The 57,136-nt window shown below is 59.2% G+C and carries 52 protein-coding genes, 7 tRNA genes, 1 pseudogene and 1 riboswitch; of the genes and pseudogenes, 12 read left to right on the top strand and 48 right to left on the bottom strand.

What is annotated here, in order from left to right:
* Positions 1 to 71 precede the first annotated feature (71 nt).
* From ACQRC0_RS01155 to ACQRC0_RS01140, 4 genes are all read left to right on the top strand, one after another.
* Positions 72 to 2,099, top strand: coding sequence for a bifunctional metallophosphatase/5'-nucleotidase (locus ACQRC0_RS01155; protein ID WP_427727068.1), 2,028 nt, complete (start codon positions 72 to 74; stop codon positions 2,097 to 2,099).
* A gap of 128 nt (positions 2,100 to 2,227) precedes the next feature.
* Complete coding sequence (locus ACQRC0_RS01150) at positions 2,228 to 2,995, top strand: mechanosensitive ion channel family protein (protein WP_427727065.1); 768 nt, start codon at positions 2,228 to 2,230, stop codon at positions 2,993 to 2,995.
* A 116-nt stretch (positions 2,996 to 3,111) separates the two neighbouring features.
* On the top strand, positions 3,112 to 5,028 hold the full coding sequence (locus tag ACQRC0_RS01145) for a BMP family ABC transporter substrate-binding protein (protein ID WP_427727062.1): 1,917 nt from the start codon (positions 3,112 to 3,114) through the stop codon (positions 5,026 to 5,028).
* Positions 5,025 to 5,735, top strand: a complete 711-nt coding sequence (locus ACQRC0_RS01140) for a metallophosphoesterase family protein (RefSeq protein WP_427727059.1) — start codon at positions 5,025 to 5,027, stop codon at positions 5,733 to 5,735. The genes ACQRC0_RS01145 and ACQRC0_RS01140 overlap by 4 nt, the downstream gene beginning before the upstream one ends.
* Before the next feature lie 50 nt (positions 5,736 to 5,785).
* On the opposite strand, the gene leuB is transcribed toward ACQRC0_RS01140, so the two are convergent.
* The 17 genes and pseudogenes from leuB to ACQRC0_RS01055 form a co-directional block, all read right to left on the bottom strand.
* Entirely contained in the window at positions 5,786 to 6,958 is a 1,173-nt protein-coding gene (gene leuB / locus ACQRC0_RS01135; RefSeq protein ID WP_427727056.1) for a 3-isopropylmalate dehydrogenase, read from the bottom strand.
* A gap of 6 nt (positions 6,959 to 6,964) precedes the next feature.
* A complete protein-coding gene (locus ACQRC0_RS01130; RefSeq protein WP_427727054.1) occupies positions 6,965 to 7,477 on the bottom strand; it encodes a 3-isopropylmalate dehydratase small subunit in 513 nt (170 codons plus the stop codon).
* A gap of 251 nt (positions 7,478 to 7,728) precedes the next feature.
* Positions 7,729 to 8,994 (bottom strand): 3-isopropylmalate dehydratase large subunit, encoded by a 1,266-nt coding sequence (gene leuC / locus ACQRC0_RS01125; RefSeq protein ID WP_427727051.1) that lies wholly within the window; start codon positions 8,992 to 8,994, stop codon positions 7,729 to 7,731.
* Positions 8,995 to 9,036: 42 nt separating this feature from the next.
* The gene (locus tag ACQRC0_RS01120) at positions 9,037 to 10,572 is read right to left on the bottom strand and encodes a 2-isopropylmalate synthase (RefSeq protein ID WP_427727048.1); all 1,536 of its coding nucleotides are present in this window, start codon (positions 10,570 to 10,572) and stop codon (positions 9,037 to 9,039) included.
* Positions 10,573 to 10,998: 426 nt separating this feature from the next.
* Positions 10,999 to 11,706, bottom strand: a complete 708-nt coding sequence (rplA, locus tag ACQRC0_RS01115) for a 50S ribosomal protein L1 (protein ID WP_154514750.1) — start codon at positions 11,704 to 11,706, stop codon at positions 10,999 to 11,001.
* A 116-nt stretch (positions 11,707 to 11,822) separates the two neighbouring features.
* Positions 11,823 to 12,251, bottom strand: a complete 429-nt coding sequence (rplK, locus tag ACQRC0_RS01110; RefSeq protein WP_022093893.1) for a 50S ribosomal protein L11 — start codon at positions 12,249 to 12,251, stop codon at positions 11,823 to 11,825.
* A 120-nt stretch (positions 12,252 to 12,371) separates the two neighbouring features.
* Positions 12,372 to 12,908, bottom strand: coding sequence for a transcription termination/antitermination protein NusG (gene nusG, locus ACQRC0_RS01105; protein ID WP_427718370.1), 537 nt, complete (start codon positions 12,906 to 12,908; stop codon positions 12,372 to 12,374).
* 3 nt (positions 12,909 to 12,911) lie between these two features.
* A complete protein-coding gene (gene secE, locus ACQRC0_RS01100; protein WP_154514754.1) occupies positions 12,912 to 13,250 on the bottom strand; it encodes a preprotein translocase subunit SecE in 339 nt (112 codons plus the stop codon).
* A 76-nt stretch (positions 13,251 to 13,326) separates the two neighbouring features.
* A tRNA-Trp gene (locus tag ACQRC0_RS01095) sits at positions 13,327 to 13,402 on the bottom strand.
* Between the two features lie 13 nt (positions 13,403 to 13,415).
* Entirely contained in the window at positions 13,416 to 13,565 is a 150-nt protein-coding gene (gene rpmG / locus ACQRC0_RS01090) for a 50S ribosomal protein L33 (protein ID WP_102372646.1), read from the bottom strand.
* A gap of 278 nt (positions 13,566 to 13,843) precedes the next feature.
* The gene (tuf, locus tag ACQRC0_RS01085) at positions 13,844 to 15,034 is read right to left on the bottom strand and encodes an elongation factor Tu (RefSeq protein ID WP_154514756.1); all 1,191 of its coding nucleotides are present in this window, start codon (positions 15,032 to 15,034) and stop codon (positions 13,844 to 13,846) included.
* Positions 15,035 to 15,130: 96 nt separating this feature from the next.
* A tRNA-Met gene (locus ACQRC0_RS01080) sits at positions 15,131 to 15,207 on the bottom strand.
* Between the two features lie 3 nt (positions 15,208 to 15,210).
* Positions 15,211 to 15,286 (bottom strand) — tRNA-Thr (locus ACQRC0_RS01075).
* A 10-nt stretch (positions 15,287 to 15,296) separates the two neighbouring features.
* Positions 15,297 to 15,378 (bottom strand) — tRNA-Tyr (locus ACQRC0_RS01070).
* Between the two features lie 557 nt (positions 15,379 to 15,935).
* Complete coding sequence (locus ACQRC0_RS01065; protein ID WP_427727045.1) at positions 15,936 to 16,628, bottom strand: hypothetical protein; 693 nt, start codon at positions 16,626 to 16,628, stop codon at positions 15,936 to 15,938.
* Between the two features lie 1,336 nt (positions 16,629 to 17,964).
* On the bottom strand, positions 17,965 to 18,549 hold the full coding sequence (locus ACQRC0_RS01060; RefSeq protein ID WP_427727192.1) for a hypothetical protein: 585 nt from the start codon (positions 18,547 to 18,549) through the stop codon (positions 17,965 to 17,967).
* A 42-nt stretch (positions 18,550 to 18,591) separates the two neighbouring features.
* Positions 18,592 to 18,879 (bottom strand): annotated as a pseudogene (locus tag ACQRC0_RS01055) (DNA methyltransferase); the annotation flags it as partial.
* 45 nt (positions 18,880 to 18,924) lie between these two features.
* On the opposite strand from ACQRC0_RS01055, the gene ACQRC0_RS01050 reads away from it, so the two are divergent.
* The 5 genes from ACQRC0_RS01050 to ACQRC0_RS01030 all read left to right on the top strand — a co-directional run bounded on the left by ACQRC0_RS01050 (position 18,925) and on the right by ACQRC0_RS01030 (position 22,176).
* Positions 18,925 to 19,179 carry a hypothetical protein gene (locus tag ACQRC0_RS01050; protein ID WP_427727043.1) on the top strand — a complete coding sequence of 85 codons (255 nt, stop codon included), beginning with the start codon at positions 18,925 to 18,927 and terminating at the stop codon, positions 19,177 to 19,179.
* Between the two features lie 30 nt (positions 19,180 to 19,209).
* Complete coding sequence (locus ACQRC0_RS01045) at positions 19,210 to 19,836, top strand: hypothetical protein (protein ID WP_427727041.1); 627 nt, start codon at positions 19,210 to 19,212, stop codon at positions 19,834 to 19,836.
* Positions 19,837 to 19,998: 162 nt separating this feature from the next.
* Positions 19,999 to 20,271 (top strand): hypothetical protein, encoded by a 273-nt coding sequence (locus ACQRC0_RS01040; protein ID WP_427727039.1) that lies wholly within the window; start codon positions 19,999 to 20,001, stop codon positions 20,269 to 20,271.
* A gap of 152 nt (positions 20,272 to 20,423) precedes the next feature.
* Complete coding sequence (locus tag ACQRC0_RS01035; protein ID WP_427727036.1) at positions 20,424 to 20,990, top strand: hypothetical protein; 567 nt, start codon at positions 20,424 to 20,426, stop codon at positions 20,988 to 20,990.
* Positions 20,991 to 21,435: 445 nt separating this feature from the next.
* Entirely contained in the window at positions 21,436 to 22,176 is a 741-nt protein-coding gene (locus tag ACQRC0_RS01030; protein ID WP_427727034.1) for an FxLYD domain-containing protein, read from the top strand.
* A gap of 241 nt (positions 22,177 to 22,417) precedes the next feature.
* Here ACQRC0_RS01030 and ACQRC0_RS01025 read toward each other — a convergent pair.
* The 7 genes from ACQRC0_RS01025 to disA form a co-directional block, all read right to left on the bottom strand.
* A tRNA-Thr gene (locus ACQRC0_RS01025) sits at positions 22,418 to 22,492 on the bottom strand.
* Between the two features lie 225 nt (positions 22,493 to 22,717).
* Entirely contained in the window at positions 22,718 to 23,395 is a 678-nt protein-coding gene (locus ACQRC0_RS01020; RefSeq protein ID WP_154514764.1) for an NYN domain-containing protein, read from the bottom strand.
* 3 nt (positions 23,396 to 23,398) lie between these two features.
* The gene (rlmB, locus tag ACQRC0_RS01015; protein WP_427727031.1) at positions 23,399 to 24,313 is read right to left on the bottom strand and encodes a 23S rRNA (guanosine(2251)-2'-O)-methyltransferase RlmB; all 915 of its coding nucleotides are present in this window, start codon (positions 24,311 to 24,313) and stop codon (positions 23,399 to 23,401) included.
* A gap of 167 nt (positions 24,314 to 24,480) precedes the next feature.
* The gene (gene cysS / locus ACQRC0_RS01010) at positions 24,481 to 25,947 is read right to left on the bottom strand and encodes a cysteine--tRNA ligase (protein WP_427727029.1); all 1,467 of its coding nucleotides are present in this window, start codon (positions 25,945 to 25,947) and stop codon (positions 24,481 to 24,483) included.
* A gap of 3 nt (positions 25,948 to 25,950) precedes the next feature.
* Positions 25,951 to 26,445: a 2-C-methyl-D-erythritol 2,4-cyclodiphosphate synthase gene (ispF, locus tag ACQRC0_RS01005; protein WP_006234975.1), complete on the bottom strand. Its 495-nt coding sequence runs from the start codon at positions 26,443 to 26,445 to the stop codon at positions 25,951 to 25,953.
* Entirely contained in the window at positions 26,435 to 27,163 is a 729-nt protein-coding gene (gene ispD, locus ACQRC0_RS01000; protein ID WP_427727027.1) for a 2-C-methyl-D-erythritol 4-phosphate cytidylyltransferase, read from the bottom strand. The genes ispF and ispD overlap by 11 nt, the downstream gene beginning before the upstream one ends.
* On the bottom strand, positions 27,163 to 28,203 hold the full coding sequence (gene disA, locus ACQRC0_RS00995; protein ID WP_370450554.1) for a DNA integrity scanning diadenylate cyclase DisA: 1,041 nt from the start codon (positions 28,201 to 28,203) through the stop codon (positions 27,163 to 27,165). The genes ispD and disA overlap by 1 nt, the downstream gene beginning before the upstream one ends.
* Before the next feature lie 248 nt (positions 28,204 to 28,451).
* Here disA and ACQRC0_RS00990 point away from each other — a divergent pair, with 248 nt between their 5' ends.
* Entirely contained in the window at positions 28,452 to 29,036 is a 585-nt protein-coding gene (locus tag ACQRC0_RS00990) for a manganese efflux pump MntP family protein (protein ID WP_154514774.1), read from the top strand.
* Positions 29,037 to 29,116: 80 nt separating this feature from the next.
* Here the strand turns inward: ACQRC0_RS00990 and ACQRC0_RS00985 are convergent, their stop codons facing one another.
* Together ACQRC0_RS00985 and ACQRC0_RS00980 are read right to left on the bottom strand one after the other, a co-directional pair.
* Positions 29,117 to 30,574, bottom strand: coding sequence for an aminoacyl-histidine dipeptidase (locus tag ACQRC0_RS00985; RefSeq protein ID WP_154514776.1), 1,458 nt, complete (start codon positions 30,572 to 30,574; stop codon positions 29,117 to 29,119).
* Positions 30,575 to 30,898: 324 nt separating this feature from the next.
* A complete protein-coding gene (locus ACQRC0_RS00980; RefSeq protein WP_427727024.1) occupies positions 30,899 to 33,541 on the bottom strand; it encodes an ATP-dependent Clp protease ATP-binding subunit in 2,643 nt (880 codons plus the stop codon).
* A 491-nt stretch (positions 33,542 to 34,032) separates the two neighbouring features.
* Between ACQRC0_RS00980 and ACQRC0_RS00975 the strand changes: the two genes are divergently transcribed.
* The gene (locus ACQRC0_RS00975) at positions 34,033 to 34,314 is read left to right on the top strand and encodes a hypothetical protein (protein ID WP_427727022.1); all 282 of its coding nucleotides are present in this window, start codon (positions 34,033 to 34,035) and stop codon (positions 34,312 to 34,314) included.
* Between the two features lie 323 nt (positions 34,315 to 34,637).
* Here ACQRC0_RS00975 and lysS read toward each other — a convergent pair whose 3' ends face one another.
* The 13 genes from lysS to asnB all read right to left on the bottom strand — a co-directional run bounded on the left by lysS (position 34,638) and on the right by asnB (position 46,607).
* A complete protein-coding gene (gene lysS, locus ACQRC0_RS00970; protein WP_427727020.1) occupies positions 34,638 to 36,602 on the bottom strand; it encodes a lysine--tRNA ligase in 1,965 nt (654 codons plus the stop codon).
* A 79-nt stretch (positions 36,603 to 36,681) separates the two neighbouring features.
* Positions 36,682 to 37,152, bottom strand: a complete 471-nt coding sequence (greA, locus tag ACQRC0_RS00965; protein ID WP_006234960.1) for a transcription elongation factor GreA — start codon at positions 37,150 to 37,152, stop codon at positions 36,682 to 36,684.
* 106 nt (positions 37,153 to 37,258) lie between these two features.
* The gene (gene tatA, locus ACQRC0_RS00960; RefSeq protein WP_195838497.1) at positions 37,259 to 37,534 is read right to left on the bottom strand and encodes a twin-arginine translocase TatA/TatE family subunit; all 276 of its coding nucleotides are present in this window, start codon (positions 37,532 to 37,534) and stop codon (positions 37,259 to 37,261) included.
* Between the two features lie 112 nt (positions 37,535 to 37,646).
* Positions 37,647 to 37,723: transfer RNA gene (locus tag ACQRC0_RS00955), tRNA-Pro, on the bottom strand.
* Positions 37,724 to 37,772: 49 nt separating this feature from the next.
* Positions 37,773 to 38,669 carry a 4-(cytidine 5'-diphospho)-2-C-methyl-D-erythritol kinase gene (ispE, locus tag ACQRC0_RS00950; RefSeq protein WP_427727017.1) on the bottom strand — a complete coding sequence of 299 codons (897 nt, stop codon included), beginning with the start codon at positions 38,667 to 38,669 and terminating at the stop codon, positions 37,773 to 37,775.
* 2 nt (positions 38,670 to 38,671) lie between these two features.
* On the bottom strand, positions 38,672 to 38,968 hold the full coding sequence (locus ACQRC0_RS00945; protein ID WP_118206416.1) for a Veg family protein: 297 nt from the start codon (positions 38,966 to 38,968) through the stop codon (positions 38,672 to 38,674).
* Positions 38,969 to 39,082: 114 nt separating this feature from the next.
* Complete coding sequence (dtd, locus tag ACQRC0_RS00940; protein ID WP_117797049.1) at positions 39,083 to 39,529, bottom strand: D-aminoacyl-tRNA deacylase; 447 nt, start codon at positions 39,527 to 39,529, stop codon at positions 39,083 to 39,085.
* Positions 39,530 to 39,532: 3 nt separating this feature from the next.
* Positions 39,533 to 40,174: an RdgB/HAM1 family non-canonical purine NTP pyrophosphatase gene (gene rdgB, locus ACQRC0_RS00935; RefSeq protein ID WP_118206636.1), complete on the bottom strand. Its 642-nt coding sequence runs from the start codon at positions 40,172 to 40,174 to the stop codon at positions 39,533 to 39,535.
* 142 nt (positions 40,175 to 40,316) lie between these two features.
* Positions 40,317 to 41,042, bottom strand: a complete 726-nt coding sequence (gene rph / locus ACQRC0_RS00930; protein WP_117799672.1) for a ribonuclease PH — start codon at positions 41,040 to 41,042, stop codon at positions 40,317 to 40,319.
* A 52-nt stretch (positions 41,043 to 41,094) separates the two neighbouring features.
* Complete coding sequence (gene murI, locus ACQRC0_RS00925; protein WP_117769301.1) at positions 41,095 to 41,979, bottom strand: glutamate racemase; 885 nt, start codon at positions 41,977 to 41,979, stop codon at positions 41,095 to 41,097.
* 53 nt (positions 41,980 to 42,032) lie between these two features.
* A complete protein-coding gene (locus tag ACQRC0_RS00920) occupies positions 42,033 to 42,944 on the bottom strand; it encodes an HAD family hydrolase (protein ID WP_427727012.1) in 912 nt (303 codons plus the stop codon).
* Positions 42,945 to 43,051: 107 nt separating this feature from the next.
* The gene (locus ACQRC0_RS00915; RefSeq protein ID WP_427727009.1) at positions 43,052 to 44,614 is read right to left on the bottom strand and encodes a Mur ligase family protein; all 1,563 of its coding nucleotides are present in this window, start codon (positions 44,612 to 44,614) and stop codon (positions 43,052 to 43,054) included.
* Positions 44,615 to 44,726: 112 nt separating this feature from the next.
* Positions 44,727 to 46,607: an asparagine synthase (glutamine-hydrolyzing) gene (gene asnB, locus ACQRC0_RS00910; RefSeq protein WP_161115110.1), complete on the bottom strand. Its 1,881-nt coding sequence runs from the start codon at positions 46,605 to 46,607 to the stop codon at positions 44,727 to 44,729.
* Between the two features lie 187 nt (positions 46,608 to 46,794).
* On the opposite strand from asnB, the gene ACQRC0_RS00905 reads away from it, so the two are divergent.
* Positions 46,795 to 46,870, top strand: a tRNA-Val gene (locus ACQRC0_RS00905).
* 612 nt (positions 46,871 to 47,482) lie between these two features.
* On the opposite strand, the gene ACQRC0_RS00900 is transcribed toward ACQRC0_RS00905, so the two are convergent.
* The 9 genes from ACQRC0_RS00900 to ACQRC0_RS00860 form a co-directional block, all read right to left on the bottom strand.
* Positions 47,483 to 48,766 (bottom strand): aminotransferase class III-fold pyridoxal phosphate-dependent enzyme, encoded by a 1,284-nt coding sequence (locus tag ACQRC0_RS00900; protein ID WP_427727006.1) that lies wholly within the window; start codon positions 48,764 to 48,766, stop codon positions 47,483 to 47,485.
* Positions 48,767 to 48,834: 68 nt separating this feature from the next.
* The gene (gene argB / locus ACQRC0_RS00895; protein WP_427718310.1) at positions 48,835 to 49,815 is read right to left on the bottom strand and encodes an acetylglutamate kinase; all 981 of its coding nucleotides are present in this window, start codon (positions 49,813 to 49,815) and stop codon (positions 48,835 to 48,837) included.
* An 81-nt stretch (positions 49,816 to 49,896) separates the two neighbouring features.
* Positions 49,897 to 51,165, bottom strand: coding sequence for a bifunctional glutamate N-acetyltransferase/amino-acid acetyltransferase ArgJ (gene argJ / locus ACQRC0_RS00890; RefSeq protein ID WP_427727003.1), 1,269 nt, complete (start codon positions 51,163 to 51,165; stop codon positions 49,897 to 49,899).
* Between the two features lie 134 nt (positions 51,166 to 51,299).
* Positions 51,300 to 52,370, bottom strand: coding sequence for an N-acetyl-gamma-glutamyl-phosphate reductase (argC, locus tag ACQRC0_RS00885; protein WP_427727000.1), 1,071 nt, complete (start codon positions 52,368 to 52,370; stop codon positions 51,300 to 51,302).
* A gap of 264 nt (positions 52,371 to 52,634) precedes the next feature.
* A complete protein-coding gene (locus tag ACQRC0_RS00880) occupies positions 52,635 to 53,045 on the bottom strand; it encodes a pyridoxamine 5'-phosphate oxidase family protein (RefSeq protein WP_427718303.1) in 411 nt (136 codons plus the stop codon).
* A 54-nt stretch (positions 53,046 to 53,099) separates the two neighbouring features.
* Positions 53,100 to 53,546 (bottom strand): pyridoxamine 5'-phosphate oxidase family protein, encoded by a 447-nt coding sequence (locus ACQRC0_RS00875; RefSeq protein ID WP_427726998.1) that lies wholly within the window; start codon positions 53,544 to 53,546, stop codon positions 53,100 to 53,102.
* Positions 53,547 to 53,576: 30 nt separating this feature from the next.
* Positions 53,577 to 54,377 carry an energy-coupling factor transporter transmembrane component T family protein gene (locus ACQRC0_RS00870; RefSeq protein WP_427726995.1) on the bottom strand — a complete coding sequence of 267 codons (801 nt, stop codon included), beginning with the start codon at positions 54,375 to 54,377 and terminating at the stop codon, positions 53,577 to 53,579.
* Positions 54,377 to 56,281, bottom strand: coding sequence for an energy-coupling factor transporter ATPase (locus ACQRC0_RS00865; protein WP_427726993.1), 1,905 nt, complete (start codon positions 56,279 to 56,281; stop codon positions 54,377 to 54,379). The genes ACQRC0_RS00870 and ACQRC0_RS00865 overlap by 1 nt, the downstream gene beginning before the upstream one ends.
* Complete coding sequence (locus tag ACQRC0_RS00860; RefSeq protein ID WP_229770605.1) at positions 56,278 to 56,868, bottom strand: ECF transporter S component; 591 nt, start codon at positions 56,866 to 56,868, stop codon at positions 56,278 to 56,280. Before ACQRC0_RS00860 ends, ACQRC0_RS00865 begins: the two co-directional genes overlap by 4 nt.
* Positions 56,869 to 56,873: 5 nt before the next feature.
* Positions 56,874 to 57,066: riboswitch (FMN riboswitch) on the bottom strand.
* Positions 57,067 to 57,136 lie beyond the last annotated feature (70 nt).

The raw sequence follows: 57,136 nt of genomic DNA, 5'->3' as shown, positions 1-57,136 counted from the left end.
CAGACGTCAAAACCGCCGCAAAGGGACAGACACCTTTGCGGCGGTTTTTGTTAAAGAGTAAGGAGACCGCCATGAAAAGACTCCCCCGCCTTGCGTTAGCTGCCGCGTTGTTTGCCGGCGCGCTCACAGGCATCCCAAGCCTCGCTTTCGCGGGGAACCTGCCCGCCGCTATTGACGGCTCCGTGGCCGTCATGCACACCAATGATATCCACGGCAGCTACAAGTACAGCTACAACGCAAGCAAGGGTACCGGCACTGTCGGCTTTGACGGACTGGCAGTTCTCTATAGCGCTCAAGGCAGTGCCCCCGATCTTTTGCTCGATGCGGGCGATACCTTCCACGGGCAATCCTTCGCCACTATGAGCGAGGGCAAAAGCATCGCCGAGCTCATGGACACCTTTTATGCGAACGGCTACGACGCGACCACGCCGGGCAACCACGACTGGAGCTACGGCGCGGACAAGCTCCGCACCATGACCGGCTACAGCACCACCGGCACGCCCTTCGCCATGCTCTGCGCAAACGCGAAGTCTACGAGCGGCGTATGGAGCTCGAGCATCACCAAGACGCTCGACCGTACCTGGGAGGACAGCGAAGACCACTCCACATTCGACTACAAAATCAAGGTCGGCGTCGTGGGTGCCATGGATGAGTCGCTGGGATTCTCACTGCGCGAAGGCCTTGTCCAGGACACGTCGTTCTCGGATGCGGCAGCCGCCATCAATGCCGAGGCTAAGCGACTGCGCGAGGATGAGGGCTGCAACGTTATCGTCTGCATCGCGCACACGCTCAACGCCAAGGCCTTTGCTGCAAAGCTCGTTGGGGTCGATGCACTGGTCGCGGGCCACGAGCACATCAACTTAGACGAAAACGTGACGGGGGCCGACGGCAAGCCGGTCCGCGTCGTCGAGGCGGGCAGCGCCTTTGCCGAGGTCGGCCTGCTTTCCATTCCGTACAAGTACGACACGAATGGCACTGTGACGACCGACGATGACGCGGTCACGGTCCCCGCAGACGACAGCGACGAGAAGCTCTACACCGCCAAGAACGTCAACGACCTTTTGGCAGACCCCGACAAGGGCGCCTTCTACCAGAGTCAACTCGATGAGGTTCGCAATAACAAAATCAAGCCACTCGACGACGCCTTTAAAATCGAGTCGAACAAAGTGATCGGCACATCCGCCACTGACTATTTCTATGGCGAAGACGCCGCGGGTACGCATGGCTGGGAGATGGTGCGCACCACCGATTTGCGTCCCAGCAAAGCGAGCGACACCACCAAGGCCCAGACCATCGGGCATGTGATCTGCGGCTCTTATCTTGCCCTGACGGGGGCAGACCTCGCCATCGAAAACGCGGGCGGCATCCGCGGCGGCATCGCGGCGGGCGATGTGACCGCCGGCAACGTCATCGCCATCTCGCCTTATGGCAACACCGTGGAGACCTGGACCATGACCGGTGCAAACTTCCTCGCAGCGCTTGAGCACTCACTGCAGATCAGCGACGATTGCAATCACAGCTACGAGCTTCAGCAAGCCTACGTGGCAGCCGGCCATACCGAGCAGGAGGCGCAAGACAAGTACAAGTGGCGCGATGACTCTGGCAGCGTTCTCTCCTTTGGCGGCATTAACGTGACGATTGATTGGACGCAGCCCGAAGGCAAGCGCATTGTGAGCGCCACACTCACCAAGGATGGCAGCGCGCTCGACCCCGCCAAGAACTACGCCGTCGCCACCAATAACTACATCATTACCAACACGACCGTCTTTCCCACCTTTGCAAAAGCTAAGAAGTGCGCCGAGTGGAGTACGTGCGAGGCAGCGCTGAGGGCACTGATCGGGCAGGACGACTGGGAGAACAAGATGGCCTCGCTCGCGGGCACCATCAGCTTTGGCTCCGCCGAGAGCCCCGCACCCCATCCGACCCCAACGCCTGAGCCCTCATCCAACCCCGGCACGACGACCACGCAGATCACCACCAAGAAGACGGCCGGTAAGCTTGCCGCAACGGGAGACCGTACGCTGACCGTGGTCGGTGCATGCCTCATCGGCGGCATCATCGTCATCATGGTCGGCATTATCTGGAAGCGCCGCCGCTAAGCTACACCGCCGGGCCTTGCAGCCCCGCCGTACAAACCTTATATCGAGCGCAAAAGCCCGTCCGTTGTGATCGGACGGGCTTTTTGGTGGGTATCATGGTTGAACGATCATGAGGAGGTTTTCCCTACATGGAATTGTTTGAGCCGATTCTTCATTTCTTTGAACAGCGGTGGGTCCACAACATCATCTGGGCTGGTATCTTGGCGATAGGCACCGCCGTTGCCGCCAAAGTCGTTTCCAAGACGCTGCGTCACCTGCTCAACCGCGACGATAACCCGCTTCCCGCTTCGAGCATCTTCATCAACATTGCGCGCGCCGTCATCTGGATGGTCGGCGGCAGCTTTATCCTCGACAACTGCTTTGGCATTAACGCAAACGCGCTCGTCGCCGCTCTTGGCGTCGGCGGCATTGCCATCTCGCTCGGCTTTCAGGACACGCTGTCGAACCTTATCGGCGGCATGCAGGTGACCTTTATGGGCATCATCAAGCCCGGCGACAATATCGAGGTTGGCGGCGTGTCGGGCGTGGTACAGGACATCACCTGGCGCCACACGACCATCGAGGATGCCTACGGGCAGACCATCATTGTGCCCAACTCCAACATCTCCAAGGACACGCTCGTGCATCTGATGCCCTTTGGGCGCGTGGCCGTGCCCGTTGCCGTAAAGGACACGTCTAAATGGGCTTCCCTTGACACGCTGGCAGACGAGCTGACCAGCGCCACCAAGGCCGCCGTGCTTCCCATCTCGGGCTTTGACCAGGAGCCCTACGTGCTCTTTAGCGAAATCGGCGACTTTGGCATCAAGGGCAAGATCATCTTTATCGTCAGTGACGACAGCACCACACTCACCGCTGCCGACGCCTGCATCCGCGCTATCGCTCCCATCATCGCCTAAAGCACCACAAAGGGGACAGTGAACTGCCTCCCATTTCTTTGACATCAGAAAATGGGAGGTTTTCATTCGTGGTACCATAGTTCATACAGTTGTTTAAACGACTAAGGGAGCAAACTATGGAAGAGGCCTACCGTCAAGCACGCAAGCGCGGCGAGCAAGGACGTCGACGCGCCATTAGCCAATGCGAGCATCCATACCTTACGGACCTCGACAGTTTGGTTGCCCAGCTCCCCTTAGGTCAGCGAGAGAATGTCGGCCTGCGGGATATTCCGCTCGAAATGGTTGTCGGCACGGTTACCAAGGGCCGTCAGTCCGCCTTTTCATGCAACTTTATGCCCCTGCTGCCGTTTAGCACCGAGTTCGCCCGCAAGTGGTCCAACCTCTACGACATTCAGGTAACCGAGGGCTATCGCGACCCCATCATCGTCACCGAGTTCATGCATCGGTTCTATGTCCAGGAGGGCAACAAGCGCGTCAGCGTCCTCAAATTCCTGGACGCCCCGACGGTTTCGGCCAAGGTCACCCGCCTCTACCCCGGCAAATGGGATTCCGTCGAAAGTCGCCTGTACGGCGAGTTCTGCGCGTTTTGGCGTGTCTGCCCCCTATACGAGATCGAGTTCTCGCGCGAAGGAAGCTACGAAACGCTCGCCAAGATGCTCGGTCAGAACCTTATCGAAAAATGGCCCCAAAAAAAGGTCGACTACCTGCGCCACACCTTCCTACTCTTTAAGCGCGCCTACCTTCGCGCGGGCGGCGACCACCTGGACATTACGCCCGCCGACGCCATGCTCGTCTACCTCAATGTGTACAACCAGGACCGCCTGCTGGATACGCCGACGGATATCGTCGTAAACCGCCTGTGCAAGATCTGGCGCGAACTGGTCATCGCCGGGAAAAGTGACGAGGACAAGGTCGATCTTGTCGAAGCGCCGAACGTCGATGAGGAGGGGTTGCCCGCCAAGTCCACCTCCGGCATGCTCAACTTCTTTATGGGCAAGACCGTCTATTCGGCGGCCAACCCCCTGCGCATCGCCTTTATCCATGAATTCACCTGTGCGACGTCGAGCTGGGACAGCCTGCACGACCAAGGGCGTCAGTATCTCGATGAGCATTTTGGAGGTATCGTGCGCACCGAGGCGTTTGAGGACTGTCACGATCCGGACGTGTTCTACGCCGCCGTGGAAACGGCTGTCAAACATGGAGCAAACGTCATCTTCTCGACCTCGCACCGCCTGATGGAATACACGCTCAGGGCTGCCGTTGAATATCCCCGGGTTCGGTTCCTTAACTGCTCCATCGGCCTTCCTCACCAAAGCGTCCGTTCGTACTTTGGCAAGATGTACGAAGCAAAGTTTCTCCTGGGCGCCCTTGCCGCCAGCATGGCGGACAACCACCGCATCGGTTACCACGCGTCGGTCTTCGCCTCGGGTGCACTCAGCGAGATCAACGCCTTTGCGATTGGAGCCTCGCTGCTCGACCCCCGTGCGCAAATTATCCTGACCTGGGGCGATGTGCCCGCCGGAGGCCTTGCCGAGGCCATGTGCCGCGAAGGCGTGAGCGTCATGACCGGCGCCGACATGTCAAAGTCGCTCGAAGACCCCACGGCCTACGGACTCCACCGTCTGGTCGATGGCAAGGTCGTCGGCATTGCCATGCCGGTGTGGAACTGGGGCCGATACTACGAGCTTATCGTGCGAAGTCTGCTGCATGGCACCTGGGACGAGACCAGTGACGACAGCCAGGTCCGCGCCGTCAACTACTGGTATGGCATGAGCTCGGGCGTTATCGACATTCGCTACGCTCCGGGCCTGCCCTATCAGACGCGCAAGCTTGTTCAGCTCCTCCGCAATGGCATCGTCGAGGGCTCCATCAATCCATTTGGCGGCGAGCTCCATAGCCAAGACGGCGTGGTGCAGATTGAGGGCTTTCCCCCACTGCCGAGCACGCAAATCGTCGAGATGGACTGGCTGGCAGACAACGTGGTGGGCACCATTCCGCAGCCTGACGATGAGCCGAAGGTCCGCGCCCTATGAAAATCCTTGCCATAGCCGATACCGAAGAGCGATGCCTGTGGGAGTGCTTTCGCAAGGAACGCTTTGAGGGTGTCGACCTAATTTTGTCCGCTGGCGATCTGGACCCGGACTATCTTGAGTTTTTGGTCACGGTCATCAACAGACCGCTCATCTACGTGCGTGGCAATCACGATGACCGCTACGCGCGTCATGCACCGGGCGGCTGCATCTGTGTCGAAGACACCGTGTACGTGTATCGCGGCGTCCGCATTGCGGGGCTTGGCGGCTCCATGCGCTACCGAGATAGCGCTAACATGTACACCGAGCACGAGATGGCCAAGCGCGTGCGCAAGCTGTCCCGCAAAGTGAGGATGGTCGGCGGCTGCGACATCTTGCTCACCCATGCGCCCGCCGCCGGCGTGGGCGATCTGGACGATCTGCCGCATCGGGGATTCGAATGCTTTAACACAGCGCTCGAGACATGGAATCCCGACTACATGGTGCACGGGCATGTGCACCAATGCTATGTTCGCGACTTTCAACGCGAACGCCAGCACGCATGCGGGACAACGATTATCAACGCCTGCGGCTATACGCAGTTTGAGCTGGACGAAGCGCGCTACCCTATCCGTGGCTGGCAGGCAGCCTGGCTCAATTCGCAAACCATGCGCCGCGAGCTCAAGCGCCACGAGGCAATCGAGTCCTCAACCGCCAGAACCCCCTGGTAACCACCACAAAGGGGACAAGCACCTTTGTGGTGGTTCCGGACATCTCGACGCTACAGCGCGGCGATGACCTTATCGCCCATCTGGGTCGTGCCGAGGATCTTATCGGCAGGGGTACTGGCATCGGCAATGTCGCGGGTACGCCAGCCTTCGTCAAGCACACGCGCCACGGCATTTTCGATCCAAGCAGCCTGCTCACCCATGTCGAGCGCGTACGTGAGCAGCATTGCCGCCGACAGGATCTGCGCGAGCGGGTTAGCGATACCGAGCCCCGCGATGTCGGGCGCGCTGCCGGCGCTCGGCTCAAACAGCGACACACCATCGCCCAGCGAAGCCGAGGCAAGCATGCCGAGCGATCCGGTAATCTGCGCCGCCTCGTCGGAGAGAATGTCGCCGAACATGTTCTCCGTAACTACGACGTCAAAGTCGGCCGGTCGGTTAATGAGCTGCATGGCGGCGTTGTCGACGAGCAGGTCCTCAAGCTCTACATCTGGATACTCCTCGCCATGCACGCGATGCACGACCTCACGCCACATGCGGCTCGTCTCCAATACATTGCGCTTGTCCACGCTTGTCACCTTGCCGCGGCGCTTGCGAGCTGCCTCGAACGCCTGGCGGGCGATGCGCTCAACTTCGTACTCGCGGTACTCCATTACGTCAACCGCGCGCTGGCCAGCCACACCGTCGGTGCCCGCGCCGCCCTCGTCATAAAAGCGCTCGTGCTTGCCAAAGTAAATGCCACCGGTAAGTTCGCGGACGAGAACCATGTCAACGCCCTTGATGACTTCGGGACGAAGCGTCGATGCGCTGGCAAGTGCGTCGTAGATTTTTACGGGGCGAAGGTTGGTATAGAGGCCGAGTTCTTTGCGGATACGCAGCAAGCCTTGCTCGGGGCGCGGGGCCGCCGGATCGGTCGAATCCCACTTTGGGCCACCGACGGATGCCAACAGCACGGCGTCCGACGCCTTTGCCGCCGCAAGGGTTTCATCGGGCAGCGGATTGCCGCACGCATCGATCGCCGCGCCACCAATCAGGTGATCCTCAAAGGCAAACTCTACGCCAGCGCGCTTGCCCACGGCAGCCAGCACCTTCTTACCCTCGGTAATAACCTCGGGCCCAATTCCGTCACCAGGAAGACAGCAGATCTTATAGGTCTTCTTCACGTTGCAGCTCCAGCTCTCGCTACTCGGCCCGTTTGCAAACGGATTATCCAGCTTGACCGTCATAATCGCTTACGCCTCCTGAGCCTTTGCCGCGACAATCTTGGCACGCGTGCGCGCAACCAAACCGCCGGCCTCGATAATCTCGGCAATAAATGGCGGGAACGGCTCAGCTGTAAAAGTCTCGCCAGTACGCTCGTTGGTGATGACACCCGCATCGGTATCGACCTTCACGGTATCGCCGGCACAAATCGCATCGACAGCTTCGGGGCACTCCATAATGGGCAGGCCCACGTTAATGGCATTGCGATAGAAGATGCGTGCGAAGCTCTTGGCAATAACACACGACACCCCTGCAGCCTTAATGGCAACCGGGGCATGCTCACGCGAAGAACCGCAACCAAAGTTCTCCTCAGCCACAATGATGTCACCGGGCCTCACGGCAGAGGCAAACGCGGGATCAATATCCTCCATAGCATGCGCCGCCAAGTGTGCATGGTCGGACGAGTTCAAATAACGAGCAGGAATAATCACATCAGTATCAACATCACGACCATATCGAAAAACCGAACCTTCAAAGTTCATATCATTCTCCGTTCAAACATGGAATGTGGGGGATTTGATATTTACTTACTTACTCGGACAGTCTTGCTCGCATGGAGAGCACATTAAGTGCTCTCCGGCTCGTGCGGAACTCGATGCAAGCAAATATCAAATCCCTCGTTCGCGCTTCGGCTACAAAAAAGCTAATGGAAAGTTAGCGTTCGCCTTCGGCGAACAAAAAAGTGCCAGGACTGTCCGCAGTAGCGAGCAAAGGTCGAAGGACCCCGTAGCCCCTACAGGTCAGACGGCAAGCATATGTGCCCCGCCACGGCAGAAGCAGCCGCCACGGCCGGCGAGGCCAGATAGACCTCGGACGTGGGGTCGCCCATACGGCCGACAAAGTTGCGGTTGGTCGTAGAAACGCAACGCTCCCCCGCCGCCAAGATGCCCATGTAGCCGCCCAGGCACGGACCGCACGTGGGCGTGGAGAACACACAGTTGGCATCTAGGAAAATGTCGGTCAATCCCTCCTTCATGCACTGGCGGAAGACCGCCTGGGTCGCCGGAATCACGATGCAACGCACCCCGTCGGCAACCTTATGGCCGCGCATGACTTCGGCCGCAGCACGCATATCCTCGATACGTCCGTTGGTGCACGAGCCGATTACCGCCTGGTCGATCATGATGTGACGGCTCTCGCTCACCGGATGGGTGTTGCTGGGCAGATGCGGCCACGATACGCACGGCTTAATGTCGGCCGCGTCAATGGCAATAACCTGGGCATACTCGGCGTCTGGATCGGCGTGATACTCAACGTAATCACGTTCGCAGCGCCCCTTGAGCCAGGCGCGGGCAACATCATCGACCTCGATAATGCCCGCCTTGCCGCCCGCTTCGATCGCCATGTTCGAAATTGTCATGCGACCTTCCATCGACAGGCCCTCGATGGTGCTGCCGGCAAACTCCATGGCCTGGTACAGGGCACCGTCCACGCCGATCATGCCGATAATGTGCAGGATGATGTCCTTGGCGGTGGCACCGTCCTCAAGCTCGCCGTTAATCTCAAAGCGAATCGTCGGCGGCACCTTAAACCATGCGCGCCCCGTGGCAATGCCCACGCCGGCGTCTGTTGAGCCCACGCCGGTCGAAAACGCACCCAAGGCGCCATACGTGCAGGTATGCGAGTCGGCACCGATAATCAGATCACCCGGGACCACCACGCCGCGCTCGGGCAGCAGGGCATGCTCAATGCCCGCGCAACCTTGCTCGTAATAGTGCGTCACATGCTGCTCGTGCGCAAAATCTCGCATCTTCTTGGTCTGCTCGGCGCTCTTGATGTCCTTGTTGGGCGCATAGTGATCGGGCACCAGGCAAATGCGATCGCGATCAAATACCTCGGTGGCACCCAGCTCACGAAAGACATCGATCGCGATAGGTGCGGTAATGTCGTTGGCGAGCACGATGTCCAGGTCGCATTCGACCAGCTGGCCCGGCTTTACCTCATCGAGCCCGACGTGTGCCGCCAAAATTTTCTCTGCTACGGTCATGGGACGTGCCATGTGATTCCCCTCTCGTACGGGCGCATGCCCGGCTGGTGCCTGTTACTTGCCCGCCTTGGAACGGTTGGTCTGAATCATGCGGTTAATAGCGTTGATGTAAGCCTTGGCCGAGCTCACGATAATGTCGGTATCCGCGCCGCGGCCGGTGTAGATCTTGCCGTCCTCGGCGGTGATGCGCACCGTCACCTCGCCGATGGCGTCGATACCACGCGTAATGGCCTTAACGTTGAACTCCGTCAGCTCGCCATGGGCAGAGATGGCCTTGTCAACCGCCTTGTAGGCCGCATCAACCGGACCAGTACCCGTCGAGCAAACTACCCGTGTCGCGCCATTCTCGTCTGTAATGGTTGCCGTGGCCGTAGGAATAAGCGGGTCGCCGCAGGAAACCTGGAGCGCGTCGAGGGTGTAGATCGCCTTGACCTCGCGCTGGCGCTCCTGAATCATCGATTCCAGATCCTCGTCAAAGACCTCTTTCTTTTGATCTGCAATCTCCAAAAAGCGCTGATAGATCGACTCGAATTCCTCATCGCCAAACGTATAACCCAGCTCAGCGAGACGATGGCGCAGTGCCGCATGGCCCGAACGTGCCGAAAGGATAATCTCGGATCCCGCTGCACCCACGTCCTTGGGATCGATAATCTCGTAGGTGTCACGCGCCTTGAGCACGCCATCCTGGTGAATGCCCGAGCTGTGGGCAAACGCATTAGCGCCCACAATGGACTTGTTGGGCTGCACGTTGATACCAGTAATTGAACTGACGAGCTTAGATGCGCGCGTGAGCTCGGTCGTTACGATATCGGTATGTGCATCCAGATCCTGCTCGTGCATCCTCATGGCCATGACGACCTCCTCGAGCGCCGTGTTGCCCGCGCGCTCGCCCAAGCCGTTGATGGTGCACTCGATCTGCGTCGCGCCATTGCGGACGGCCTCGAGTGCAAGGGCTGTGGCCATGCCCAGATCGTTATGCGTGTGGACCGAAATCGTAACGTCCTCGATGCCGGCCACGCGCTCGCGCAGATCGCGAATACGGGCGCCAAACTCCCAGGGCATGTTATAGCCCGTGGTGTCCGGAATATTCACGACCGTAGCGCCGGCCTTGATCGCTGCCTCGAGAATGCGGACCAGGAACTCCTGATCGGAGCGGCCCGCATCCTCGGCATAAAACTCGACATCGTCGACAAACTTACGAGCGTGCTTTACGGCGTGAATAGCGCGCTCGATAGCCTCGTCTTCGGTCATATGGAGCTTGTCGCGCAAATGGCTGGGACTCACACCCAGACCGGTATGGATACGGGGCCTCTGAGCCGTCTTGAGGGCTTCTGCGGCCACTTCGATATCCTTATCGACCGCACGGGTGAGACCGCATACCGTGCACCGGTCACCCGCGATCTTGCCAATCTCCTGTACGGAACGATAATCACCGGGGCTCGAGATAGGAAATCCCGCCTCGATCACGTCGACATTCATACGTACCAGCTGGCGTGCAATAACGAGTTTTTCCTCGGTATTCATGCTGGCGCCGGGAGACTGCTCCCCGTCACGAAGTGTTGTGTCAAAGATTGCGATTTTGCGGCTCATGATTTCCTCCTGACAGGCTAAAGATACAGATGGCTTTCAGGAGAGATGGAGTGCCTCAAGATAGAATAATACCCGTGTCGCTCATCACGCCCAAAAGCGGCGGAAGATAGCGCACCCGGGTACAACTAATCGTTATAGCGAAATTACAACCCTAGCGCGCTATCCAATCTAGTAGCGCTAGGCCTAGGAGCTGCTGATTGTAATTGAACATGTCTGGCTCCTTTCGGCCTCGGGTATTCACTACATTGGGCTAAAGTGTAACACAGTCAAAACGACGCTCAACGGGGATTTTGAACCAAAACCACCACAAAGGCGCCTATCTCCTTCGTGTTGGTTTTGGCCCGAAATAGCAAGGAACCCGGTCCTGCACGAGACAGAACCGGGTTCCTTTAGCAATGCTTGCTTTGCTCAGGCAGTAACTAGAAGTTACTCAGCCAGGAAGTCACGCTGGACAGCGGGATCGACCTTGACGCCAGGGCCCATGGTGGAAGACACAGAGATGGACTTGACGTACTTGCCCTTAGCAGAAGAGGGCTTGACGCGCAGGATCTCGGTGTACAGGGCAGCGTAGTTCTCAACGAGCTGCTGCTCAGAGAAGGACTTCTTGCCCAGGGGCACGTGGCAGATGCCATAACGGTCGGCGCGATACTCAACGCGGCCGGCCTTGAGCTCGGAGACCATCTTGGCGACGTCCATGGTCACGGTGCCGAGCTTGGGGTTCGGCATGAGGCCACGGGGACCAAGGATCTTACCGATGCGGCCAACCTTGGCCATCATGTTCGGCGTAGCGATAGCGGCGTCGAAGTTGATCTCGCCCTTCTGGATCTGGGCGACGAGCTCGTCGGAACCGATGATGTCGGCACCGGCAGCCTCGGCCTCACGGGCCTTCTCGCCCTCGGCGAAGACGGCAACACGAACGGTCTTGCCGGTGCCGTGGGGCAGGGAGATGGAACCACGGATGTTCTGGTCAGCCTTACGAGTATCGATGCCCAGACGGAAGTGGGCCTCAACGGTCTCGTCGAACTTGGCGGTGTCGAGCTCCTTGATGAGCTTGGCAGCCTGAAGGGGGGTGTAGAGCGTGGCGCGGTCGACCTTCTCGGCAGCGGCGTTATAGCTCTTACCATGCTTAGCCATGTGCATTACCTCCTGTGGTTAAACGGGCGTGAGCCCTCCCACATCGTATCGTGTGCCCTATTGCACACATTTAACGGGCGCCCCGGTCGGAGCACCCGTCGTTACCTAGAAAAACGCTACTCAGCGATGGTGACGCCCATGGAACGGGCGGTACCGGCGATGATCTTCTTGGCGGCATCAATGTCGTTGGCATTGAGATCCGGCATCTTGATCTCGGCGATCTTGGTGAGCTGCTCCTGGGAGAGCTGACCAACCTTGTCGGCCTGGGGCTTAGCGGAACCAGACTTGAGGTTCAGCTCCTTCTTGATGAGGTGAGCCGCCGGCGGAGTCTTGGTGATGAAGGAGAAGGACTTATCCTCGTAGACAGAGATCTCAACGGGGATGATGTCACCCTTCTTGTCCTGCGTCTCGGCGTTAAAGGCCTGGCAGAACTGCATGATGTTCACGCCAGCAGCGCCCAGGGCGGGGCCGACGGGAGGAGCGGGGTTAGCGGCACCAGCGGGAATCTGGAGCTTAATGACGTTGGCAACCTTCTTCTCAGCCATGGTCATTCCTTTCGAATCACGAGTGTGAAGTACTTGCTATATCGTAAGCACGCACGTGTTAGAAGCACTCCTGAGATGAGCAGTCACAGAAGAAGCACGCTCGCGCGAACGGACGAAAACTTAAGCGATGACAGCGACCTGGTTAAAGTCAAGCTCGACCGGCGTCTCGCGGCCAAAGATCATCAGCGTGACCTTGAGCTTGCCTGCCTCGGCGTTAACCTCGGAGACCTTGCCATCAAAGTCGGTAAGCGGGCCATCGGTGACGCGGACGGACGTACCGACCTCAATATCAACCGAAGTACGCTTGGGCGAATCGCCCTTACCGGGACGACGAGTCATCTTATTGTACTCGTCGCGGGAAAGCGGAGCGGGCTTGCCGTTGCCGCCCAGGAAACCGGTGACGCCGGGCGTGTTGCGAACACACGTCCATGCATCGTCATCCATCTCCATGCGAACCAAGACATAACCCGGGAAGATCTTAGAATCCTTGGTCTCGCGCTTGCCACCCTCTTTGATCTCGGTGACGCGCTCCATAGGAATCTCAATGTCAAAGATACGATCCTGCATGCCCATGGTCTCGATGCGATGCTCGAGATCGGACTTAACGCGGTTCTCGTATCCAGAGTAAGTGTGGACGACGTACCAACGCTTAGACATGGTTTAGCCCCTCAATCCAGAGAACAGAGCAAGAGCCTCGCCAAAGCCAGCATCGAGCAGAGCGATGACGACGCCGACGACGATCAGAGAAGCGCAAACGACGACCGAGTAGTTCACGAGCTCCTTCTTATCGGGCCACGTGACACGCTTCATCTCGGACTTCACCGAAGCAAAATACTTCTTGGTGCGGGCGAAGAAACCGGGCTTCTCGTTCTTCTTGGACTTCGCAGCCTTCTCGCTCTTCTTGGCAACGGCCTTCTTGGCCTCAACCTTGGAGTTGGCGGCAGCTTTGTTGGCAGGCGCCTGCTGCTGTGCCTTCTTCTTGTTCTTCTTGTTGGCCATTTGGGTTACCTCCGCGCAATGCGCTTATACATGAGTAAACCGTAAGCCCCCAAATGGGAGCTTACGGAATAATGACTGGCACGCCAGGAAGGACTCGAACCCTCAACACTCGGTTTTGGAGACCGATGCTCTACCAATTGAACTACTGGCGTATGTGACTAGAGACTAGCGAGTCTCTTTGTGCAGCGTGTGGTGACGGCACCAGGGGCAATACTTCTTGATCTCCATACGATCAGGCATGTTCGCCTTGTTCTTAGTGGTCGTATAGTTGCGGCGCTTGCACTCAGTGCACGCAAGAGTAACTAGAGTACGCATGTATCCTGAACCTTTCATATCCGCCCCGTACGGGCACGAGTTGGTACTTTATCAGCTCTACGTAAGTGCTGTCAATGAAAACCTCGCATCAATTGGTTCTCGGTAGATCCATTCATATTTGGAACACATCAATGGAGCCAACGAGATCTAATCGATCCCTCACGCTCAACTTAAGAGCGAGCTAAGCGTAACCATCAGGCAAAAAGACCCACGTAGAAAAGAACCCGGCACCCATATAAGTGCCGGGTTCTCTAAGTCAGCTGTATCAGAGAGCTAATTTACTCAATGATCGTGGAGACGATGCCCGAACCGACGGTGTGGCCACCCTCGCGGATAGCGAAGCGCAGGCCCTCCTCCATAGCGATCGGGTGAATGAGGTCGCCTTCGATGGTGATGTGGTCACCAGGCATAGCCATCTCGGTGCCCTCGGGGAGCTTGACCGTACCGGTAACGTCGGTGGTACGGAAGTAGAACTGAGGACGATAACCATCGAAGAACGGGGTGTGACGGCCGCCCTCCTCCTTGGTCAGAACGTAGATCTCACCGGTGAACTTGGTGTGCGGGGTAACCGAACCGGGCTTGCAGAGAACCTGGCCGCGCTCGATGTCCTCGCGCTTGATGCCGCGGAGCAGCAGACCGACGTTGTCGCCAGCCTCGCAGAAGTCCATGGACTTACGGAACATCTCGATACCGGTAACGACGGTGTTCTGGGTATCCTTGATGCCGACGATCTCGACGGGCTCGTTGAGCTTGAGCTCACCGCGCTCGACACGGCCGGTAGCAACGGTACCACGGCCGGAGATGGTCATAACGTCCTCAACGGCCATCAGGAACGGGAGGTCGTTGTCACGAGCAGGCGTCGGGATGTACTCGTCGACGGCAGACATGAGCTCGCGAATGGCGTCCATCCACTTGGCGTCGCCCTCGAGAGCGCCCAGAGCGGAACCACGGATGACGGGGATGTCGTCGCCGGGGAATTCGTACTCGGAAAGGAGCTCACGGGTCTCCATCTCGACGAGGTCGATGAGCTCGTCATCGTCGACCATGTCGCACTTGTTCAGGAAGACGACGATGTAGGGAACGCCGACCTGACGGGCGAGCAGGATGTGCTCGCGGGTCTGAGCCATGGGGCCGTCGGTAGCGGCGATGACCAGGATAGCGCCGTCCATCTGAGCAGCACCGGAGATCATGTTCTTGACGTAGTCAGCATGGCCCGGGCAGTCAACGTGAGCGTAGTGACGGGCAGCAGTCTCGTACTCGACGTGGGAGACGGAGATCGTAATGCCGCGCTCGCGCTCCTCGGGAGCCTTGTCGATGTTCTCGAACGCAGTGAAGTCAGCCTTGCAGCCCTCGGTCTCGGAGAGAACCTTGGTGATGGCAGCGGTCAGCGTGGTCTTGCCGTGGTCGACGTGACCGATGGTGCCGATGTTAACATGCGGCTTAGTGCGCTCAAACTTCTCTTTGGCCATAAAGCCCTCCTCTAAACAGGTCGTCCCCGGACGGGACTATGCCTTTATACCATAGTGGCCTCTCAACATACTATTGAGAAGCCACCGTGTTACCTATGGTAGCGGTGACTGGATTCGAACCAGTGACGCCACGGGTATGAACCGTGTGCTCTAACCAACTGAGCTACACCGCCGGATGGAGCCTGCAACCAGACTTGAACTGGTGACCTCTTCGTTACCAACGAAGTGCTCTACCGACTGAGCTATACAGGCACTTGACGGGTGGGAGCTATAGGATTCGAACCTATGTAGGCAGAGCCAACGGGTTTACAGCCCGTCCCCATTAACCACTCGGGCAAACTCCCAATCGTTCAAGTATCCGCAGGTTCTTTGGTCTTTTGGGCCTCCGCCCCCGCGAACGAAAAAGATAATACGATGCAACCTTGGGGGCTGTCAACGAAAACCTCTAAATACACGGTGCCGGGCGTATCTATATACCTTTGACCTGCGGTTTTGCTGAATTTAGATATGAAGAACGGCGAATTTGGCTGCGCTGGCGACATTTCCCGAGGGAACACTTTGGTGTGGTGGAGTACCTTTGCGGTATCGACTTTCGATAACGATCCTCGTGCGTCCGAATATCCTCGCTCAACCAGGATGACTGGGACCGGTCCGGCCTTTGTCTCGATCTGTAACATCTAGAGAACATTTTCTCCCCTATTTGTTACAGATCGAGATGTTTCCCTGGCGGTTTCCCATTTATCTAAATCTGTAACAACAAGAACGGTTTTCCTTCCCTAGTTGTTACAGATTGAGACACTTCTCAGCTCGCCCCCAGATTGTCTAAATCTGTAACAGCTGGGAGCTGAACGCTCGTCCTCGTGTTACAGATCTAGATTGTCGACCAACTCCAACCGAGCCCTTAAGCCAGTACCTCAGATCCGTTGTAGAGCCTGCTGCCTTCAAACGAGCGCAGCAGGAGCTCGCGACGTTCATCGAGGTCCTTTAGCTCGCAGGGAAACACAAATAGCATCACGTTTTGATGGTACTTGTAATCGGCATAGACATCCGGATCGCCCAAGCGCGTGGGCGTGGAAACGATATCCTCCGACATGTGCTCGCTTGAGCCCACATAAATTCCCAGATAGTCACTGTAGTTCTTATCGTGATCGCCTTTTTGATACTTTGCGATAAGGTAGCAGCCAGGCATATCAAAGCCGTTAAACGCGGCATCGGCAGCCTTTTTCTGCTGGCAGACAAACTTGTGCAGGGGCATCGCCGTGGACGCACTTTCGAAAATCGACTGCCTTGCGGCGTTGATCTTCTTGCGAGCCTCGGCGGCCTCTCTTGAGTCCTGCAACGCTTTCGCGGCGCCGCCCAGCGCGCCAACTGCCGCGCCAAAGCCGTCGGCCGCGACACCGAGCCCCTTGCCAATACCATCGGCAACGACACGTGCACCGTTAGCGGCACCATCCGCAGCATCCTTTACAGCGCCGCCGACAGCTTCGACATCGACGCCGAGCTGCTTTGCGCCATCAATGACGTCCGCGGCCGCAACCAGGACCTTCGCCGCAAGGCTCATCGCATCTTTTACTGTTTTCAGATCTACAGACATCCTAGAATTCCTTTCGATATCTCGCATAACCAAAACAGCTCATGACTCATAAATAGCGTCAGGCGGTTGCCGCAGCCTCCCGCGGCTATGCGAAATGCATGCGGTACCCAAGTCAGCAGTTTAAATCGGGCTGCGTAATGAGTCCCAACGGGTTGCCTATTAATCGGCGAGCGCAACGAGCGTTTCGAGAAACGCCAATGACTCGCACTCCCCCCATTATTCGAAGCCAGATGATGTGTTCTACCGATAGCCCGTCACGGGCGTAGACGGTGCTCACGCCATTGTCGAGCGCCATCACGACAGGTGCCAGGTCATTCGGCTGATGCCTCAGCCGACGCAAGGCCCTATAACACGGTATCGGCCACAGGTTGTTGCTCAACAAATACGCTGCCTCCTGTGGCATACTTTATTCACTAATGCATCGATAGCATCGAGAAAGAGAGTGTCATGGTCCCTTCGGGTAACGGCTGCAGCCAGATCATCATCATTGCTTTGGGCATTTGCCTTGGCCTGACTATGTTTGCGGTCTGTGGCTAAACGATTCAGATCTGCGCTTATTTCCAGCGCAAATCTTTTGCCGCTGCTTGCCGGCATCGTGTATCTCGTTAACAGATACATTGCGAGCTTCGACTTTTTCCTCCCCTACGACTTCGCCCATTATCAGCTCGGAGATCTGTGCGGAGGAATCATTTTTCCCGCCTACGTAAACGTCCTCTGCGAAACGGTGAGTGGGAAAACGCCGATATGCAACTTTGCAAGTAGCTTGGCATTATCGGTGGGATGCTCAATCTGCTGGGAAGTACTTGCGCCCATGGTGCTCGAGTTTAGTACCCCAGATCCGCTTGATGCCTGCATGTACGTTATCGGCGGCATCTTGTACCTCGTCGCTTTTAAGCTAACGGCGGGTAATCGAAAATAGCTGTGCACTGGAATCGAACCATACGTTTCAATCCATGTACGTGTGGTTCGATTCGGACTTTATAGCGACGCCCCAAACCGCAATGCAAGTCTCCCAATAATTGGAAGACGGGATTCACCAGCGACGTCATTTTGATTTGATCGGCAGCAGATCTTCAACGAACCGACCGGTCCATTCATTTGGCTCCAGCCCGCGAATCTCGAAGATGGCCTCGAAATCCTTCTTGCTTAGACGATAGCCAAAACGCGTATTCAACCACATCTCGGATTCTGCCCGCCAGATTTTTCGCGAGCCGGAGTCATCGAGCGGACAATCTGGGAAGACGCGTCAGCCCACTCTCCATCGTCTTCCTCATATCGCTCTCTACCGAGAATGCTTTCGACCTGTGGCTCGAACATGCCGAAGAGACTCGAAATGTCACGTCGCCGCTCGGCCTCGTAATGGGGCTGAAGGTTTTGAAGAGCTCCTCGAGGTTTGCCACGGCGGCGGCGTTGGAGAAGTATGCGTCGCGGAAGACGGCATGTGGCGTGGGCGCTCCTTGGCGATGGCCTCCAGCGCTACGGTATCGACATCCTCGTCAAAACATGCGATAAGCTGGCCGCCATTGTCATCGAAGCACACCTTGCCGCCGGTTTCGCGCTCGACGACCTTCGCGGAGTACTCGATGCGGAACGTGGGCAGGACCTGGAAGAGAAGGTCGAGCGGCGGGGCGTCCTCAGCGGCGTTGTCGGCGAAGAGGTCGAGCGCGGTCTGCTCGTACTGTTCGGGCGTGGCGTACTCGTCCTTGAGACAGGACTCGTCTACACGCAGCACGCGGAAGCCGATGTCGGGCACGGGCTTGGACTCGGCGCCGAGTTCGAGCTGCTCGTTTGTCTTATCGACCTCGGCCCTGATCTTCTCGCCTGCTCGACGGATGCACTCCTCGCCGATTTCACAAATCGTACCGTATCCGTCTCTGTACGCTGTCGAATTGCTGTCGCAAACCTCGGGGAGTTGGACCAAGATAAACTTTCTTAATCCCGAGTCGAGCATGTTTTGATGGATGACGGAACGAGCGGTTGCGCCAGATCCGGAAAAGAAATCGGCAATAAATGAGTTACTATCAGCAACAATATCAAGAATCTTATCTATTAGAGCCGTGGGTTTGGGAAAGTCAAAGTACTTACCGTCTAGGATGCTACTCACTTCCTTGCTTGCTACATCCGTCGACCCCACTTCCTTATATGACCAGAGATTCGCGGGAACAGCGCCGTCCATCTCCGCTAGGAATTTCTTTAATCTTGAATAGGTGTTACCTCCATCCTTTCCCCAGTAGAGTCGGTTTTCGGCCACATGTTTTTCATAGGTGACCTGTTCATATTTCCAAGCGTTTGTCGGATGAACGACAGTGCAACCTGTTATTGGGTTGGCCTTACGTTTGAGCTATTGAATGAATCTGCCGAGGATCTGCTCTACGCCTACCACCCCGAAGGCGATCGCCACCACGCGGGCATCGTCGCCTACAACCCCAACACCCGCGCGACCCACATCATCGAACACGCCGCCACCGACCACGGCGCCCACTACGCCCACCGCCTAGCCACTCACCTAGCCACTGCGGACACTACCCCTCATAACGGCTATATTGAATAACGCCTTTACCCCATAAGAGGAGGAGTCTCCGTGAGCTCATATCACTGTCCCCACTGCAATGCTGACCTAAAGGAGCAGCCCCTGTTCACTGCGGACAACGATAGCTATGTATGCGACGCATGCGGAGAGTTCATCTACGACCCCACAACGGACATCAAGCGCTGCGAATGCTGCGACGCCGTCCTAAATGGTCAAAATGATTACGAGGACTGGCAACCACTCCATACCTGTAGCGAATGCGGCATGCCCAACATGACTGATGAAGAGCCTTATGTCCTCGCAGATACCGACAGCCCGCTATTGGCAGTTCTCGGAGTCGCTACAGAAGCAACAAAGCTTCTTTCAAATGTTGCAGAACTTACTTGCAATATTGCCGAGTCAAAGCTTGAAAAACAACGCGCCGAGGAAAGCCGCCAGAGGAAGCCAGAGAGCCGTAAAGAGAAACCGGGAAACCGTCGTAAGAAGTCAGAAAATGAAGACTGCTTTACGGGATGCCTGCTCCCTCTGCTCGCGTTCGCCGCCTTAATGCTTGCAATAATTTTGTTCGTTAATCGCCCAGATCTAGCACTCAAGGTTTTCAATCTTATGACGGAAATCATTGCAGCCGCACTCGAGCTTTTTGCAGGAGCTTTTGAGAACTTCTTTTCGAACCTCTAAAACCTCCTCCGACCAGCGTTTAACTACCGTTTATGGTCGAAGGAGGTCACAAAGAGACGTTAAGATCGAATCGGCTTCAGGCCTTGCGTCGCCCAGCGGCATGAGTCCTAAGATCGAATGGAAATAGGTAATGAATGCAGCAATCTGAGGGGGTCGCGGAACGTGAGGGCACAGATTGCCATCGCCTGGGTCAAATACAAATATCGAGCATGGAACGTCAAGGTCACCAACGCCTGCCCCTTCAAAGGCGGAACCGCATATCTGCTCGGTCCGACGCTAGCCGACGGGCAGGAGCCTCCTGCCATCGGGGGCATACCCTTTGTCGTAGAAGAGAAAGGACGGGCGCGGATTGTCCCGCAACTGTCGCAAGAGTGGTTCGATATTATGCGGGCGAGCAGACCGTTCGAAGACAAGTCAAATCACGGAAACACCTAGGCATCACCCCCGCACCCGCCCCCTCAACTCGCACAAAAGCCACTCCGTTTGACCCCAAATAATGCACCGCTCGTATTTGTTGCTCAACAAATCGAATGAACGTCCGTATTACAGTAAAGGAGCTGTTTAGTGTGCAATAAGAAAGGCCGACGATGAATCAACTGCCCAGAAGGGGCTTTCTCGCATTGATGGGCGCCGTTTCGCTTTCCATGGCAGGCTGTGGCAACGTCTCGAACGAAGATTACAACGCTAAGAACCACGTGACGTTTAAGGGCGCGTACGCCGTAGAGAATGCGGAAAACTCGACGGTTGAGTTATGGGTGCTCTCGACCGTTGACGCCGACGAAGACGAGAACCTGAATGGCGTTTATTACGAAAACGCGGCAAAGGGCGGCGCGGCCGGGACGTGTGGGCCTGAAATACAGTTTGACGACAAGAACTCCTATACCGACGACTACTACCTGAACAAGGGGCAGTACGATGAGCTGTTCGCAGGGACCGGCTATGGCTGTTGGAGCGGCATGGATACTCTTGTTGCGGGGTCCGGTGATAAATACCACATGGTAATGAGCTTCTCCTCGGTAGCCAAATCTGACATCGAGAAGTGCGAAAAAGCGAAAGTCAGTAACGTCTCGTATGATTTCAAGTTCGATACAAGCGACATTAAAACAGTCGCATCGCGCGAGGAAGTTATCTCCGAAGCAATGAACCTCCAGTAGAGAACGACTCAAGATCAGAAGACCGCCCAGGCAATGCAGCCTCAGGCGGTCTTTCTTTTATCGCTCCCGCCCCCCAACTCGCACCTTTGTCGCAGCCTCGAGTTCGTCTGCCTCAGTAAAATAGATGCAAACACGGTAGACAGGAGCGGCTATGCCAAAGTTCCAGTACGTTAAAACCGGCGACTTCGAAGCCCCAGCTAGATTCAAGACCAAAGGCGGGGAGGCACTTTCGGCTTACTTAGGATCATCATCGCGGACGGTCACAAAATACTTTTTGTTGCTCAACAAATTGAAAACGATTCGCTCCCATTTACCGAAAAGCTCCCTTATAACAGTGTTTTAATGACAAGGGGTGGTAGCCTATGACGTGTCGGAATAAGGGAAAGGATGCGATATGAAATAACGCCTTACCGTACTATTTGCATGCCTGGTCGTCATGATCGGCTTGGCTGCATGTTCCTCGAACAACAAGAGCGAGGAGCCTCAGTATGTTGATGACACCGCCATGGAGACGATCGCCAAGGGCTATGAAGCTCGCCAGGACGCCATAAGCGAGATGGAGCAAAATGGCGAAGACACCGGAACCAGCAAAGCATACAAGAAGTTCATCAACACAGAGCTCGATATCGACAAGGAGCTCAAAGACGCAAAGTTCAAGGACTCCCAAATGCAGGAGGACGTCCTCTCCTACATCAACTCCCTCCAGGGTCAATTGGATGTGGTAGAGAACAACTCCCCCTCGAGCGATTCGTTCTACACGGAATGGTCGGACGCCTATGACAAGCGCTCCTCTGCGCTGAAGGTTCTTGTCGAAAAATACGATCTGACTGTTTCGGATAAGTACAAGGATGATTTTGACGACATCGTTGCCAACGGCACCGCTGCCACTAAGAAAAACGAGCAGGACGAGGGCCTAGCCAATAACTTCAACAATGTCCCGTGGGATTGCGCTGATGACGGCTATGGCAGCTACACGTATTCAGCCGTCGTTGAAAATACTACGCAGTACACCTACTCGAACGTCACCATCACCCTTGGACTGTATGACGCCGATGGCGTAAGGCAGGGCGAGGCTTACACCGACGTCAACAGCTGGGCACCGGGCGAGAAGGTTCGCTTCGAAGCCTACGGCACCGTCAGCGCGCAGACCGTAAAGGTTGAGCCTACTTATTACGAGGCTGAATAGAATTTCAGCCAACTTAATTAAGGTCACCCTGTACCGCCCAAATGCGCACGCCCTCCATTTCTCATTTATAAGAATTTGAGGGCCGTTCGCATTTGGGCGGAACTTTTTTCAAGACCGATATTTTGCTTCCGCTTGTTACAGATTAAGACAACTGGAAAGCTGGCAGGCTCCCAGCCCGACGCTAATCGCCATAAATAGAAACGGACCCTGTCCCACAGGGGAACAGAGCCCGAAACTCTCATGGAGCCAGTGACAGGAATCGAACCCGCAACCCACTGATTACAAATCAGTTGCGCTACCGTTGCGCCACACTGGCACACTTGGCGCTTTCGCGCGAAGCCAATTAAGAATAAAGGAATTGCGGACAAGGCGCAACAGGCCCTTTGACCGACCACATCTCAAAACTATTCGTCAGAACGAATAGTTTTATCTGTTCGCCAGAACCAAAAACTATTCGTTTTGGCGATGCCAAGCCGCAACCCATTGATTTCAAACCAGTTGGTTGATCAATCGAGAAAGCAGCTCCCCATAGAAGGTTTACCTACCTCCCGCGAAGGGCCTTGAGCTTGGCCAATGCCTCGGGGCTCAGGCGACTGCCCAGAGTCATCTTGATCTGCGGAGCTTCCTCTGCCTCGCGGACGTCGTTATCGATCTGTTTGATCTCGTCCACCAGCATGCGGCTCGAGATGCGCGTAACGCCCTTGCCCATGACGACGGCTTGAATTGTGCCGTCGCTCGACACCACGGAGCACGCGCGGCCTTCCTCGCGCGCCTCGATGCAGAGCTTTTGTACCACGGTATCGGCCGATACGCCCGTCGGCGAAAACTCGATGCGCACGCCGCGAGCCGGCAGGTTGGGGCGCTCGCTAGAGATATTGCCAGCACCGTCAAACACGATTACGGCCTCGTAGCGGCCCTGGGCAAAGGCGGCGACGTCGTTGATAAGCGCGGTGCGCGCCATATCGTGAACGTCGCTGGAATACGGATCGTCGGAATGGTCGTACACGAGCTTTTCGTAGCGCGGCGTGCAGTGGATCACGTTGTAGCCGTCGACCACCAGCAGCTCGGGCTTATTGGAGTGAACCGTCGAGACCGGGTCGGCGATAGCCTGCGCAAACGCATTGCCGCCCACGCCATAGGTCGCGGCCGAGACAATCGGCTTGGCCGAGCCTTCGCCAAAGCGCTTGGCCTTAGACTTGGCGCGGTTCTTCTTGGACATGCGCTACTCCTCCCCCATGAGCTCGCCGGCGTTGCGACGTAGCCACTCAAAGCACAGTGCCGTCGTTGCCTGGGCAACGTTGAGGCTCTCGGTCATGCCACGCTGAGGAAGCTTGGTCAAAAAGTCGCATTTCTCGAGCACCAGGCGCGAGATGCCGTCGCCCTCGGAGCCCATGACAAGCGCCACGCGGCCCTCGAAGGGAGCATCCCAGCAACTGCCCTCGGCGTGCTCGGAGGCGCCGCCCACCCAAAAGCCAGCGGCCTTAAGATCGTCGAGCGCACGGGCAATGTTGGGGACCTGCGCGATAGGCAGATGCATGACGGCGCCGGCGGAGGTCTTGTAGCTACCAACGGTCACGCCGGCAGCGCGCTTGTTGGCGATGATGACGCCCGCGGCGCCTACAACCTCGGCGGAGCGCACGATGGCGCCAAAGTTACCGTCGTCGGTCACGTGGTCGAGCACCACGACAAGTGCCGGACCCTCGCCTGCACGGTCGAGGATATCGGCGACATCGGCATAAGGGAAGTTGCCCACCTCGAGTGCAATGCCCTGGTGAGCGCCGTGGCTCGACAGCGCATCGAGCTGCGCGCGCGGCACATACTTAATGCGGACACCCGCGGCGTTGAGGTCATCGACCAGACGAGACAGGGCGGCATCGCGCTCCCCGCCCTCGGCAATGAGCGCGCACTTGATGGGAAAACCGGTGCGCAGCGCCTCGACGGCAGCACGACGGCCTTCGATAAACTCGCCCTTGGAAGCCTGGACAGCGTCGCGGTTGCGATCGCGCTGCGGACGCGCAGCTTGGGTGCGATCGCGCTGGCCCTTGGAAGCGGCAGCGCGGTCATTTCGGCGAATCGGACGCGAGCCAGAAGCGGCCTGCTTGCCGCCACGAGGCGCACGCTTGCGATTGTCGGCCATAGGACGGCCTCCTAAATACAACTATCAAACGAAACAAATAGACCGACCGCCCGAGGTGCGGCAGATTGCCTTGAAAGAAGAGGGCATAGACCTTGAGGTCATGCCCGACGATTGAAAGGCAAGGTGCCGTGGCTCGGGCGGTCGGGTGCTTGGGAAACCCGCGGGGGTTAGAGGGATTTGATACGGGTGCCGGCGGCGGTATCTTCAATCGTCAGGCCCAGGTCCTTGAGTTGATCGCGGATGGCGTCTGCCAAGTCCCAGTTCTTGGCGGCACGGGCCTCGGCGCGAGCCTCGAGAATCTTGGCAGCGGCCTCGTCCACGTCGTCACCAGTGTAGGCGACCAAGCCGGCTGCAACGCCCAAAAGGCCCAGCGGCAGCTCGACCTTGGGCTCGGGAAGCTCAACGCCAAACGTATCGAGCAGCTCGACCAGCGTATCGGCGGCAGCAAGAGCCGCGGCCTTGTCGGCAGCGTCGCCCGCCTGCACCAGATACTGATTGCACTCGGTGACAAAACCAAAGACGGCGCCCATGGCACCGGCGGTGTTAAAGTCGTCGTCCATGCACTCCTTAAAGGTGGCACGGGTCTCGGCAGCCTTGGCGGCAAACGCCTCAGATGCTGCCTCATCGGCATCGGCCGTCGCATGGTTCGCGGCCCAGCGCAGGTTCTCGACCGTACCGGCGATACGCGTGAGCGAATTCTCGGCACCCTCCAGGCGCTCCCAGGAAAAGTCGAGCGGCGAGCGATAGCTCGTCTGCAGCATCAGCAGGCGCAGGGCGGCAGCGGAGTGCTGCTCGAGCACCTCGGCCAGCGTAAAGAAGTTACCAAGCGACTTGGACATCTTCTCGCCGTCGACCAGCAGCATGCCCGTGTGCATCCAGGTGTTGGAGAAGCCCTGGTGCCAGGCGCAGGCAGCCTGGGCGCACTCGTTCTCGTGATGCGGGAAGGCAAGGTCGGAGCCACCGCCGTGAATGTCGATCGGGGTACCCAGGTAGCGGTGCACCATGGCGGCGCACTCGGTGTGCCAACCGGGACGGCCCTCGCCCCAGGGGCTCGGCCAGCTGGGCTCGCCGGGCTTGGCGGCCTTCCACAGCGCAAAGTCGAGCGGGTCGTTCTTGTCCTCGTTCTCCTCGATGCGCGCACCCACCATAAGGTCGTCGATGTTGCGGCCCGAGACCTGACCGTAGTTGGGATCGCTGCGCACGGCAAAGTACACGTCGCCGTTATCGGCGGCGTAAGCGTGGCCCTGCTCGATGAGCGCCTTGATCATGGCAATCATGGGGCCGATCTCCTTGGTGGCGCGGGGGCGCACATCGGGATCGAGCACGTTGGCAGCGCGCATGACGCCAATAAACTTATCCGAGAACTCCGTCGCGACCTCGGCGGCCGTACGGCCCTGCTCGTTGGCGCGCTTGATGATCTTGTCGTCGACATCGGTGAGGTTCTGGGCGAACGTGACCTCGTAGCCGCTCGCGATGAGCCAGCGTCGAATCACATCGAAGCTGATGAACGTGCGGGCGTTGCCGATGTGGATGTTGTCGTAAACCGTGGGTCCGCACACGTACATACGGACCTTGCCGGGCTCGATGGGCTGGAACTCTTCCTTTTTATGGGTAGCGCTGTTGTAGATACGCATTCGTTACTCCTTAACGGTTTTCTGTAGCAGGCAGACGGCCCAGGCGCCAATTCCCTCGCCTTGACCTTCCCAACCGAGCTTTTCGGTCGTGGTGGCGGCGACGCCCACGTTTTCGACGTCAACGCCCAGGGCATGGGCCAAGTTGGCACGCATGGCATCGCGGTGCGGGGTGATCTTAGGCTGCTGACAGGCAATGGTGCAGTCGGCATCGACAAACTCAAAGCCCAGCTCGCGCGCATAGTCCATTACGCGGGCAAGCAACACCATCGAGTCGGCACCCTCGTAGGCGGGGTCGGTGTCGGGGAACAGCTTGCCAATGTCTCCCCCGCGGCAGGCGCCCAGAATAGCGTCGGCCAGCGCGTGCGCGAGCACATCGGCATCCGAGTGGCCCAGCAGGCCGCGCTCGTAGGGAATGTCGACCCCGCCGATGATACATCGACGCCCCTCCACCAAACGGTGGACGTCGTAGCCGTGGCCAATGCGCAGGTTACTGAACATGGGGAAGGTCCTCTCTCTCGGCCATCCGCCCGAGCAAAATCGCGGTTACGGGACGCAAGTCCTCGGGCACCGTCACCTTAAGGTTGTCGCGCGGGCTCTGGACGCAGCGGACGCGCCCACCCATGCGCTCGACCAGTGACGAATCGTCCGTACCGATAAAGCCCTCGGCAATCGCCGCGGCATGGGCGCGTTTCATGGCGTCGACACTAAAGATCTGCGGCGTCTGCGCGGCCCAATAGAGTTCGCGTGGCGGCGTCTCGACGATGTTGTCCCCATCGACGATCTTGAGCGTGTCGATCGCGGGCTGGCCACACACGACACCGTCGAGCGAGCGGTCACTCACGAGCACGTCGATAGCGTGATCGATGGCCTCGGTAGTAATGAGCGGACGAGCGCCGTCGTGAATGGCGACGTATTCAAAGCCTGCCGGCACCGCATGCACGCCGGCACGAGTGGAGTCCTGGCGGGTATCGCCGGCATCGGCGAAGCTGATGGGCGTGTTATACGAAAACGGGCTGATGGCCAGGCGGCGCATCTCGGCACGACGCTCGGCAGGGCAAACCACGACGATATGGCCGACCTTATCGCTACGGTCAAACGCGCGGATGGACCAGCTCATAAGCGGACGGCCCGCTACATTGACGAGCTGCTTGCCACCGGGATTACCAAAGCGCTGGCCGCTGCCACCGGCAACGACCACGGCGCATACGGGCGCCATTATGCGTTCCCCTGTTTGGTGCCCTTCATGCGGTACAGGGAGTCCGCAAGAATGGCAGGGTTGTTAACGCCAAAGTCGCCCAGGCGCTCCGGATCCTTGCTGATGTCGTCCATGAGCTCCTGCAGCGAGCCATACTCGTCGACGATCTTCTCGGCCACGCCGTCGCGCACGACGGACACGCGCGAAAGCGTGCGCAGGCCCAGCGGCGTCATGACGGAGTCCTCGTCCAGGTCGTCGTAACCCAGAACCGCCGCCACATGCTGCGGGTCGGACAAGTCCTTGGGCGTCATACGGCTAAGCTCGGCACGGATCTTCTCGGCGTTTGCCTCGGAGGAATCGCTTGCGTAGTCGCGAATCATCAAGTCGTACTCGGTATCCATGCTGGAGCCGGCGAGCTGCTCGAGCTGCATCTGCACGAGCTTGCCCTGGTTGCCCAGCTTGACAATGCAATCCTTAAGCTCGGTCTTTGCCTGCTGCATGATCTCGAAACTCGAGAAAATGCCGGTGATGTCGGCGAGCGTGACGTAGTCGTCCAGCTCGAGGGCCGTCAGACGCAGCAGGGAGCGGTCGAGCGACTGACGGGTGGTCTGAAGCGTAGCGACGAGCTGGTTGACCGAGCTCATGATGGTGGTGACGGGCTGAATCTCATAGCTCTTGCCGTGCACATACACGTTGACGACGGCACGACGGGCCGAGACCGAGATCACGATGGCGTCGGTGAGCACCGACATGCGAGCGGCAGTACGGTGACGCATGCCCGTCTCGCTCGTGGCGAGCGAGGGGTCGGGATTGAGGTGGAAATTGGCGCGCAGGATCTGGGTAAGGTCGCCGTCGATGACGATGGCGCCGTCCATCTTGGAAAGCTCGAACAGGCGGTTCGAGGTAAACGAAATGTTGAGCGGGAAGCCGTCGTTACCGGCAGCGAGCACGTTTTCGGTGTCGCCGACGCAGATAAGCGCGCCCAGGTGACCGGCGATGATCATGTCAAGGGCGGTGCGGATCGGCTGACCAGGTGCCGTCAGGCGGATGGCCTGTTCCATACGCTTTTGCAGCTCGTTCTTATCCAAGGCATCGCTCCCATCGTATACGCTCCATAAACGTCAATAAGTTTCTCACGGTTTGCCCCTGTGACGCCCGCAAATTCCGATGCTTACAGAATGAGCGAACACCGCTTAGGTAGCTCATTTGGGACGGGGCTCTTTTGGCTGCTCATGTGGTAGCATCGGGTCTCATATAAATGAGGGAGTGGTCGTGTAATCGGGTTCGCCCGGAGAGAGGGAGCCAGACTATGGGACTCGCAGAGCTCGTGTTGCTCGCCGTTGGCCTTTCGATGGACGCCTTTGCCGTTTCCATCTGCAAGGGTCTCGGCATGAAAAAGATCAACCTTAAAGTCGCCGTTGTGCTCGGCCTGTTCTTTGGCGGCTTTCAGGCCGGCATGCCCGTAATCGGTTGGGCACTCGGCAGCCAGTTCATGGGCATCATCGGTCCCATAGACCATTGGATCGCCTTTATCCTTTTGGCCTTTATCGGCGGCAAGATGCTGTGGGAAGCCTTTACCGAAGACGAGGATGAGGACGAAGGCGACGGCAAGGATGCCGAAAAGATCGACCTGGGCGAGTACCTAATCCTTGCCATCGCCACCTCGATTGACGCGCTCGCCGTGGGCATCTCGTTTGCCGCGCTCTCGGTCGATATCGTGCCCTCTGTATCACTTATCGGCGTCACAACGTTTATCTTTTCCGTCGCCGGCGTAGCGATCGGCCACACCTTTGGCGCGCGCTACGAAAAACCCGCCACCATTGTGGGTGGCGTCGTACTCGTCCTCATCGGGCTTAAGATCCTGCTTGAGCACCTTGGGATCCTCGCACTGTGACGAATAACGGCCGCCCGGCATTACGCCAGGCGGCCGTTTTCATAGCCAGCCGTTTTAGAGCGGCTTAACCAAGGCAACCTTTACGCGGCAAGGCGCTTGAGGACGTCGATGAGCAGCTCGTAGAAGCGCTCGGCAGAAGCGAGCTCCATGCTCTCGTCCGGGGTGTGGACATCGGAGAGCGTCGGGCCCACGGCGATGGCGTCCAGGCCGTGCAGGGCCTCGGCAAACAGGCCGCACTCAAGGCCGGCGTGAATGGACTCGATGCGCAGCTCGGAGCCAAAGAGCTCGCGATAGCTCTCGACAAAGACGTCGCGGACCGGCGAATGCTCGGCATAGCTCCAGCCGGGATACTCGAACTCAAACTTGGCGTCGAAGCCCAGGACATCGGCCAGCGTCTGCAGGCGGTCCTTGAACTCGTTCTGCAGCGAGGTGATCGAGGAACGCGGGGACAGCATGATCTTGACCTCGTCGTCAGAAGTGGCAACCACACCGATGTTGGAGGAAACCTCGACGGAACCGTCGGTAGCAACGTTGCGACGGATCACGCCGTTGGGGGCAAGACGCAGGGCGCGGATGAGGGCAAGCGCGGACTTCTCGTCCATGGCCTCGACCTCGGCGTCGTCGGCAATCTCGACAGTGCAGGTAAAGCCGGGGTCGAAGACCTCGAGCTCGGCAGTGACGTCGGCGATAATGCCCTTTGCGATCTGGGCCGCGGCCTCGGCGGCAGCGTGGTCGGCGTAGACCAGAACAGCCTTGCACTCACGGTTGATGGCGTTGTCCTTGGTGCCGCCGTTAAAGCTAACGATGGCGGGCTCGCCGGCAACCATCAGGCGGTCGATGATGCGGGCCATGATGAGGTTGCCGTTGCCGCGCTCCAGGTGGATATCGCTGCCGGAGTGACCGCCCAGCAGGCCGGAGATGTCGAACGTGAGGGTGCTACCGGTCTTGTGCTCGCGCGCGATCGGGCAAGTGTAGGTAACGACGACGCCGCCGGCGCAGCTGACGGTGGCAACGCCCTCTTCCTCGGAGTCAAGGTTGATCATGGTGCGGGCGCTAATCTGGGATTTGTCGAGCGTCTCGGCGCCGACCAGGCCAGTTTCCTCGTCGGTGGTGAATACGCACTCGAGGGCGGGGTGAACGATCGAATCGTCATCGAGAACAGTGAGCATCAGAGCGACGGCGATACCGTTGTCGGCGCCCAGCGTGGTGCCGTTAGCGGTGAGAACGCCGTCCTTGACGAGCAGGTCGATACCATCGGTCGTAAAGTCGTGCTCAACGGAGCCCAATTTGTCGCACACCATATCGATGTGGCCCTGAAGCATTACGGTCGGGGCATTCTCGGCACCGGCAGATGCGGGCTTGCGAATAATGACGTTGTAGACCTCGTCCTGGTACACATCGAGGCCGCGCTCCTTGGCAAACGCAACCAGGAAATCGCTGATGCCCTTCTCGTTGCCAGACCCACGGGGGATCGCGCTGACCTCCTCAAAGAAATGGAACAGCTGGGCGGGCTCATAGCCGGTGATCTTGTAGTCCATGGTGCCTCCTTGGCGCAACTGGTTAGACAATAAGACATGCGCCTTGTATATTCCCAGACTTCGTTTGCATAAACCAGTCGAAAACGCCGAGCGCTCTCGCATCATCGGCTAACGGCGGAGAAACGCCACTTTATTAAGATAAAGCAGGTAGACGGACCGCGCCGAAGGGACGTTGGACCCTTTAACCAACCTCAATGCTCGATCAACGCTTATGCATACACCGTTGGTATGTTTAATGAGATTTACTTTGAACGAGGGGCCTTTCCAACAGAAAAAAGGGCGCTCCTTTGGAACGCCCTCGTGGACACAAGGTTTTGTTACGCCCTACAGCGCGCCGGAACCGGCTTGCATCATGCCGCCGGGGCCCGAGCTTACGCCACTGCTCACAGGCGCGGCGTTTCCGGTGTGCGGCGCTTCCGGAGCGGTATCGCCCCCAAGCGCACCTGCCGGACGCGGCGCTGGGATCTCGCCCGTACCGTGGCTAAAGACGAACTTGCCGTCGGCCACGTCGCACAGGACGGTATCGCCGCTGCCCCACTCGCCGGCCAGCAGCTCCTCGGACAGCGGATCCTCGATGAGCTTTTGGATGGCGCGGCGCAGCGGACGTGCGCCGTTGGTGAGGTCGGTACCCTCGGCTACGATCTTGTCGTAGGCCGCATCGGTGAGTTTGATGTTCATGCCGTTGGCAATCAGGCGCTGGCGCAGGTCGTCCACCAGCAGGTGAGCGATCTTGGTCAGGTTCTCGCCCGAAAGCTTCTGAAACACCACGATGTCATCGATACGGTTGAGCAGCTCGGGGCGGAACAGGCGCTTGAGTTCGCCCATCGCACGGCCCTTAATCTCGCTCGAGGTAAGACCCTGCTCACCGGTGGTGCCAAAGCCAACGCTCGCATCCTGCGCAATCTCGCGGGCGCCCACGTTGGACGTCATGATGATCACGGTGTTGCGGAAATCGACCGTCTTGCCCTGGCTGTCGGTCAGGCGACCCTCCTCAAGCACCTGCAGCAAGATGTTGAAGATATCGGGGTGCGCCTTCTCGATCTCGTCGAACAGCACGACCGAGTACGGGTGACGGCGAACGGCCTTGGTGAGCTGACCGCCCTCGTCGTGGCCCACGTAGCCCGGGGGGCTACCGATAAGCTTGGAGACCTCGAACTCGCTGCCAAACTCCGACATGTCGAAGCTGATAAGCGCGTCCTTGCTGCCAAAGAGGTACTCGGCGAGCGTCTTGGCGAGCTCGGTCTTGCCTGTGCCGGTAGGACCCAAGAAGATGAAGCTGCCGCCGGGACGACGCGGGTCCTTGAGCGGCGAGCGGCTGCGGCGCACTGCCTTGGCCACGGCCTCGACAGCTTCATCCTGGCCGATAATGCGGGTCTTGAGCACGCTTTCGGTCTGCAACAGACGACGGCTTTCGCTCTCGGTGAGCGAAGACACCGGCACGCCCGAGGTCACGGACACGATGTCGGCAACCTGGGCGACATCGATGGTGAGCGGGCTGGCGTCGAGCTCGGCCGTCCAAGCTGCCTTGGCCTCGGCGAGCTCAATCTCGGCAGCCTTCTGCTGCTCGGTAATCTCGGCGGCCTTGTTCATGTCGTCGCCCTCGGTGGCCTCCTGCGCGGCAGCCTTGAGCTCCTCCACGCGATGCTCGGCCTCGCGCACCGGCTCAGGCGCACGGTTGGCGGCAATGCGGGCGCGGGCGCCGGCCTCGTCGATGAGGTCGATGGCCTTATCGGGCAGGAAGCGATCCTGGATGTAGCGGTTGGAGAGGTTCGCGGCAGCCTCGATGGCACCCTGCGTATAGCGCACGTGGTGGTGCTCCTCGTAGCGTGGCTTGAGCGCGGTCAGGATCTTGACCGTGTCCTCGACGCTTGGCTCCTCAACATCGATGGTCTGGAAGCGGCGCTCGAAGGCCGGGTCCTTGGTGAGGTACTTGCGGAACTCCTCGGCCGTGGTGGCACCGATGATCTGGAAAGCGCCGCGCGCGAGCACGGGCTTGAGCATGGAGCTTGCATCGATGGATCCCTCGGCAGAACCGGCACCGATGATGGTGTGCATCTCGTCGATAAACAGGATGACGTCGTCGGCTTCGGTTGCCTCCTGGATTACGTTCTTGAGACGCTCCTCAAACTCACCGCGATATTTGGCGCCCGCGACAAGACCCGGCAGGTCGAGCGTCCAGATGTTCTGGTTCATAAGGTTCTCGGGCACGTTGCCGGCAGCGATCTGCTGCGCTAGGCCCTCGACGATGGCCGTCTTGCCCACGCCGGGGTCACCCAAGATAAGCGGGTTGTTCTTGGTGCGGCGCGAAAGGATCTCCATCATGCGCTGGACTTCCTTTTCGCGACCGATCACCGGGTCGAGCTCGCCGTCGCGCGCCTTCTGCGTAAGGTTGGTGGCGAACTGCTTGAGCGTGTCGGTGCCGCTCCCCTTTTGCTGCGAGGCGTCCGAGCCGCTAAAGAACGGCAGGCCTGTACCGGGACGCCCGGCACCGGCACCGGCGAGCGGGCGCTTCTTGTCTTGATCCTTGGCGGTAAGCTTCTCGATGGCTTTTTTAATGGAAGCGGACGAAACACCCAGGCGCATGAGAATGTCCATGGCCATGCCGTTGCCCTCTTCGACGATACCGATGAGCAGGTGCTCGGTCGACACATAGGTCTGGTTGTTCTCGCGCGCCACGCGGAAGGAACGCTCCATCACGCTGATGACGAGCGGCGTAAAGGCGAGCTTAGCGGCCTCGGTCTCCTCGCTGGGCTCGGGAACGGTGGTCTGGACCTCCCTGAGCGTGTCCATGATGTCATCGTAGGAGATATCGAGTGAGCGCAGTGCCTCGGCGGCAATGCCCTCGTCCTCCTTGGCGAGCGCGAGCAGCAGATGCTCGGTACCCACCTTATTTGAGTGAAGATCGAGCGCCTCCTGCTTGGCCATGGACATGACCTTGCGCGCGCGATCGGTAAAACGGTCCAACATGCTAGTTCCTCTTAGACGAGCTAGTTTTTCAAACGCAAAGCGCCACTCGTGGCGGCGCTTTGGTCTCTTTACCCATATGGAGTATATGTTAACCGCTGTGGCCTTTTCCGCGTGCAGCCATACGACAACGTCTACAAAAAAGGAATCGCCGGGTGCGGCGGGCGCTCTAGGTTAGAGGCTCTTGCCTAGCAGGCGGGCTCGGCGTCCATACTCTCGGCAACGTCATCGACGACATCGGCAACGGGAGCGCCCGGCATACGTACGAGCTCCATATGCTGCTCTTCAAAGACGGTTCCCATGGGGAAGGCATGGCGAAAGATAAAGCGAGCAACCCCGGCGTGACCAGGAATTTAAAAGCGAAACCCTTGGCAAGGGGGCTGGCAACAAACCAGTCGCAGCACATGGCAAAAATGTAGGCAACGGGGAAGCCGAGCCACGCGGCGGCAATGACCTCGCCGTTGATGGCCCCATGCTGCAGGGCAACGTTGTAGATGCTCATCCAGAGCACCATGCAAAAGCACATGATAAAAGTAAACAGCAAGCTCTCTCGTTTATTGATAGGCATAAAGGGCAAAATCCTTTCTGTGTTACGCCGCGGTGCACAACAAAAACGGGCGGGCGAGATGGAGCTACTGGGACTTCATCTCGCCCGCCCGTGGTACGTGCGTCTGCGACTACTTATGTGGTGGAACTACCCTAACACGAACGGCGCGCGCTTCGTAAGCGTTGAGTTTATGAAGATGCAGGGCACCGATAATCCCCCGACCCCATAAGTTGCAGTGGAATACGAAGTGCCAACCAGAGCAACGCCGCAGGTAGAGGACGGACAGCGAGCGACGTCTAGCTTGACAGCCAAGGCAACGCCGATGTGTTGCCAACGGCAGCGAAAGCCCGCCAGAGCGAGCAGGGTGCCTTCAAGCAAAATGGCGCCGCAGGTTGAGCATAAGTCAGCGAGCGGGCTGCATTTGAGACAAGGTGACGTGAAACGAAAGGGCGCTGACCTTTCGGTCGCGCCCTTGAAGTTGAACGTCACATTGTACAGGTGCGGCCCGCGCAGCGTCGGCTGGTCCGCCGTTCGGTAGAACGGCGGAACCAATTAGTACATCTTTGCGCCGGCGGGAATGGAGGCGTCGAGCTGGATCAGGTTGAGGCGCTCCTCGCCCTCCTCCTCGTGGATGGCACTGATGAGCATGCCGCAGCTGGGGATGCCCATCATCTTGCGCGGTGGCAGGTTGGTGATGGCAAGCAGGGTCTTGCCGACCAGGTCCTCGGGCTCATAGTATTCGTGGATGCCGGAGAGGACGGTGCGGTCGGCACCGGTACCGTCGTCGAGCGTAAAGTTCAGCAGCTTCTTGGACTTCTTGACGGCCTCGCATGCCTTGACCTTCACAGCGCGGAAATCGCTCTTGGAGAAGGTATCGAAATCGACGAACTCCTCAAACAGCGGCTCAACGGCGATCTTGGAGTAATCGAGCGTGGGCTTGAGCGACTTAACGAACGGGCTCGCGGCGTTGCCGGCCTCTGCAGCCTTGGCGGCAGCGGCACCGGACTGGAAGCCCTTCTCGGGCTTCATGTGCGGGAACAGCAGGACATCGCGGATAGAAGCCTGGTTGGTGAGCAGCATGACCACGCGGTCGATACCGATGCCAATGCCGCCCGCGGGAGGCATACCGTACTCGAGGGCGCGCACGTAGTCCTCGTCATACTCCATGGCCTCATCGTCGCCGCCGGCCTTCTCGGCCATCTGGGCGGCAAAGCGCTCAGCCTGGTCAACCGGGTCGTTGAGCTCGGAGAATGCGTTGGCGTACTCGTGGCCGGCGATGACCAGCTCAAAGCGGTGGGTCAGACGCGGGTCGTCCTCAAAACGCTTGGCGAGCGGGCTGACCTCGATGGGGTAATCGCACACGAAGGTCGGGTTGACGATGGTGTCCTCGCCCAGCTCATCGTAAATCTCGGCGATGATCTTGCCGGCAGTCCACTCGGGCTTGATCTCCAGGCCCTTCTCGCGCGCGGCGGCAGCAAGCTCCTCGACAGGCGTGTCGATGGTGACCTTCTTGCCGAGCACGTCAGAGACAATATCAGTCATGGGGCGGCTTGCCCACTCACCGGAAAGATCGATGGTCTGGCCCTGGTACTCGATGACCTCGGGGTTGCCGATGGCCTTGTTGGCAGCCTTGATGACGCCCTGGGCGAGCGCCTTCATGCCCTCGAGATCGGAGAAGGCACGGTAGGCCTCCATCGTGGTGAACTCGGGGTTGTGGGTGAGGTCCATGCCCTCGTTACGGAAGATACGACCGATCTCGAAGACGCGCTCAAAGCCACCGACGATGCAGCGCTTGAGGTGCAGCTCGGTAGCAATGCGCAGGTAGCACTCCTGATCGAGAGCGTTAAAGTGCGTGATGAACGGCTTAGCCGTAGCGCCACCCTGAATGGTCTGCAGGATGGGGGTCTCGACCTCCATGTAGCCGTCGGACTCCATAAAGCGACGGAAGGTGGAGAGGATCTGCGAGCGCTTGCGGAAGGTCTCGCGGACATCGTCGTTGGCGATCAGGTCGACATAGCGCTGACGATAGCGGGTCTCCTTGTCGGAGAGACCGTGGAACTTCTCGGGCAGCGGGCGAACGGCCTTGGAGAGCAGGGTCGCGCTCTTAGGGGCGACGGAGAGCTGGCCGCGCTGAGTGCGCACAACCACACCGGTCACACCCAGGATATCGCCAAGGTCGAGGGCCTTGAGCGTATTCCAGGCTGCCTCGTCCATGTCGTTGATGCGGCAGAACAGCTGAATCTCGGCGGTTGCGTCGCGCACGACGATGAACATGATCTTGCCCTGACCACGCTTGGCGACCACGCGGCCGCCGATCTTCACGACGTCCTCGGTGTCTTCGCCATCGGCAAGATCGGCATACTTAGCCTCGATGTCGGCAACGTAGTCCTCGATCTCGGAGTGCTCGGGATAGGGGTTCTGGCCCGCCTCGAACAGGGCGGCGCGCTTGGCCAGGCGCGTGGCACGCTCGTCGTTGAGCGTCGATGCCTGCTCGGCGGCGTTTTGGTTCTCTGCCATAAGTTAGCTCCTCAAACTAAAACGCTCCCCAGGATTCGGTCCCAGGGAGCGAAAACATACCTTTACGCGGGACCGTGGTCTAGCGTGCGATCTTGGCGATGGTGTAGACGCGAGTCTTGCCGGAAGGCGTAACGACCTCGACGGAGTCGCCCTCGCCGTGGCCGATGATGGCGTGGCCGACCGGGGACTCGTTGGAGATCTTGTGCTCGAGCGAGTTGGTCTCGGTGGTACCGACGAGCGTGACTTCCATGACCTCACCGTTGGGATCAATCAGCGAAACGGTGGAACCGATGGAGACGGTCAGATCGCCCGTGGTGGCAGCAACCTGAGCGTTGGCGAGAATAGCCTGAATCTCGGCAATGCGAGCAGCATTCTGAGCCTGCTTGTCCTTGGCGGCATCGTACTCGGAGTTCTCCGAAAGGTCGCCAAACGCGCGGGCTTCCTTGATGTCCTCGACGATCTCCTTGGCGTAATCGCCCTCACGCCAAGCGAGCTCCTCGACGAGCTTCTGGCGGCCCTCAGCGGTCAGTACGATCTGGCTTGCGTCCATACGGATATCTCCCCAACTATGATGTAACAATCAACTGTCAACATAACGAAAAAGACCGGCTAGCCTGCGGGCAAGCCGGTCAGGTGCTCACCCCAAAGGGATGGGACTACTCTGCGTCCGCGTCGCCGTCCTCTGCCTTCTTTTTCTTGGCGGCGGCGAGCTGGGCCTCGAGCTCTGCGATCTTCTTGTCCTCCTCGGACTCCTCGACCACAACGTCCTCGGCCTGCTTGGTCTCGTCCTTATCGTCGCCCTCCATACCCTCGCGGATATTCTTGACGGTAGAGCCGAGGGACTTGCCGAGCTTCGGCAGGTTCTTGGGCCCGAAGATAATCAGGACAACGACGAGAATAATGATGAGCTCAGGAGCCCTCAGTCCAAACATGTAGACCTCCACAAAACAGCGAGACAAGCTCGAATGAGTATACCGCGGGTATCGCGGTATCACAACAATAGCTAAAAAAAGGGACCGCAAGAAGCGGTCCCTCCTCATGCTCTGGTCGGGTTGACTGGATTTGAACCAGCGACCCCTGCGTCCCGAACGCAGTGCTCTACCAAACTGAGCCACAACCCGTTAGCTCGACTATAGTAACAAAGTTTTTCGCCGCGTGCTAGAGAAATTTTTATTTCTTTGGCGCGTCGATTTGAACCGTGTTGGGAATAAGCTCAGTCGCGCAGGACCACCAGCCATTTTGCTGGGCAGCCCCGGCAAGCCTTTCGGCCGTGGCGGCGGTGTCGCAAATGGCAAACGAGCAGGCACCCGACCCGCACACGTCCACGGCAACGGTTCCCTCCTGTTCGCTCAGCCAGTCGAGAACCGCCTGGATCTGCGGCTCCATCAAAGCAGAAATGATGCCCAAGTTGTTATGGATGAGCGAATACGCCATCTTCGCATCACTCACTCTAAGAGCCGATGCAATGGCACCGGGCGCAGTCGCGGGCACCGGGGCCTCGTCAAAACGTCGATAGGCCTCAATTGTCGAAACGCTCGCCTCCCGCGGCTTGACCAGCACAACGGGCGTCACAGGAAGCGCGGGGTACTCAGTTGCCAGAACGTCTCCCCCACCCACGTAGAATGCGGGGCTCGTATGCAAAAAGAACGGCACGTCGGCGCCGATGCCACGCGCAATCTCATCCAGCGCAGGATCAGTGCGGTCGATGCCCCACAGCTCAGCCAGGGCAACGATAACCGCCGCGGCATCCGTCGAGGGGCCGCCCAGGCCGGCGCACAGCGGGATGCGCTTCTCAATCGTCACGCACACGTTTGCCTCGCGCCCGAAATGATCGGCCATGGCGACGGCGGCGCGGTAGGCAGTATTCTTTTGCATGGGAAAATCTGATGCCGGAACCGTCTGGACGGTCAACGCCTGCGCCGGCGTGACCGTCACGGTATCGGCTAGGCCGACAGCTGCCATCAGGGAATCGACTTTGTGGTAGCCGCGGGTATCGCGCTCGGTATGAACCCCCAGGTAGAGGTTAATCTTTGCCGGCGCAGTAAGGATGAGGGACCGATCGGTCACCGTTAATGCTCCTCGAGCTGGTTGCCGAGCGGAGTAAAGATGTGCTCGCCGCTCTCGGGGTCGAACAGTTCAACCTGACCGGTAAGGACGTCGATGTACTGGTAGGACTGACGCGACTTGCGGCCGCGGCGCTCGTCAACCTCGACGATAAAGACAGCCGGGTGGACGCTCTTGATGGTACCCATGCGCTCGACAACGCGGGTACGGCCCATGTTGGCCTTCACCTTGACGCGATCGCCCACCATATCGGTCAGCTTCTCGTGGATGTCGTCGACGTAATTGACTTCCATCTCTTCCATGAACAGGGCCTCCAGAAGGTGCAATTCAAAAAGGGGATAATACCCCTAAGATAGACAAAACTCTAATACTATAGCACCCTGTTACAACCCCACGCAAGTAGCTAATTAGGCTACTTACAGATTGTCGGTATCGAGGACAATGGTGAACGGGCCGTCGTTGACCAGGTCGACTTTCATGTCGGCGCCAAAGATGCCGTGCGCCACGTGGTCGACGTCCTGGGCGACGAGCGTCAGAAAGTACTCATAAAGCTCGTTGGCGACATCGGGCGCGCCAGCATCCGTAAACGACGGACGACGGCCGTGGCGGCAATCGGCAAACAGCGTAAACTGCGACACCACGAGCACCTCGCCGTCGACATCGGCAAGCGCCAAGTTAGTCTTGCCGTTCTCGTCCTCGTTGATACGCAGCCCGCGGAGCTTGCCCCATAGTTTATCGGCCTCGGCACGCGTATCGCCATGGCCCACACCCAGCAATACCAGATAGCCGCGCCCAATGCGGCCCACGCACTCGCCGTCGACCGTCACACCGGCGTTGAGCACGCGCTGCACCACCGCACGCACGGCCTACTCCTCGCCCGTGAGTTTGGCGGACAGGTGCTCGAGTGCATGGAAACGATGGCTGATGGCGTTCTTCTCGTCCGCTGTGAGCTCGGCCATAGTCTTGCCCGGCGTATCGACCGGCAGGAACAGCGGGTCGTAGCCAAAGCCGTGGTCGCCGCGGCCCTCGTGTGCGATAACGCCCTCGCAGGCGCCCTCGCCATAGGTGACCAGGCCGTCTTGGTCGATGAGCGCAACGACACTCATAAAGCGTGCGGTGCGATCCTCGTCTGCCACGCCTTCCAGATTAACGAGTAGTTTGGCATTGTTGGCGGCATCATCGCCGTGTACGCCCGCATAACGCGCGCTATACACACCCGGCTCGCCGTCCAGCGCGTCGACGACCAAGCCGGAATCGTCAGCGATGGCCATAAGGCCCGTCTCCTCGACCGCAGCCTGCGCCTTGATGATGGCGTTCTCCAAAAACGTCGTGCCGTTTTCCTCGGGGTCCTCAAAATCGCCCAGCTGGCCGAGCGCCACAAAGCGCACCTCGGGCATGACCTTGCCCAAAATGGCCTCGATCTCGGTGAGCTTATGGGCGTTACCCGTGGCCACAACAATGGTCGCCGCCGGGTCGAGGGTGTCGATGTCAATCTTCTCAAGTGCCATAGCTGGCCTCCTTGTCTCTTATAGCAATGCCGTGTAGAGGACGACGAGGGCCTCGGCCTCTCCCCTCTCAATCAACGGCAGTCTTATACTTCGGCGTTTTCGCAGATTAAACCTGCCAAAATCAACATCCCCTTTTGGCAGGTTAGGCGAGGGCTTGACGCTGAAGCTCGATGAGCTCGGCGATGCCCTTGTCGCCCAGATCGAGCAGGGCGTTGAGACGCTTGCGGTCGAAGGGCGCCTGCTCGCCGGTACCCTGGAGCTCGATCATCTCGCCGGAGTCGGTGGCGACGAGGTTCATGTCGACCTCGGCGTGGCTGTCCTCGGAATAATCCAAGTCGAGCAGGGTGTTGCCGTCGACGACGCCCATGGAAATAGCGGCAACCTGACCGGTAAGCGGAATGCGCTCGAGCTTGCCCGCCTCGACCCACATGGCAAGGGCGTCGTGCAGCGCCACCCAGGCGCCGGTGATGCTCGCCGTACGCGTGCCGCCATCGGCCTGGATCACATCGCAGTCAACGGTAACGGTGTACTCGCCGAGCGCCTTCATGTTGACGACGGTGCGCAGGCTGCGGCCGATCAAGCGCTCGATCTCCATGGAACGGCCCTTGCGGTTGGCATGTTCGCGCTTGCAGCGCTTGCCGGTCGACGCCGGCAGCATCGCATATTCCGCCGTTACCCAACCGGCCTTGGCGCCCTTGCGCCAGCCCGGAACGCCCTCCTCGATGGTGGCGGCGCACAGCACGCGCGTGTCGCCAAACTCTGCCAGGCACGAGCCGTGGGCGTGCTTCATGACGCCGCGGGTGAGCTTAACGGGACGCAGCTCGTTTGCGGCGCGGCCGTTGGCGCGGTTGACCTGCATATATTCCATGGAACTATCCTTTCGGCAAAAGAGTGGCGAAGACTCCGGCGACGTTGCGTGCCTAACCGAGTTCGTCGATATCGACATGCTCGATGCTTTTGAGCGGCTGGCCAAAGATAAAGCTGCCCGCCACCGCAAACTCGGCGATGTTGTCGGACGTGGTGGCAAAGCGATGCTGCGGCTCGGCGGTGTTGCCCGCCAGCTGCTCACGGCGCGTGAGGATATCGGTCAGCTCGCGGGTGGTCTCCTCGGCGGAGCTCACCACGCGCACTCCGGGCCCCAACGCATGACGGATGGGGCCCACCAGCAACGGAAAGTGCGTACAGCCGAGCACCACGGTATCGATGCCACGATCGTGCAGTGGCTCGACTGTGGCGTTGACCAGCGCGCGAACGGCTGGCGTATCAAAAATATCCTCGTTCTCGAGCCACTGCTCCTGCAGATGCGCGCCCGAGGCGAGCTCGTGCTCGACAACCTCGACAAAGCTCGAGGCAGGGCAGCCATACACGTCCACGCCGGCATCCAAGTCCTGGATGGCGCGCGTGTAGGCGCCCGAGCGGATGGTGAGGTTGGTGGCGAGCACGCCCACACGGCGCGTGCGGGTGCTGTTGATGGCGGCACGCGCGCCCGGCGCGATTACGCCAATCACGGGGACATCGAGCACCTGCTGAGCCAGGCGAAGCGCCGCTGCCGTCGCCGTATTGCAGGCGATGACCATGATCTTGACGTCGTGTCTCGAAAGCCAGCGCCCCGCCTGTAGCGCAAACGAGCGCACCTCGTCCTCGGTGCGGGTGCCGTAAGGGCAGCGCTTGGTATCGCCAAAGTAGTAGACGGACTCGTGCGGAAGCGCCGTCGCAATCGCGCGCGCAACCGTCAAGCCGCCCAGGCCCGAGTCGAACACGCCGATGGGGCGCGTATCACCGGCCAGATTCTCGATATCGGACATTACCTCACCAGATTCTCTCTCGAAAAGATATGGCCAAGCGTAACGGCACTGCGCTATGAACGGGCCGCGACGAGCAGCTCCGCCGTCGCCGCCCAGCCGTCAACGATCCTGCCGCGCGTGACAAAGGCGTTATCGCAGGACGCAAGAAACTCGGACGCGCCGGCGCTGGTCAGGCCGTTCTCGACCAGGCAGAACGTGCCCACGTGGTCGGCCATGTAGAAATCAGACTCGGAATCGCCGAGTGCCAGCGTCTCGTCGCGCTCGATGCCCAGACGCTCGCAGAAACGCGCGACCGCCACGCCCTTGTCGAGACCCGACGGATTGATGTTAAAGGCACGACCGTCCTCGACGCGATCGAGCTCGAGGGTCGTCGGCTTGGACAGATGAGTCAAGTGGCCGTTGCAGGCCCAGACCAGACCGCAGCCGGCCTCGTCGAGGATGGCCTGCGCCTCGTCATCGGGAATATCGCCGCGCATGCCGACGGTGACCTCGCGGTACTTATAGCCAGTCGACATGTCGTTGTGGTACTCGATCTTGTGCGGCCAGCGAGCGAGAATCTTCTCGCACACGCCGGTCTGCTCAATCACCTGGTGCGGCGTGAGGCCGCAGGCGGGGTCGTAAGGCATGTCGCCGGTCAGATACTCCCAGTCGTTGGCCTTGAGGTCGTACATGACCAGGCCACCCATCTCGCCAATGTAGGAGTTGAGGCCGAGCACGCGGGCATCTTCGTGGATCATGGTGCGGTTGCGACCCGAGGTGGGAATTACCTGGATGCCAGCGCGGGAAAGCGCCACGACGGCCTCGACGAGCTTGGTCGAGGGATTGCCGTCGTTGTCGCGCAGCACGCACGAGCCGGGCGCGAGCATCGTGGCGTCCAGATCGGTAAAGACGTACTTGACCTTGGCAAGGCGCTCGCGCATCTCGCCCGAAAGCTCGGCAACGGTCGGCAGGGTGTTGTGGGACATGGTCACTCCGTTTACGTAGAAGGGTTTGGACTTGGACGGCATGTTTTGATTGAGGGAACACGCTTATGGCGACAGCGCACTCAGGGCGCCGCCGCCATCATGGTTCATTAGTCAAACTGGGTAACATCGATCAGGCGATTGGCCAACGAAAGGTCGCTCTCGATGGGCACGAACTCGTCGCCCACGTGCATGAGCTCCTCGTCACCCTTTGCCAGCAGCAAGACAATGGTGGGAGCATCGGGGTTGACGTACTCCTCGCGCGCCGCCTTGAACGCCGCATGCACAGCGGCTTCGCGATCGAGGATGATCTTGTTCGGCGTATCGTCGGGAACATGTTCGGCAAGCTCGCGACAGACCTTCATCGGGTCCTCGTGAGCCGGGTCCTCGTTGGCAAAGATCATCAGGTCGGAATATGGTGCGGCCTCGCGCGGAAGCTGCTCGCGGCGCTCCTGCGCCTTGCCGCCGGCAGCGCCAAACACCGCAATGACTGGACTAGCGGGAAACGCGCGCTTGACCGACGAGAAAAGCGAACGGAACGAAAGCTGGTTATGCGCATAGTCAACGACACAGATCACGCGGCCGTCCTTCGACTCCACGACCTCCATACGGCCCGGCACACGCAGTTTGGAGAGGCCCTTCTTGATGGCCTCGATACCGATACCGATCTCGCGCGCGGCGGCGATAGCGACCAGCGCGTTCTCCACGTTAAAGTCTCCCGCGATACCCAGCAGGATCTTCTCCCCCGCCTCGGACTCGTCGGCACACAGGCCATGCAAGTTGAACTCGATGCTAAAGCCGACCATGCGCACGTCGCTCGCCCACAGGCTTGCCTCGGGATGCTCGACACCAACGGTCACCAAGCGCTCGGCCGTCGACGCTGCCTCCAGCACACGGTCGACCTCTTCGGTGCCCAGATTCACCACGGCGGTCTTTGCCTGGTCAAAGATCCTGAGTTTGCTCTCAAAATAATCCTCAAACGTGGGGTGTTCAATCAGTGAGATGTGGTCGCGGCCGATGTTGAGGAAGCACGCCACGTCAAACGGCAGATTCTCGACGCGTTGATACTTGAGCGCCTGGCTCGAGACCTCCATGACCATGGACTGGCGACCGGACGTGCGGCAGTTGGCGATATGGCGCCAAACCTCGGGGGCCTCGGGCGTGGTGTTGGTGCTCTCGTAGCACTCGATACCATCGTCGGTACTCACCGAGCCGATCATGCCGCAGGACTCGCCCGCCGCCTTGATGATGGACTGGAGCATAAAAGCGGCCGTGGTCTTTCCCTTGGTGCCGGTGATGCCCACGATCTTGACGTCGTGGTCAGGACGGTCGTAGACCTCCGGCGGCAACAGGGCCATGGCTGTGCGAACACTATCAACAACCAGCATCGCAGCACCGCTCTCCTGCGCCAGCGGCTCCAGAGACTCGACCAGCGACTCCTCGCACACAAATGCGACGGCGCCCGCATCGAGCGCCATGCTCAAAAACGCGGGCTTAAAGGCAGCACCTTTGCAAAAGAATACGTCACCTGCCGAGACCACGCGCGAATCAAACGAGCAGCCGGTCACGGCACGCTCGTCAACCTGCTCTGATGCGCGCAGCTCGCCGCACACGTCGAGAAGCTTGGCAAGCGTATCGACCGTGGTCACGGTCGCGGAATCCGAATGGTGCATCTTTCACCTTTCTCAGCCATTTGGCAGGGACGGTTTTTATAGTAACTGAAACGCACCCATGCAAAAACGGCTCCCGGAGGAGCCGTTACGCGCAGGCGTTCGTAAGCCGAGGCTAGGCAGCCTGAACAGAAGGCTGGCCCTCGTCGATAAAGAAGCGCTTGTACCACACTAGGAACACGAGCGGCGTATAGATCTTGCGCTGGAAATCGCCCTTGCCCGCAAAGTGCAGATCGAGCAGGTGCATGAGCTCGTCGGTATTGAAGAACTCGCTTGCCCACGGCGCGGTGAAGTACTCCTTGACATAGTCGTACCACTTTTGCTCGCGCAGCCAGTAGACAATCGGCACCGGGAAGCCCACCTTGGGACGGGTGGCCCACTCATCGGGCAGCGACTTGTTGGCAGCGTGGCGGAGTACCTGTTTGTTGCCGTTCTCGTTGATGCGGTAGCGGTCGGGAATGTGCTCGGCGAACTCCATGACTTTGCGGTCCAGGAAGGGCACGCGCAGCTCCAGTGAGTGTGCCATGCACATCTTGTCGGCCTTGAGCAGAATGTCGCCCGGGAGCCACATGTTCATGTCCAGGTACTGCTTCTTGACCAGCTCGGGCTGACCCTTCACGCGCGCATAGATGGGAGCGGCAAGCTCGAAGGCGCCATCGCCGGTGTTGTACTCGGGCTTGAGCACGCCGTCGACCTCGCGCTCCGGCCATACCAGAGCCTGTCCCAGGAACGACTTCTCAGGGATCTCGGCACCCTTGACCAGGAAGTTATGTCCCTTGAAGTACGGCATATGCAGCGCCAGGTTACCGAGCGCGCGACGGATGGGCAGCGGCACCATCTTTTTGTACTTGCGGACCGGGACCGTGTCCTCGTAGTAGGCGTAGCCGCCAAAGAGTTCGTCGGCGCCTTCGCCCGAAAGCACTACGGTGACGTCCTTGCGGGCCATCTCGGCCAAGAACCACAGCGGCACAGAAGACAGGTTGGACTGCGGCTCGTCCATGTGATACTGGATATCCTCGAGCGCACCGAAGAACTCGTCGGCGGTAATCATCTTGCGGACGTTCTCGACGCCGAGCTTATCGGAAAGCTCCTTGGCGTAGTTGGTCTCGTTGAAGTTCTTGTAGTCAAAGCCCACCGAGAAGGTCTTGTCGGGCATGAGGCAAGCAGCAATATAGCTGGAGTCGACGCCGCCGGAGAGGAACGACGCGACCTTGACGTCGGCGATGCGATGGGCCTCGACACTCTCGTGCACGACCTCGTCCAGCTCATCGACATACTCTTCGAACGGCTTCTCGACGGCAGAGTAATCGCAATCCCAGTAGCGCTCGATGTTCATCTTGCCGGTCGGGATATCGACGGTAAAGTAGTGCGCCGGCGGCAGCTTGTAGACACCCTCGAAGAAGGTCTCCTCGGTTGCCGAATACTGCAGCGTCATGTACGGACGCAGAGCCTTTTTGTTGACCGCCTTGTGGAAGTGCGGGTAGTCCAGGAAGCTCTTGATCTCGGAACCAAAGAGCACGCCCGGAGCGCCGTCGCCCGCATCGGCCATGGGATAGTAGTAAAGCGGCTTGATGCCAAAGATGTCGCGGGCGCCAAAAAGCTTGTTCTTCTTTTTGTCCCAGATGACGAAGGCGTACATACCGCGCAGGCGATCGAGGACGGCCTCGCCCCACTCCTCGTAGCCGTGCAGGAGGCTCTCGGTGTCGGCGCCGCAGTGGAACTTGTAGCCCTTGGCCTCGAGCTCGGAACGGAGTTCTTGGAAGTTGTAGATCTCGCCGTTGAAGACAATGACGACGCTACCGTCCTCGTTGGCCATGGGTTGGGCGCCAGCCTCGGTCAGGTCAAGGATCGACAAGCGGCGGAAGCCGAGGGCAACGCGGCCGTCGATAAACTGACCGCCCATGTCGGGACCGCGATGGACGATGCGGTCCATCATCTTGGTGAGCACCTCGGATTGGTTATCCGTCCCACCGACAAAACCGACAAAACCGCACATATACTATCCCCTCTGCTGTTGCTGGGCATCAAATCGAATCAGTAGCTTTTAAGTATACCCGAGGGCGTAAAGAGGGGCGGAATGTTCAGGCAATCTCAACTGAATCAGCTCCGCTGTGACACGCGCCGGTTACCTTTAATGGATATGAGGTGAATGGGGCGATTGTTTTGCTATACTCTCTCCGCACGGGCGATTGGCGCAACGGTTAGCGCAGGTGCTTTACACGCACAAGGCTGGGGGTTCGAATCCCTCATCGCCCACCACTTGATTGAAAAGGCTCCCAGCGATGGGGGCCTTTCCCTTTTGGGCCCAGTGCAGAGGGATTCGAACCCGCAAGGGTGCGGAGCTGAGGAAACGCGAAGCGTTTTCCAGCGCAGCACGCGAGGAGCGGAGCGACGAAGCGGAAGCGGGCGGCGCCAGCCGCACGCGGACATCCCTCATCGCCCACCATTGAATTGTTAGGCCTCCGGTGTTGGAGGCCTTTCTTTTTTGTGCCCGGCGCATGGGATTCGAACCCTAAGGACCCCTTATTTCAAGGTCCGTGGTCAAAAAATGGCAAAAATGAGTACTGCTACTTTGCTTGCAACATATAAACAGATAGTGTTTGCTTAGGTTACGCAACATATGTCCATTATAAGGACTAACAGTCAGATCAAAATCGTGTATTCATCGCCATTTCGACTTGCCATCTGGCCTTATTAGTCCAAAATTGCTGCTACCAAATCGGTAACAGTACTCATATTTGATGTTTTTTGACCAGCAGGTCTCCCTGCCTTAGCAAATCTAAGGCAAAACGGGCTCCAGACCGCTGAATCATGCCGCATGGGGCACGTCCGCAGTCCGGAATCCGGTCCAAATTGAGTTATTGCGCCGCGTTAGCCCAAGACACCCGACAGAATCTCGATTAGGCTGTCCACATCGGCTTCCTCGCACACGAGCGGCGGCAGGAAGCGCAGTGTATGTGCACCTGTAGCGTTAATCACGGTACCAGCCACCAATGCGCGAGCCACAACGTCGTGCGCATCACCCGCAGCATCGTCCAAATCGCAGCCGAGCATTAGGCCGCGACCACGCACCTCGGTAACATGCGGCAGCTTGGCGAGCCTTGCCTCCATATAGGTACCCACCTTGGCGGCATGGTCTGCGTAGTCACCGCGCACAAGCGCGGAGAGCGTCGCGGCACACGCCGCGATGGCCAAGCAGCTGCCGCCGAAGGTCGAACCATGGTCGCCGGGCTTAAAGATGTCAGCGATTTCTTTCTTTGCCACCACGGCACCCATGGGCACGCCGTCAGCGATGCCCTTGGCAAGACTCATGATATCGGGCTCCACACCATAAGTCTGAAACGCGAACGGCTTGCCGGAGCGGAAAATACCACACTGGACCTCGTCGGCGATAAGCACGGCACCCACCTCGTGTGCCAAGTCGCGCGCCGCAGCCATAAACTCCTCGGTCATGGGATGCACACCGCTTTCGCCCTGGATCGGCTCGAGCATCACAGCGCAAATCTCGCTTCCCAACTGCTTAAAGATTGCGTGCAGTTCATCTACATCGTTGGGTGTGCATGCCACAAAGCCACCCGGCAGCGGGCGGAAACTGTCCTGCAGCCAATCCTGCATGGTCGCCGCAATGGTCTCGAGCGTACGACCATGAAATCCGCCGCGCATACACACGATGGTGTTGCCACCGTTGCCAGCACGTTTGGCATACAGACGCGCGAGCTTCATAGAGCCCTCGTTGGCCTCGGCACCGGAATTGGCAAAGAACGTCTCCCACACCTGCTCGCCCGCAGCCGGAGCGCCAAGCGCCGCCGCCGTGGTCTCGTCGCCAGCGGCAATCGCGTCGGCAAGCACGCGCGCACCGTCCGCATCGTCGTTGGCGAGCTTGGACAGCAACGCCGCGACCTGGCCGCGCTGCTCAATGTAGAAGTAGTTGGAGACATGCAGGAGCTTTTTGGCCTGGGCCTCGAGCGCCGAGAGCACCGCCGGGTTGCCGTGGCCTAGGCTGCATACGCCAATACCTGCAAGAAAATCGAGATATTCGCGACCATCGTCGCCGGTGAGCTTCATGCCGTGGCCCTCGACAAACTCGACCGGCGAGCGGCCAAAGGTTTGCATAACGTAGTGGGATTCGAGCGATTGTTGAGCTGCAAGTGACATGAGATGCCTTTCGTTAAGCGCCAGGTGGCGCGGACTGTGGGTGTAACGGTGTGACGATTTCTAACCAGCTAGACCGTCTGGAGCTTCTCGACCTCGTCGAGGTTCTCGGTCAGGCGCGCCGCAAAGGTCGAAAGCGGGTGCGGGTGCGTATCAAATTCGTAGGCCGTCTCGGTAGAGTGGATCACGGTGCCGACGCCGGCATCGGTCAGCAGCTCCAGGAGCAGCGAATGCGGCGTGGTACCGTTAATGATGTGAGCGCGAAATACGCCGCCGACAAGCGCATCGACGGCCGCGCGCAGTTTGGGAATCATGCCCTTATCGACCTCGCCACCGTAGAGCATCTCATTAACCTCGTCGAGCGTTAGGTTGGAGATGAGCGAGTCTTTATCGCTAAAGTCCTTGTACAGGCCGTCGACGTCGGTCAAAAAGATCGCCTTGTGCGCGTGGAGCGCCGCCGCAACGGCACCGGCGGCGGTGTCGGCGTTGATATTGAAGAAGCCACCGTCCTCCCCCGCCGCGACGGTAGCGATGACGGGAATATACTCGCTATCGAGCAAGTTCTCGATGTAGTCGGTGTTGACATGCGTCACTTTGCCCACGCGTCCGAGCTCGGGGTCGAGCGGCTCGGCGATGAGCGTGCCGGCGTCGCTGCCCGATACGCCCACGGCCAAGTTACCGTGGTGGTTGATTGCCGCCACCAGCTCTTGGTTAACCTTGCCGCCCAGCACCTCGCGCACGATATCCATGGTCGCCGGCGTGGTCACGCGCTGGCCGTTCTTAAACTCGACGGGCATATCGTAATGGCTCAGCGCCTCGTTGATGGCTTTACCACCGCCATGCACGATGACGGGGCGCATGCCGATAATCTTGAGCAAAACGATGTCGCTCATCACGTCGCGACGCAGTTGCTCGTCTACCATGGCGGCCCCGCCATACTTGATAACGACCGTCTTGCCGGTCAGGTTTTTAATCCACGGCAGCGCTTCGAACAGCAGCTGCGCAGTTGCTTCGTTGGATTCGCTCGAACGACAATCGCGTGCGAATTTCATAATCTGCCTCGTCTTTCGTATCGTTATCGCGCTGTGCTCCGCTGCCCGCAATCGCGACGAGATGCGCAGCGTGCCTGGAATCTAGGAGCGGTAGTCACCATTGATTGAGATGTACTCGTGCGTGAGGTCACAGGTCCACACGGTCGTTGCCGCGTCGCCTGCGCCCAGGTCGGCCGAAATCACGATCTCGGGCGCCTCAAAACGTCGCAGGGCCTCGTCCTCGTCAAAAGGAACAGTCAGGCCCTCGCGGCAGACGGGCATGCCCATCATGTCGATGGAAACGTCTTCCTGATTAAACTTTACGCCGCACTTGCCGAGCGCCATGGCAACGCGACCCCAATTGCAGTCGTGACCAGCGATGCAGGTCTTGACGAGCGGCGAGTTGGCGACGGCACGGGCGGCGATATCGGCTTCCTCGTCGTTGGCGGCGCCGGTGACGTTAACCGTCACGAGCTTTGACGCACCCTCGCCATCGGCCGCGATGTTACGCGCCAGGCTCTCGCACACCTCGTGCACGGCAAAGGCCAGCTCGTCAAAGGCGTCAGTGCCCTCGACGATGGCCTCGGCATCCGCGGCGGCAGCGCCAGAAGCCAGCATGATACAGGTGTCGTTGGTCGAGGTATCGGAATCGACCGTCACTTTATTAAAGGTCTGTTTAACGGTCGAGAGCAGTAGGGTGTGGAGCGCCGCCGACTCGACGGGGGCATCGGTAGTAATGACCGCGATCATGGTGGCCATATTGGGCATGATCATGCCCGATCCCTTGCACATGCCGCCCACCGTATAAGCGTTGCCCACATGGCCCACAGCCTCACTGCGGTAGCGAACGGCATACTCCTTGGAATGCGTATCGGTCGTCATGATGGCACGGGCTGCATCGGCGCCGCCATGGGCAGAGAGTGCCTCGTAGGCGGACGGAATTGCCGTCTCAAACGTGTCGATCGGCAGAATCTGTCCGATCACGCCCGTGGAGGCAACTAAAATCTGTTGGGGTTCACAGCCAATGACCTGCGAGGCGATATTGCACGTCTCGCGCGCACAGGCAAGGCCGGTCTCGCCCGTGGCGGCGTTCGCATTGCCGGAGTTGATTGAAACACCGGCGATGATGCCATAGCCCTTGTCCGTACCGCCCAGGTTGGCACGGCTCACCTGCACGGGCGCCGCACAAAAGCGGTTAGTCGTAAACACGCCGGCCCCGGGACAGGGTTTATCGGGCACAACGAGCGCGTAATCCAGGCGCTCGGGATTCTTGCGGAATCCGGCATGGATGCCCGCCGCCTTAAAGCCGGCTGCCGCCGTTACGCCGCCCTCTACGGCACGAATCTTGATATCGAACTGCTCAGCATTCATCGTCTTTACGACTCCTTATGTCAAACAAAAAATGGGCATCGGTTGGTGCGCCATGCCAGCCACAATCATGAGACCAGCTTAAAAGTGGCGCCAAACTCGATACCCGACTACCAAATCGTTAATAATCGAATGTGCTACACCGGGCACGCCACTGTGGGCAAGCCTCGTCGCTCGTCAAAACCAAAGACGATGTTGGCGCACTGGACCGCCTGGCCCGCAGCGCCCTTGCACAAATTGTCGATGGCGCCCGTCGCCACCAGCACGCCCGCACGCTTGTTGAGCGCAAGGCCGATCTGGGCGGCATTGGTACCGACAACCGAAGCCGTCTTGGGCTGCTGGCCGGCATCGAGCACGCGCACAAAGGTACGACCGGCGTAGAACTTCTTGTAATGGTCGACGGCATCCTCAAGAGTCAGCGCTTCGAGAGCCTGCGTTGCGAGCGGCAGCGTCACCGTAGAGAGCAGGCCGCGCTTGAGCGGTGCCAGGTGCGGAGTAAAGACGACGCGATCGGTAAGGCCCAGAATTTGCTCGATTTCTGGCGTATGGCGATGTTTTCCTACGCCATAGGCCTCCAGATTCTCGTCCGCGCTGCAAAAATGGGTGCGGGTGTTGCACGACTTACCGGCACCCGTCACGCCACTGATGGCGTCGACGACTACGGGGCCGCTCTGGGCCACCCAGCCCGCACGCACGGCAGGCGCGGCAGCAAGACTCGTTGCGGTGGGATAGCAGCCGGCGCAGGCGACCAGCACGGGTCTGCCAGCGGCATGGCTGGAAGCAGCGGTCTCTAAGTCCTGGCAGAACAACTCGGGCAGACCGAAGGCACGTGTTTTAAGCAACTCGGGGCTCGTGTGCTCGGCGGCATACCATGTCTCAAAGACAGACGCGTCGCTCAGACGGTAATCGGCCGAAAGATCAAAGCAAGAGACACCCGATGCAAGCAGAGCGGGCACCTGTGCCATGGCAGCCGTGTGCGGCACGGCGAGAAAAACCGCATCGCAGCTCTTGAGTTCAGGGGCGTCATGCGTGGTGAAAACCAAATCGCTCACGCCAGCAAAGCTCGGATACACCGCGGACAGCAGCTGGCCGGCATCGGCGTTGGACGTAATGGCAACAAGTTCAAACTCGGGATGGCCGAGCACGAGGCGAATAAGCTCGGCGCCGGCATATCCAGCCGCGCCGACGATTCCAACCTTTAAAGACATATCGGACTCCTTGTCTGCGGTCTTATGCGTCATTGCGCATTCCGCAGCTGTCGTTATGAGGTAGGTTGAAACTTTAGCACCCGAGAATGCATATTTACGCAAATAATTTGTGTCTTCATGCATTGAAACATACCCGACACATTCGCTTGAAGGAATTGACAAAAAAATAAGCGAGCTCTGCATTAGCCGCAGCGCATCATACTGCTGGCCAATGCGGAGCCCACCTTATACGGAATACCAAACTTAAGGGTCGCCCAGAGCAGCCTAGAGCTCGACCGGAACCCATTCGTCGTGATTGCAGATAAAAGCCTCGGGGTCCTCGACGCTAAAGAAGACGAGCGTGGGGTCGTTAGGCCCCTCATAGTGCTCGCTCAAGCGCTCAAGATGCTTCCACCCGGCCTCGCGCATTTCATCCGAAGCCCGGTCGTCCAGACCCGCACGCCCGCGCAGGATCAACCAACCATGGCCCGGCCACCAACTCGTGGCCTCAAAGCGCTGGTTTTGCAGCAGCTCTTGCCACACATCTTTGGTGCGCGCCGTTACAAACCACAGCTTGCCGTCCTGAATCTGCGCAAACGAGAACGGACGCACATGCGGCTGCCCATCCACGCTCGTCGCTAGGTACCACGCCGGCACCGACGTCAGATACTCCAGCACCGTATTCAATCCGTCCACGTTTCCTCCTGTCATCTGACCAGTCTTTTTGGAATGGGCAGCTAATTTGGGAAATTAAAGCTCGAGGAGCTCTTCGCTGCCGTCGATATCGCAGAACCGCGCGGCGATGTTGCGGACCGAGAAGAACGCAAGGCGGCCATCGTTGGCACTATCGTGTTGCTCGCCAATGCCCACCATATGCTTAAAGCCCGTCTGGCGCACCTTGTCACTCACGAATGCATCGTCCTCGAGTGCGGCCTCGCCAGTTAACACGATCCAGCACTCCCCCGGCTTCCAGCCCGATACCTCAAACTTGGGATTCTTGCTCAACTCCGCCCACACGTCCTTGTCGCGCGACGTGCAAAACCACAGCTTGTCGTTATCGACCATGGCAAACGAAAACGGCCTCACGCGGGGCTGATGCCCGTCGTTTGCATCGGTCGTGGCAAGATACCACGCCGGAATGCGCCGGAGATACGAGCAGACGCGCTCGAGCTGAGCCATGCGATCGATGTCGGTCATAGAGACCCCTTTCTTGCGCTCGAATCGAGCTTAGACGAGTTGGAGATTGATAACGACAACGCATGCCACCAGCAGCGCCATCGCCACCGCGGCCAGTGCATCCCCGCGGCCAAACGTAAGCGCATGCAGACGCGTGCGTCCCCGCTCGCCGTGATAGCAGCGCGCATCCATGGCGGCCGAAAGCGTCTCGGCATGACGGAACACGCCAGCAAACAGCGGAATCGCCACACTGCCGAGCATGCGCACGCCACCGAGCGGACCGCCCGTCACGCGCGCGCCACGGCTTGCCTGTGCATCGGCCGTCTGTTTCATCTCGGTGGCAAATTGTGGCATAAACCGCAGTGCGATACCCATAATCATGCCGAGCTCGTGCGCCGGAAGCCCCACACGCGCGAATGGTGCGAGCAGGCGCTCAAAACCCGCGGTGAGGTCGAGCGTCGGCGTGGTGAGCGTAATGGCGCTCATGCCGGCCATCATCATCGTCAGGCGACACGCCATAAACGTCGCAGAACGCAGCGAGCCCTCGCTCACCTGCAAAAAGCCAAACTGCCACAGGATGCGGCCACTCTGATCGGAAAACAGGTTGAGCACCGCGACCACCACGACAATCGCCAGCAGTGGTGCCATCGACGATAGGACCCGACGCAACGGAACCCGGGCCGCGACATAGACCAGCACGACAAAAATTGCGATCGGAACCAGCCCGCGGAAGCTGCCGACGGTGAGCGCAGTGATCAGAAATGCGAAACCTAGGAGCAACTTAGTGCGCGGATCCAGGCGATGCACTGCGCTTTCCCCCGGATAGTAGCTGCCAAATGAGAATGCCTCCATTAGCAGCCCTCCTCTTGCGTGGCCATCTTGGAACCAGCCTGACGCGACGCCCTCAAAGGTCCGTCCGCGCAGCCTAGCAGCATGCCGGCCAACTCGTCGGCCAGCGACTCAACCGTATAAAGCTTGTCGCAGCGGAGCGGCACACCGGCTTGCACGAGCGACAATGCCATGCGCTGCGCAGCGGGAACGCCCAAACCGATCGATTCGAGCTCGTTCGCGTGCGCAAAAACCTGTGCGGGCGTTCCATCGGCAAACACCGCGCCCTCGTTCATCACAACGATACGGTCACAACAATTTGCCAGGTCATCCATGCTGTGCGAAACCATGACAACGGTCAGGCCCTCACGATGGAGCCGATCGATGAGCTCCAGGAAATCCCTGCGCGCAGCCGGATCGAGCCCCGCCATGGGCTCGTCGAGCACCAGGACCTCGGGCTCCATGGCGAGCACGCCGGCAAACGCCACGCGGCGCTGCTGACCGCCCGAAAGTTCAAAGGGGCTCTTGTCGCCTATCGCAGCAAGGTCGAGGCCCACGCGCGCAAGCGATGTTGCGACACGGCGAACAACCTCGTCTTGCGGCAGGCCAAGGTTGCGCGGGCCAAACGCCACGTCCTGCGCCACGGTCTCGGCAAATAGCTGGCGCTCGGGATACTGAAACACCACGCCGACCTTGGCCTTAACCGCGGCGGCGCCTTTCTTGCTTGATAGGTCGAGCCCCAGTGCGCAAACGCTCCCCTCCTGTGGACGAATCAGCCCGTTGAGATGCTGAACCAGCGTTGATTTACCCGAGCCGGTATGACCCGCCAGGCCCAGAAACTCGCCGCGACGCACCGTCAGCGAAACATCACGTAGCGCCCAGGGGCTGTTTGGATCGTTGCCCCAAAGAGCCTGTTTGCCCGATGCGCCCACAGTGGTCGAGCGCTTGCGCCATCGGCGGCGCTCGCGGGCGCTCAGCGACCAACTATGCGAGAGGTGCGAAATCTCGATGACGGGCTCCGACGCGACCATCCCGTCGGCTGCAGAGGATGCATGGTCAAGCACACGAGAATCGGATGCGGAGGGCCGCCCAGCGACGTCCGCCCCGCTTCGCTCAGCATAAACCTGTGCAATCTCGGCGACCATATCCGCCTCACGCACCTGCGCGCAAACGGGTACGCCCTTCGCGCGGAGTGCCCTACCTAGAGAGCACGACGCCGGCATATCCAGGTTGAGCTGGGCAAGTTCGTCCGCCCGCGTCAAGATTTCCTCGGGCGCACCGAGCATGGCAACGCGCCCCGCCCGAAACACCGCGACACGATCGGCCTCGGCGGCCTCCTCCATAACGTGCGTAATCATCACGATGGTCATGCCGCGTTCATGCAGCGCGTGACAGGCCTTCATAAGGCCCTTGCGCCCGCGCGGGTCGAGCATCGAGGAAGCCTCGTCCAATATGAGCACGCGCGGTTCCATGGCGAGCACGCCGGCAAGCGCCACGCGCTGCTTTTGGCCGCCCGAAAGTGCATGGGTCTCGTGGCGCTCAAAGCCCACCAGGTCCACACCCTTCAGCGCCTCGCGTACGCGCTGCGCAATTTGCGCCGATGGCACGCCAAGGTTTTCGGGACCAAACGCAACGTCATCTTCGACAAGCGTTGCCACCAGCTGATCATCGGGATTCTGGAACACCATGCCCGCGGTCGAACGAATGTCGTAGACCAGCTCGGGATCGGACGCGTCCATGCCGTTGATACGCACCGTGCCTGCATCGGGCTGCAGCAGCGCATTCAGATGCTTGGCAAACGTCGACTTGCCCGACCCATTGCCGCCGAGGATGCAGAAAAACTCGCCATCCTCGATGTTCAGATCGATACCGTCGAGCGCTGGCGTGACACCGTCATAGCTAAAGGAAACGCCTCGACAATCAATCATGCGCGGCCTTTGACCTGGTTCTTTTTAGGCGTGATGAGGTTGGAGACCGCCTTGTACACTGCAAGCGTGAGCACCGAGTTGAGCACGGTCTTGATAAGGTTGAACGGCAGCACGGCAGGAACCATGAGCGGAGCGATCGCATCGACCGAGCCATACCAGAACCATACGCCAATGGTAAGGTTTGCGACCATAGACAGCGCCGTAGCGGCAATGACGCCGAACACCAGGCCAATCACGGCACCCTTATAGGTATGCATCTTCTGGTAGACGATAGCCGCGGGCAGAATGTAGCCCAGCGTGGCAACCAGGTTCATAAGCGCACCGACCCAGTCACCCGTGGTGAGCGCGTGAATAACGATAGCCATAGCGGCAACAGCAGTACCGGCGCCGGGACCATACGCAAAACCGCACACCATCGCCGGCACCAGCGACGGGTCGTAGGTCAAAAACGGCGCCGAAGGAAGGATGGGCAGCTGCACGTACATAAACAGGGCGCCCAAGGCGCACATCAGCGCCATGGTAACGAGCTGTTTGGTGCTCCACCTATTCGTGTTCTCGAAATGGATATGCTGCGACTGTTCAGACATAAGATCACCTGCCTCTTTCATCCGGACTCTAACCGTTGGTACTGGGATCTCACCAGTTCAGCCGACATGCGAACCAACGCACGCACGGGTCGCGGACTCATCGGCTCGGACGCAGGCACCTCGCCTGCGCCACGGTGCCCCTCTGGCACCGTCCGATTTACCGCCAGTGGGGAATTTCACCCCGCCCTGAAACAGCAATTCCAAGTCTAGCACGGGCAGGCTTTCGCGCAAGCATGCCAAGGGTAATTTATAGTGGGGATCAGTTGCC

This window comes from Collinsella sp. SGI.033 (assembly GCF_050315135.1).
Taxonomy (GTDB): Bacteria; Actinomycetota; Coriobacteriia; order Coriobacteriales; family Coriobacteriaceae; genus Collinsella.
The sequence above is the reverse complement of the archived record's forward strand: the minus strand, read 5'-3'. Positions and strand labels throughout refer to the sequence as shown.

Bases quoted from the DNA above. Each gene is read 5' to 3' on its own strand.
- ACQRC0_RS01155 (WP_427727068.1), top strand. From the start codon at position 72: ATGAAAAGACTCCCCCGCCTTGCGTTAGCTGCCGCGTTGTTTGCCGGC.
- ACQRC0_RS01150 (WP_427727065.1), top strand. From the start codon at position 2,228: ATGGAATTGTTTGAGCCGATTCTTCATTTCTTTGAACAGCGGTGGGTC.
- ACQRC0_RS01145 (WP_427727062.1), top strand. From the start codon at position 3,112: ATGGAAGAGGCCTACCGTCAAGCACGCAAGCGCGGCGAGCAAGGACGT.
- ACQRC0_RS01140 (WP_427727059.1), top strand. From the start codon at position 5,025: ATGAAAATCCTTGCCATAGCCGATACCGAAGAGCGATGCCTGTGGGAG.
- leuB (WP_427727056.1), bottom strand. From the start codon at position 6,958: ATGACGGTCAAGCTGGATAATCCGTTTGCAAACGGGCCGAGTAGCGAG.
- ACQRC0_RS01130 (WP_427727054.1), bottom strand. From the start codon at position 7,477: ATGAACTTTGAAGGTTCGGTTTTTCGATATGGTCGTGATGTTGATACT.
- leuC (WP_427727051.1), bottom strand. From the start codon at position 8,994: ATGGCACGTCCCATGACCGTAGCAGAGAAAATTTTGGCGGCACACGTC.
- ACQRC0_RS01120 (WP_427727048.1), bottom strand. From the start codon at position 10,572: ATGAGCCGCAAAATCGCAATCTTTGACACAACACTTCGTGACGGGGAG.
- rplA (WP_154514750.1), bottom strand. From the start codon at position 11,706: ATGGCTAAGCATGGTAAGAGCTATAACGCCGCTGCCGAGAAGGTCGAC.
- rplK (WP_022093893.1), bottom strand. From the start codon at position 12,251: ATGGCTGAGAAGAAGGTTGCCAACGTCATTAAGCTCCAGATTCCCGCT.
- nusG (WP_427718370.1), bottom strand. From the start codon at position 12,908: ATGTCTAAGCGTTGGTACGTCGTCCACACTTACTCTGGATACGAGAAC.
- secE (WP_154514754.1), bottom strand. From the start codon at position 13,250: ATGGCCAACAAGAAGAACAAGAAGAAGGCACAGCAGCAGGCGCCTGCC.
- rpmG (WP_102372646.1), bottom strand. From the start codon at position 13,565: ATGCGTACTCTAGTTACTCTTGCGTGCACTGAGTGCAAGCGCCGCAAC.
- tuf (WP_154514756.1), bottom strand. From the start codon at position 15,034: ATGGCCAAAGAGAAGTTTGAGCGCACTAAGCCGCATGTTAACATCGGC.
- ACQRC0_RS01065 (WP_427727045.1), bottom strand. From the start codon at position 16,628: ATGTCTGTAGATCTGAAAACAGTAAAAGATGCGATGAGCCTTGCGGCG.
- ACQRC0_RS01050 (WP_427727043.1), top strand. From the start codon at position 18,925: ATGAACGACAGTGCAACCTGTTATTGGGTTGGCCTTACGTTTGAGCTA.
- ACQRC0_RS01035 (WP_427727036.1), top strand. From the start codon at position 20,424: ATGAATCAACTGCCCAGAAGGGGCTTTCTCGCATTGATGGGCGCCGTT.
- ACQRC0_RS01020 (WP_154514764.1), bottom strand. From the start codon at position 23,395: ATGTCCAAGAAGAACCGCGCCAAGTCTAAGGCCAAGCGCTTTGGCGAA.
- rlmB (WP_427727031.1), bottom strand. From the start codon at position 24,313: ATGGCCGACAATCGCAAGCGTGCGCCTCGTGGCGGCAAGCAGGCCGCT.
- cysS (WP_427727029.1), bottom strand. From the start codon at position 25,947: ATGCGTATCTACAACAGCGCTACCCATAAAAAGGAAGAGTTCCAGCCC.
- ispF (WP_006234975.1), bottom strand. From the start codon at position 26,445: ATGTTCAGTAACCTGCGCATTGGCCACGGCTACGACGTCCACCGTTTG.
- ispD (WP_427727027.1), bottom strand. From the start codon at position 27,163: ATGGCGCCCGTATGCGCCGTGGTCGTTGCCGGTGGCAGCGGCCAGCGC.
- disA (WP_370450554.1), bottom strand. From the start codon at position 28,203: ATGGAACAGGCCATCCGCCTGACGGCACCTGGTCAGCCGATCCGCACC.
- ACQRC0_RS00990 (WP_154514774.1), top strand. From the start codon at position 28,452: ATGGGACTCGCAGAGCTCGTGTTGCTCGCCGTTGGCCTTTCGATGGAC.
- ACQRC0_RS00985 (WP_154514776.1), bottom strand. From the start codon at position 30,574: ATGGACTACAAGATCACCGGCTATGAGCCCGCCCAGCTGTTCCATTTC.
- ACQRC0_RS00980 (WP_427727024.1), bottom strand. From the start codon at position 33,541: ATGTTGGACCGTTTTACCGATCGCGCGCGCAAGGTCATGTCCATGGCC.
- ACQRC0_RS00975 (WP_427727022.1), top strand. From the start codon at position 34,033: ATGCTCATCCAGAGCACCATGCAAAAGCACATGATAAAAGTAAACAGC.
- lysS (WP_427727020.1), bottom strand. From the start codon at position 36,602: ATGGCAGAGAACCAAAACGCCGCCGAGCAGGCATCGACGCTCAACGAC.
- greA (WP_006234960.1), bottom strand. From the start codon at position 37,152: ATGGACGCAAGCCAGATCGTACTGACCGCTGAGGGCCGCCAGAAGCTC.
- tatA (WP_195838497.1), bottom strand. From the start codon at position 37,534: ATGTTTGGACTGAGGGCTCCTGAGCTCATCATTATTCTCGTCGTTGTC.
- ACQRC0_RS00945 (WP_118206416.1), bottom strand. From the start codon at position 38,968: ATGGAAGAGATGGAAGTCAATTACGTCGACGACATCCACGAGAAGCTG.
- rdgB (WP_118206636.1), bottom strand. From the start codon at position 40,174: ATGGCACTTGAGAAGATTGACATCGACACCCTCGACCCGGCGGCGACC.
- rph (WP_117799672.1), bottom strand. From the start codon at position 41,042: ATGGAATATATGCAGGTCAACCGCGCCAACGGCCGCGCCGCAAACGAG.
- murI (WP_117769301.1), bottom strand. From the start codon at position 41,979: ATGTCCGATATCGAGAATCTGGCCGGTGATACGCGCCCCATCGGCGTG.
- ACQRC0_RS00920 (WP_427727012.1), bottom strand. From the start codon at position 42,944: ATGTCCCACAACACCCTGCCGACCGTTGCCGAGCTTTCGGGCGAGATG.
- ACQRC0_RS00915 (WP_427727009.1), bottom strand. From the start codon at position 44,614: ATGCACCATTCGGATTCCGCGACCGTGACCACGGTCGATACGCTTGCC.
- asnB (WP_161115110.1), bottom strand. From the start codon at position 46,607: ATGTGCGGTTTTGTCGGTTTTGTCGGTGGGACGGATAACCAATCCGAG.
- ACQRC0_RS00900 (WP_427727006.1), bottom strand. From the start codon at position 48,766: ATGTCACTTGCAGCTCAACAATCGCTCGAATCCCACTACGTTATGCAA.
- argB (WP_427718310.1), bottom strand. From the start codon at position 49,815: ATGAAATTCGCACGCGATTGTCGTTCGAGCGAATCCAACGAAGCAACT.
- argJ (WP_427727003.1), bottom strand. From the start codon at position 51,165: ATGAATGCTGAGCAGTTCGATATCAAGATTCGTGCCGTAGAGGGCGGC.
- argC (WP_427727000.1), bottom strand. From the start codon at position 52,370: ATGTCTTTAAAGGTTGGAATCGTCGGCGCGGCTGGATATGCCGGCGCC.
- ACQRC0_RS00875 (WP_427726998.1), bottom strand. From the start codon at position 53,546: ATGACCGACATCGATCGCATGGCTCAGCTCGAGCGCGTCTGCTCGTAT.
- ACQRC0_RS00870 (WP_427726995.1), bottom strand. From the start codon at position 54,377: ATGGAGGCATTCTCATTTGGCAGCTACTATCCGGGGGAAAGCGCAGTG.
- ACQRC0_RS00865 (WP_427726993.1), bottom strand. From the start codon at position 56,281: ATGATTGATTGTCGAGGCGTTTCCTTTAGCTATGACGGTGTCACGCCA.
- ACQRC0_RS00860 (WP_229770605.1), bottom strand. From the start codon at position 56,868: ATGTCTGAACAGTCGCAGCATATCCATTTCGAGAACACGAATAGGTGG.